The sequence below is a fragment of the Lysinibacillus sp. CTST325 genome (assembly GCF_054665055.1).
On record NZ_BAAFHO010000002.1, the window covers coordinates 461373 to 517453 of the forward strand.

The 56081-nt window shown below is 37.0% G+C and carries 70 protein-coding genes, 1 pseudogene and 1 riboswitch (2 of these 72 cut by a window edge); of the genes and pseudogenes, 27 read left to right on the plus strand and 44 right to left on the minus strand.

Annotated features, from left to right (window positions below):
• The 5 genes from ACYQ73_RS07645 to ACYQ73_RS07665 all read right to left on the minus strand — a co-directional run.
• Window positions 1–13 carry the start of a hypothetical protein gene (locus tag ACYQ73_RS07645; protein WP_460011926.1) on the minus strand. 539 nt of this gene lie to the left of the window's left edge, so the window shows 13 of its 552 coding nt (coding positions 1–13); it begins with the start codon at window positions 11–13; the stop codon falls past the left edge of the window.
• A gap of 122 nt (window positions 14–135) precedes the next feature.
• Window positions 136–747, minus strand: coding sequence for a class I SAM-dependent methyltransferase (locus ACYQ73_RS07650; RefSeq protein WP_460011927.1), 612 nt, complete (start codon window positions 745–747; stop codon window positions 136–138).
• A gap of 181 nt (window positions 748–928) precedes the next feature.
• Window positions 929–1912, minus strand: coding sequence for a beta-ketoacyl-ACP synthase 3 (locus ACYQ73_RS07655; protein WP_460012315.1), 984 nt, complete (start codon window positions 1910–1912; stop codon window positions 929–931).
• Window positions 1913–2165: 253 nt separating this feature from the next.
• Window positions 2166–2951 carry a glucose 1-dehydrogenase gene (gene gdh, locus ACYQ73_RS07660; RefSeq protein ID WP_460011928.1) on the minus strand — a complete coding sequence of 262 codons (786 nt, stop codon included), beginning with the start codon at window positions 2949–2951 and terminating at the stop codon, window positions 2166–2168.
• Between the two features lie 15 nt (window positions 2952–2966).
• Entirely contained in the window at window positions 2967–3824 is an 858-nt protein-coding gene (locus ACYQ73_RS07665) for a RhaT/GlcU family sugar-proton symporter (RefSeq protein WP_460011929.1), read from the minus strand.
• Between the two features lie 490 nt (window positions 3825–4314).
• Between ACYQ73_RS07665 and ACYQ73_RS07670 the strand changes: the two genes are divergently transcribed.
• The 3 genes from ACYQ73_RS07670 to ACYQ73_RS07680 all read left to right on the plus strand — a co-directional run bounded on the left by ACYQ73_RS07670 (window position 4315) and on the right by ACYQ73_RS07680 (window position 5816).
• Window positions 4315–4464: a YjcZ family sporulation protein gene (locus tag ACYQ73_RS07670; protein WP_460011930.1), complete on the plus strand. Its 150-nt coding sequence runs from the start codon at window positions 4315–4317 to the stop codon at window positions 4462–4464.
• Between the two features lie 478 nt (window positions 4465–4942).
• Complete coding sequence (locus ACYQ73_RS07675) at window positions 4943–5089, plus strand: hypothetical protein (protein WP_460011931.1); 147 nt, start codon at window positions 4943–4945, stop codon at window positions 5087–5089.
• 517 nt (window positions 5090–5606) lie between these two features.
• Complete coding sequence (locus ACYQ73_RS07680; protein WP_460011932.1) at window positions 5607–5816, plus strand: hypothetical protein; 210 nt, start codon at window positions 5607–5609, stop codon at window positions 5814–5816.
• A gap of 128 nt (window positions 5817–5944) precedes the next feature.
• On the opposite strand, the gene ACYQ73_RS07685 is transcribed toward ACYQ73_RS07680, so the two are convergent.
• From ACYQ73_RS07685 to ACYQ73_RS07695, 3 genes are all read right to left on the minus strand, one after another.
• Window positions 5945–6598 carry a DUF2306 domain-containing protein gene (locus ACYQ73_RS07685; protein WP_460011933.1) on the minus strand — a complete coding sequence of 218 codons (654 nt, stop codon included), beginning with the start codon at window positions 6596–6598 and terminating at the stop codon, window positions 5945–5947.
• Window positions 6599–7117: 519 nt separating this feature from the next.
• The gene (locus tag ACYQ73_RS07690; RefSeq protein WP_460011934.1) at window positions 7118–7423 is read right to left on the minus strand and encodes a hypothetical protein; all 306 of its coding nucleotides are present in this window, start codon (window positions 7421–7423) and stop codon (window positions 7118–7120) included.
• A 278-nt stretch (window positions 7424–7701) separates the two neighbouring features.
• Entirely contained in the window at window positions 7702–8589 is an 888-nt protein-coding gene (locus tag ACYQ73_RS07695) for a DMT family transporter (protein ID WP_460011935.1), read from the minus strand.
• Window positions 8590–8988: 399 nt separating this feature from the next.
• Between ACYQ73_RS07695 and ACYQ73_RS07700 the strand changes: the two genes are divergently transcribed.
• Complete coding sequence (locus tag ACYQ73_RS07700; protein WP_460011936.1) at window positions 8989–10167, plus strand: hypothetical protein; 1179 nt, start codon at window positions 8989–8991, stop codon at window positions 10165–10167.
• 64 nt (window positions 10168–10231) lie between these two features.
• Here the strand turns inward: ACYQ73_RS07700 and ACYQ73_RS07705 are convergent, their stop codons facing one another.
• Window positions 10232–10372, minus strand: coding sequence for a hypothetical protein (locus tag ACYQ73_RS07705; RefSeq protein WP_460011937.1), 141 nt, complete (start codon window positions 10370–10372; stop codon window positions 10232–10234).
• 117 nt (window positions 10373–10489) lie between these two features.
• On the minus strand, window positions 10490–10693 hold the full coding sequence (locus ACYQ73_RS07710) for a hypothetical protein (protein WP_460011938.1): 204 nt from the start codon (window positions 10691–10693) through the stop codon (window positions 10490–10492).
• A gap of 88 nt (window positions 10694–10781) precedes the next feature.
• Between ACYQ73_RS07710 and ACYQ73_RS07715 the strand changes: the two genes are divergently transcribed.
• Window positions 10782–11231 carry an NUDIX hydrolase gene (locus tag ACYQ73_RS07715; RefSeq protein WP_460011939.1) on the plus strand — a complete coding sequence of 150 codons (450 nt, stop codon included), beginning with the start codon at window positions 10782–10784 and terminating at the stop codon, window positions 11229–11231.
• 771 nt (window positions 11232–12002) lie between these two features.
• Window positions 12003–12419, plus strand: a complete 417-nt coding sequence (locus ACYQ73_RS07720; RefSeq protein WP_460011940.1) for a DUF3139 domain-containing protein — start codon at window positions 12003–12005, stop codon at window positions 12417–12419.
• A gap of 429 nt (window positions 12420–12848) precedes the next feature.
• On the opposite strand, the gene deoD is transcribed toward ACYQ73_RS07720, so the two are convergent.
• Together deoD and ACYQ73_RS07730 are read right to left on the minus strand one after the other, a co-directional pair.
• Complete coding sequence (gene deoD, locus ACYQ73_RS07725; protein WP_142507991.1) at window positions 12849–13556, minus strand: purine-nucleoside phosphorylase; 708 nt, start codon at window positions 13554–13556, stop codon at window positions 12849–12851.
• A 113-nt stretch (window positions 13557–13669) separates the two neighbouring features.
• Entirely contained in the window at window positions 13670–13888 is a 219-nt protein-coding gene (locus ACYQ73_RS07730) for a YozE family protein (protein WP_460011941.1), read from the minus strand.
• 259 nt (window positions 13889–14147) lie between these two features.
• Here ACYQ73_RS07730 and ACYQ73_RS07735 point away from each other — a divergent pair, with 259 nt between their 5' ends.
• From ACYQ73_RS07735 to ACYQ73_RS07755, 5 genes and pseudogenes are all read left to right on the plus strand, one after another.
• Window positions 14148–15986, plus strand: a complete 1839-nt coding sequence (locus ACYQ73_RS07735) for a methyl-accepting chemotaxis protein (RefSeq protein WP_460011942.1) — start codon at window positions 14148–14150, stop codon at window positions 15984–15986.
• A 128-nt stretch (window positions 15987–16114) separates the two neighbouring features.
• Window positions 16115–16860: pseudogene (locus tag ACYQ73_RS07740) on the plus strand (formylglycine-generating enzyme family protein).
• 139 nt (window positions 16861–16999) lie between these two features.
• The gene (locus ACYQ73_RS07745; RefSeq protein ID WP_460011943.1) at window positions 17000–17374 is read left to right on the plus strand and encodes a hypothetical protein; all 375 of its coding nucleotides are present in this window, start codon (window positions 17000–17002) and stop codon (window positions 17372–17374) included.
• A complete protein-coding gene (locus ACYQ73_RS07750) occupies window positions 17371–17574 on the plus strand; it encodes a hypothetical protein (protein ID WP_460011944.1) in 204 nt (67 codons plus the stop codon). Before ACYQ73_RS07745 ends, ACYQ73_RS07750 begins: the two co-directional genes overlap by 4 nt.
• Window positions 17510–17749, plus strand: coding sequence for a hypothetical protein (locus tag ACYQ73_RS07755; protein WP_460011945.1), 240 nt, complete (start codon window positions 17510–17512; stop codon window positions 17747–17749). Before ACYQ73_RS07750 ends, ACYQ73_RS07755 begins: the two co-directional genes overlap by 65 nt.
• A gap of 27 nt (window positions 17750–17776) precedes the next feature.
• Here ACYQ73_RS07755 and msrB read toward each other — a convergent pair whose 3' ends face one another.
• The 5 genes from msrB to ACYQ73_RS07780 all read right to left on the minus strand — a co-directional run bounded on the left by msrB (window position 17777) and on the right by ACYQ73_RS07780 (window position 21279).
• Entirely contained in the window at window positions 17777–18205 is a 429-nt protein-coding gene (msrB, locus tag ACYQ73_RS07760) for a peptide-methionine (R)-S-oxide reductase MsrB (RefSeq protein ID WP_460011946.1), read from the minus strand.
• The gene (msrA, locus tag ACYQ73_RS07765) at window positions 18198–18731 is read right to left on the minus strand and encodes a peptide-methionine (S)-S-oxide reductase MsrA (protein WP_460011947.1); all 534 of its coding nucleotides are present in this window, start codon (window positions 18729–18731) and stop codon (window positions 18198–18200) included. The genes msrB and msrA overlap by 8 nt, the downstream gene beginning before the upstream one ends.
• Window positions 18732–18743: 12 nt before the next feature.
• A complete protein-coding gene (locus ACYQ73_RS07770) occupies window positions 18744–19319 on the minus strand; it encodes a YpmS family protein (RefSeq protein ID WP_460011948.1) in 576 nt (191 codons plus the stop codon).
• 4 nt (window positions 19320–19323) lie between these two features.
• Entirely contained in the window at window positions 19324–20256 is a 933-nt protein-coding gene (locus tag ACYQ73_RS07775; RefSeq protein ID WP_460011949.1) for a GDSL-type esterase/lipase family protein, read from the minus strand.
• Between the two features lie 180 nt (window positions 20257–20436).
• Complete coding sequence (locus ACYQ73_RS07780) at window positions 20437–21279, minus strand: DegV family protein (RefSeq protein WP_460011950.1); 843 nt, start codon at window positions 21277–21279, stop codon at window positions 20437–20439.
• A gap of 273 nt (window positions 21280–21552) precedes the next feature.
• On the opposite strand from ACYQ73_RS07780, the gene trhA reads away from it, so the two are divergent.
• The 6 genes from trhA (at window position 21553) to ACYQ73_RS07810 (ending at window position 23779) form a co-directional block, all read left to right on the plus strand.
• Window positions 21553–22188: a PAQR family membrane homeostasis protein TrhA gene (gene trhA / locus ACYQ73_RS07785; protein ID WP_460011951.1), complete on the plus strand. Its 636-nt coding sequence runs from the start codon at window positions 21553–21555 to the stop codon at window positions 22186–22188.
• A 150-nt stretch (window positions 22189–22338) separates the two neighbouring features.
• Entirely contained in the window at window positions 22339–22647 is a 309-nt protein-coding gene (locus tag ACYQ73_RS07790; RefSeq protein WP_460011952.1) for a hypothetical protein, read from the plus strand.
• On the plus strand, window positions 22644–22829 hold the full coding sequence (locus tag ACYQ73_RS07795) for a hypothetical protein (protein ID WP_460011953.1): 186 nt from the start codon (window positions 22644–22646) through the stop codon (window positions 22827–22829). The genes ACYQ73_RS07790 and ACYQ73_RS07795 overlap by 4 nt, the downstream gene beginning before the upstream one ends.
• On the plus strand, window positions 22787–23158 hold the full coding sequence (locus ACYQ73_RS07800) for a hypothetical protein (protein ID WP_460011954.1): 372 nt from the start codon (window positions 22787–22789) through the stop codon (window positions 23156–23158). The genes ACYQ73_RS07795 and ACYQ73_RS07800 overlap by 43 nt, the downstream gene beginning before the upstream one ends.
• Before the next feature lie 97 nt (window positions 23159–23255).
• Complete coding sequence (locus ACYQ73_RS07805) at window positions 23256–23381, plus strand: hypothetical protein (protein WP_460011955.1); 126 nt, start codon at window positions 23256–23258, stop codon at window positions 23379–23381.
• 17 nt (window positions 23382–23398) lie between these two features.
• A complete protein-coding gene (locus ACYQ73_RS07810) occupies window positions 23399–23779 on the plus strand; it encodes a hypothetical protein (RefSeq protein WP_460011956.1) in 381 nt (126 codons plus the stop codon).
• Here ACYQ73_RS07810 and ACYQ73_RS07815 read toward each other — a convergent pair.
• Window positions 23776–24255 carry a dihydrofolate reductase gene (locus ACYQ73_RS07815; RefSeq protein WP_460011957.1) on the minus strand — a complete coding sequence of 160 codons (480 nt, stop codon included), beginning with the start codon at window positions 24253–24255 and terminating at the stop codon, window positions 23776–23778. The genes ACYQ73_RS07810 and ACYQ73_RS07815 overlap by 4 nt on opposite strands.
• 172 nt (window positions 24256–24427) lie before the next feature.
• On the opposite strand from ACYQ73_RS07815, the gene ACYQ73_RS07820 reads away from it, so the two are divergent.
• The 3 genes from ACYQ73_RS07820 (at window position 24428) to ACYQ73_RS07830 (ending at window position 27495) form a co-directional block, all read left to right on the plus strand.
• Window positions 24428–25345, plus strand: a complete 918-nt coding sequence (locus tag ACYQ73_RS07820) for an alpha/beta hydrolase (protein ID WP_460011958.1) — start codon at window positions 24428–24430, stop codon at window positions 25343–25345.
• Between the two features lie 62 nt (window positions 25346–25407).
• The gene (locus tag ACYQ73_RS07825; protein ID WP_460011959.1) at window positions 25408–26604 is read left to right on the plus strand and encodes a class I SAM-dependent rRNA methyltransferase; all 1197 of its coding nucleotides are present in this window, start codon (window positions 25408–25410) and stop codon (window positions 26602–26604) included.
• Window positions 26605–26952: 348 nt separating this feature from the next.
• Window positions 26953–27495 (plus strand): GNAT family N-acetyltransferase, encoded by a 543-nt coding sequence (locus tag ACYQ73_RS07830; RefSeq protein ID WP_460011960.1) that lies wholly within the window; start codon window positions 26953–26955, stop codon window positions 27493–27495.
• Window positions 27496–27916: 421 nt separating this feature from the next.
• Here ACYQ73_RS07830 and ACYQ73_RS07835 read toward each other — a convergent pair whose 3' ends face one another.
• From ACYQ73_RS07835 to ACYQ73_RS07895, 13 genes are all read right to left on the minus strand, one after another.
• The gene (locus ACYQ73_RS07835; RefSeq protein ID WP_460011961.1) at window positions 27917–28087 is read right to left on the minus strand and encodes an NUDIX domain-containing protein; all 171 of its coding nucleotides are present in this window, start codon (window positions 28085–28087) and stop codon (window positions 27917–27919) included.
• A gap of 94 nt (window positions 28088–28181) precedes the next feature.
• Complete coding sequence (locus ACYQ73_RS07840) at window positions 28182–28394, minus strand: HNH endonuclease signature motif containing protein (protein ID WP_460011962.1); 213 nt, start codon at window positions 28392–28394, stop codon at window positions 28182–28184.
• Window positions 28395–28544: 150 nt separating this feature from the next.
• On the minus strand, window positions 28545–28982 hold the full coding sequence (locus ACYQ73_RS07845) for a hypothetical protein (RefSeq protein ID WP_460011963.1): 438 nt from the start codon (window positions 28980–28982) through the stop codon (window positions 28545–28547).
• 475 nt (window positions 28983–29457) lie between these two features.
• Complete coding sequence (locus ACYQ73_RS07850) at window positions 29458–30717, minus strand: DUF4179 domain-containing protein (protein ID WP_460011964.1); 1260 nt, start codon at window positions 30715–30717, stop codon at window positions 29458–29460.
• Window positions 30714–31214 carry a sigma-70 family RNA polymerase sigma factor gene (locus ACYQ73_RS07855; protein WP_427558046.1) on the minus strand — a complete coding sequence of 167 codons (501 nt, stop codon included), beginning with the start codon at window positions 31212–31214 and terminating at the stop codon, window positions 30714–30716. The genes ACYQ73_RS07850 and ACYQ73_RS07855 overlap by 4 nt, the downstream gene beginning before the upstream one ends.
• Before the next feature lie 264 nt (window positions 31215–31478).
• On the minus strand, window positions 31479–33467 hold the full coding sequence (locus ACYQ73_RS07860) for a S9 family peptidase (protein ID WP_460011965.1): 1989 nt from the start codon (window positions 33465–33467) through the stop codon (window positions 31479–31481).
• Window positions 33468–33648: 181 nt separating this feature from the next.
• Window positions 33649–34536 (minus strand): ribokinase, encoded by an 888-nt coding sequence (gene rbsK / locus ACYQ73_RS07865; RefSeq protein ID WP_460011966.1) that lies wholly within the window; start codon window positions 34534–34536, stop codon window positions 33649–33651.
• An 8-nt stretch (window positions 34537–34544) separates the two neighbouring features.
• On the minus strand, window positions 34545–35363 hold the full coding sequence (locus ACYQ73_RS07870) for an energy-coupling factor ABC transporter ATP-binding protein (RefSeq protein ID WP_460011967.1): 819 nt from the start codon (window positions 35361–35363) through the stop codon (window positions 34545–34547).
• Window positions 35356–36222: an energy-coupling factor ABC transporter ATP-binding protein gene (locus ACYQ73_RS07875; protein ID WP_460011968.1), complete on the minus strand. Its 867-nt coding sequence runs from the start codon at window positions 36220–36222 to the stop codon at window positions 35356–35358. The genes ACYQ73_RS07870 and ACYQ73_RS07875 overlap by 8 nt, the downstream gene beginning before the upstream one ends.
• Window positions 36219–36962 carry an energy-coupling factor transporter transmembrane component T family protein gene (locus ACYQ73_RS07880; RefSeq protein WP_460011969.1) on the minus strand — a complete coding sequence of 248 codons (744 nt, stop codon included), beginning with the start codon at window positions 36960–36962 and terminating at the stop codon, window positions 36219–36221. The genes ACYQ73_RS07875 and ACYQ73_RS07880 overlap by 4 nt, the downstream gene beginning before the upstream one ends.
• A 59-nt stretch (window positions 36963–37021) precedes the next feature.
• A complete protein-coding gene (locus ACYQ73_RS07885) occupies window positions 37022–37621 on the minus strand; it encodes an ECF transporter S component (protein ID WP_460011970.1) in 600 nt (199 codons plus the stop codon).
• A 22-nt stretch (window positions 37622–37643) separates the two neighbouring features.
• Complete coding sequence (locus ACYQ73_RS07890; protein ID WP_460011971.1) at window positions 37644–38606, minus strand: nucleoside hydrolase; 963 nt, start codon at window positions 38604–38606, stop codon at window positions 37644–37646.
• 22 nt (window positions 38607–38628) lie between these two features.
• A complete protein-coding gene (locus ACYQ73_RS07895) occupies window positions 38629–39657 on the minus strand; it encodes a LacI family DNA-binding transcriptional regulator (protein WP_460011972.1) in 1029 nt (342 codons plus the stop codon).
• 165 nt (window positions 39658–39822) lie between these two features.
• Between ACYQ73_RS07895 and ACYQ73_RS07900 the strand changes: the two genes are divergently transcribed.
• The 3 genes from ACYQ73_RS07900 to ACYQ73_RS07910 all read left to right on the plus strand — a co-directional run bounded on the left by ACYQ73_RS07900 (window position 39823) and on the right by ACYQ73_RS07910 (window position 43118).
• Window positions 39823–39966, plus strand: coding sequence for a hypothetical protein (locus ACYQ73_RS07900; protein ID WP_460011973.1), 144 nt, complete (start codon window positions 39823–39825; stop codon window positions 39964–39966).
• Between the two features lie 128 nt (window positions 39967–40094).
• Complete coding sequence (locus tag ACYQ73_RS07905; RefSeq protein WP_460011974.1) at window positions 40095–40517, plus strand: hypothetical protein; 423 nt, start codon at window positions 40095–40097, stop codon at window positions 40515–40517.
• Between the two features lie 660 nt (window positions 40518–41177).
• Window positions 41178–43118: a GTP-binding protein gene (locus ACYQ73_RS07910; protein ID WP_460011975.1), complete on the plus strand. Its 1941-nt coding sequence runs from the start codon at window positions 41178–41180 to the stop codon at window positions 43116–43118.
• A 241-nt stretch (window positions 43119–43359) separates the two neighbouring features.
• On the opposite strand, the gene ACYQ73_RS07915 is transcribed toward ACYQ73_RS07910, so the two are convergent.
• From ACYQ73_RS07915 to ACYQ73_RS07935, 5 genes are all read right to left on the minus strand, one after another.
• Complete coding sequence (locus tag ACYQ73_RS07915) at window positions 43360–43701, minus strand: hypothetical protein (RefSeq protein WP_460011976.1); 342 nt, start codon at window positions 43699–43701, stop codon at window positions 43360–43362.
• Window positions 43635–43964 (minus strand): hypothetical protein, encoded by a 330-nt coding sequence (locus ACYQ73_RS07920; RefSeq protein ID WP_460011977.1) that lies wholly within the window; start codon window positions 43962–43964, stop codon window positions 43635–43637. Before ACYQ73_RS07920 ends, ACYQ73_RS07915 begins: the two co-directional genes overlap by 67 nt.
• A 41-nt stretch (window positions 43965–44005) precedes the next feature.
• Window positions 44006–44770, minus strand: coding sequence for a hypothetical protein (locus tag ACYQ73_RS07925; RefSeq protein ID WP_460011978.1), 765 nt, complete (start codon window positions 44768–44770; stop codon window positions 44006–44008).
• An 85-nt stretch (window positions 44771–44855) separates the two neighbouring features.
• Complete coding sequence (locus tag ACYQ73_RS07930; RefSeq protein ID WP_460011979.1) at window positions 44856–44984, minus strand: hypothetical protein; 129 nt, start codon at window positions 44982–44984, stop codon at window positions 44856–44858.
• Between the two features lie 30 nt (window positions 44985–45014).
• Window positions 45015–45198: riboswitch (cobalamin riboswitch) on the minus strand.
• A 94-nt stretch (window positions 45199–45292) separates the two neighbouring features.
• The gene (locus ACYQ73_RS07935; RefSeq protein WP_460011980.1) at window positions 45293–46765 is read right to left on the minus strand and encodes an amidase family protein; all 1473 of its coding nucleotides are present in this window, start codon (window positions 46763–46765) and stop codon (window positions 45293–45295) included.
• A 466-nt stretch (window positions 46766–47231) separates the two neighbouring features.
• Here ACYQ73_RS07935 and ACYQ73_RS07940 point away from each other — a divergent pair, with 466 nt between their 5' ends.
• Window positions 47232–47669 (plus strand): DUF4181 domain-containing protein, encoded by a 438-nt coding sequence (locus tag ACYQ73_RS07940; RefSeq protein WP_460011981.1) that lies wholly within the window; start codon window positions 47232–47234, stop codon window positions 47667–47669.
• Between the two features lie 107 nt (window positions 47670–47776).
• On the opposite strand, the gene ACYQ73_RS07945 is transcribed toward ACYQ73_RS07940, so the two are convergent.
• From ACYQ73_RS07945 to ACYQ73_RS07970, 6 genes are all read right to left on the minus strand, one after another.
• Entirely contained in the window at window positions 47777–49027 is a 1251-nt protein-coding gene (locus ACYQ73_RS07945; protein WP_460011982.1) for a methyl-accepting chemotaxis protein, read from the minus strand.
• Between the two features lie 222 nt (window positions 49028–49249).
• Window positions 49250–50668, minus strand: a complete 1419-nt coding sequence (aspA, locus tag ACYQ73_RS07950) for an aspartate ammonia-lyase (RefSeq protein ID WP_460011983.1) — start codon at window positions 50666–50668, stop codon at window positions 49250–49252.
• A 336-nt stretch (window positions 50669–51004) separates the two neighbouring features.
• Entirely contained in the window at window positions 51005–51634 is a 630-nt protein-coding gene (locus ACYQ73_RS07955) for an NAD(P)-dependent oxidoreductase (protein ID WP_460011984.1), read from the minus strand.
• Window positions 51635–51710: 76 nt separating this feature from the next.
• Window positions 51711–52121: an Rrf2 family transcriptional regulator gene (locus ACYQ73_RS07960; protein WP_460011985.1), complete on the minus strand. Its 411-nt coding sequence runs from the start codon at window positions 52119–52121 to the stop codon at window positions 51711–51713.
• A 113-nt stretch (window positions 52122–52234) separates the two neighbouring features.
• Window positions 52235–52441: a thymidylate synthase gene (locus tag ACYQ73_RS07965; protein ID WP_460011986.1), complete on the minus strand. Its 207-nt coding sequence runs from the start codon at window positions 52439–52441 to the stop codon at window positions 52235–52237.
• Between the two features lie 45 nt (window positions 52442–52486).
• The gene (locus ACYQ73_RS07970; protein WP_460011987.1) at window positions 52487–52687 is read right to left on the minus strand and encodes a hypothetical protein; all 201 of its coding nucleotides are present in this window, start codon (window positions 52685–52687) and stop codon (window positions 52487–52489) included.
• 142 nt (window positions 52688–52829) lie between these two features.
• Here ACYQ73_RS07970 and ACYQ73_RS07975 point away from each other — a divergent pair, with 142 nt between their 5' ends.
• Together ACYQ73_RS07975 and ACYQ73_RS07980 are read left to right on the plus strand one after the other, a co-directional pair.
• Window positions 52830–53165: a hypothetical protein gene (locus tag ACYQ73_RS07975; RefSeq protein ID WP_460011988.1), complete on the plus strand. Its 336-nt coding sequence runs from the start codon at window positions 52830–52832 to the stop codon at window positions 53163–53165.
• Between the two features lie 15 nt (window positions 53166–53180).
• Window positions 53181–53411: a hypothetical protein gene (locus ACYQ73_RS07980; RefSeq protein WP_460011989.1), complete on the plus strand. Its 231-nt coding sequence runs from the start codon at window positions 53181–53183 to the stop codon at window positions 53409–53411.
• A 208-nt stretch (window positions 53412–53619) separates the two neighbouring features.
• Here the strand turns inward: ACYQ73_RS07980 and ACYQ73_RS07985 are convergent, their stop codons facing one another.
• Window positions 53620–54597 carry a thymidylate synthase gene (locus ACYQ73_RS07985; protein ID WP_460011990.1) on the minus strand — a complete coding sequence of 326 codons (978 nt, stop codon included), beginning with the start codon at window positions 54595–54597 and terminating at the stop codon, window positions 53620–53622.
• 73 nt (window positions 54598–54670) lie between these two features.
• The gene (locus ACYQ73_RS07990) at window positions 54671–55591 is read right to left on the minus strand and encodes a hypothetical protein (protein WP_460011991.1); all 921 of its coding nucleotides are present in this window, start codon (window positions 55589–55591) and stop codon (window positions 54671–54673) included.
• A gap of 208 nt (window positions 55592–55799) precedes the next feature.
• Here ACYQ73_RS07990 and ACYQ73_RS07995 point away from each other — a divergent pair, with 208 nt between their 5' ends.
• On the plus strand, window positions 55800–56081 hold the 5' portion of the coding sequence (locus ACYQ73_RS07995; RefSeq protein ID WP_460011992.1) for an ATP-binding protein. The gene runs 1911 nt beyond the window's last position; only the first 282 of its 2193 coding nucleotides appear in the window; its start codon is at window positions 55800–55802; its stop codon lies beyond the right edge, outside the window.

Below are 56081 nucleotides of genomic sequence, written 5' to 3' on the forward strand. Positions count from 1 at the left end.
AGGAAGAATTCATATCGCATTACCTCATTTCAATCAATTGATAATAATACTAGGATATGATGAATGATTCATAAGGCTTAGGTTTTTAATAAAGTAAAAAAGGAACAATTCAATCATAGTTTCTATGAAAAATAATCAATTTATCTTTCTAATTATTATTTCCCTATACATCCCATTTAGCATTATAGATGTATCTTCTTCAACTTCGATATTCTCAGGTAATATTTCTTCAAAGCTCCGGCCAATATCTGTTCCTAATAAGCTAATAATGGGTCTAAGCAACATTTTAGGGAAGGACAGTTTTTTGTTTTTAGGGACAAATTTATCAAAAACTATTATTTTCCCTTCTTGCTTTAAAACCCTTGTCATCTCTTGAAAACATTTAGTTGCGTCAGGTACTACCGAAAGGATTAAACTAGCTACGACATAGTCAAATGATTCATTTTCAAATTCCATATTTTGAGCATCCATTTCTAAAAATGTTATTGTGGAATTTTCAAACTTTTCCCTTGCCTTTCCGAGCATATCTGGTGAATAATCAATAGCCGTTATATGTAAGTTAGCGTGATGTATTAATTCTAAATCAGCTCCTGTTCCTACACCGACAAACAGGATTTTTTGTTGATTATTGAATGGTATGGATTGAAATATTTGTTTTCGAGTATTCAAAAACATTCCCGAATTAAAGAACTTATCGTAAATTGGAGAACCAATCTTATATATAAATTTATTCCAAGAATTATTCAAACTGCTTCACTCCCATTTCAATATTAATCCCCACTTAAATTAATAATACATCACACCATTTTTCTTTTGTATAAAATTACCTATTAATATAAAAAAACCGAATACTCATTATCAATTAAATATCGAGTACTGGCCATTTGTTTATATTGTTCTTAAAAATATTAATAGGAGCGATTAAAATTTATTCTACATACCACCTAATGACAAGTCCTGCATGTGTAAGACCTCCACCAAACCCATAGATTAATAAAGTATCCCCATAATTTAATTTCCCTTCATTTAAGCCTAACTGTAAGGCCAACGGAATAGAAACGGATGATGTATTTCCCATATACTCAACACTAGTTAATGTTTTCTCTAGGCTAATATCTGATTTTTCACAAATGGATTCTATCATTCTTAAATTAGCACTATGAGGAACAAACCAATCTATTTCATGTAGTTGCATTTGGGCTTGCTGTAGTAATTCCTCTATACCTATAGGAAGTGTACGCGAAGCCCATTTATATACTTCCCTTCCATTCTGAACTATTTTCCCTGACGTATTCAAGGGTGAAGCGTGCATAGTAGTTGATAAATTTGTTAAGTATAAATGCTTACCTCCAGCTCCATTTGTACCTATATGACTAGCTATAAAGCTTGGCATTTCTTCATCTCTTTCTATTAAAACTGCTGCAGCTCCATCCCCAAATAAGATACATGTCGTTCGATCTGTATAATCCGTCACTTTAGATAAGGCTTCTGTCGTTATAAATAAAATTTTACGATGGAGTCCAGATGTAATTAACCCATTCGCTACATGTAATCCATATGTAAATCCAGCACAAGCTGCGTGAAGATCTAATGCACCTACATCTTTCATTTTAAAGTGTTCTTGGATTTGGCAAGCTACACTTGGAAAAGCATAATCAGGTGTAGTTGTTGCAACGAGAATTAAATCTATATCTGAAAGATCCTTTTGATATTGTTCAACCAAATTTTCTATAGCTTTAAAGGCTAATGTTGATGCAAATTCATTCTCATTTGTTATTCTTCGCTCCTTCATGCCAGTCCTTTGTACAATCCATGCATCGTTCGTCTCTACTATCTTTTCTAAATCATCATTTGTTAGTCTATTTTCGGGAACATAGGTACCTATTGCTGTTATTCTTGCTTTTGATTGAATGTTAATCATTCAACATCTCACTCCTTTTCATATTCAAGTACTATTGCTTAACAATACAAATTATTGTTTCTCAAAACTTTGTACTCCCTTTAATATGTATTATTTTCTTTATAAGAAATAACTTAGACAAAAATATTTTATCACCTCGTTTTAGTAACTGGTACTAATTATAAGAAAAATAAAAAATATATTCAACTTTAACACCAAAATAAAAGGCATCAAGAAATTCTTGATACCTTTTTAGCAGCTTTTCTTACCCACGGCCAGCTTGGAATTCAGGATATAAAGTCATTCCACCATCTGCAAATAGAGTAATCCCTGTTACATAACTAGCCTGTGATGAAGCAAGCCATACTGCGACTGCAGCAATTTCTTCTGGTTTTCCGATATACCCCATCGGAACCATACTTTCCACATCTGCACGCTTTGCTGGATCTGCAAATTTTTCAGCATTTATAGGCGTATTAATCGCTCCAGGACCGATGTTATTAACACGAATTCCCCTTGGAGCATATTCTAACGCTAAAGTTTCAGTCATTAATTTAATGCCCCCCTTACTAGCGGCATAATGCACGAACAAAGGCCAAGGAATTTTCTCGTGAACACTGGACATATTGATGACAGTACCTTTAATGTCGTTCTCCACGAAATATTTAATCGCTTCTCGACTTCCTAAAAACGCACCCGTTAAATTTGTATTGATTACTCTATTCCAATCACTTAACGGCATTTCATGAGAAGCTACTGGGTTTTCTATACCTGCATTATTTATCATTACATCGAGAGTCCCAAACTCTTTTATGGCGGTTTTAATAAGATTTATGACATCCGCTTCAACTGTAACATCACCTTGTACAGCAATGGCCTCCCCACCGGCTTTTTTAACCTCTTCAACGACAGCATTTACATCCGCTTCATTTGAACGATAATTAATAACTACTTTCGCTTTTTCTGCTGAGAAGCGAATGCCCATTGCTTTCCCTAGTCCCGTTGCAGCACCTGTAATCACAACAACTTTTCCTTCTAAATCTGGATACATACGAGGCCCTCCTTTTTATCTTTTCGCAATCCCTAACATAATTCCAGCAGCAACTATAAAAACAATCCCAATGATAATCGCAATGAGTTGTCGTTTTGTTTTTTTCTCACCTAATATAAAAATTCCGCCTAAAGTAGCGATCACGATCCCCATTTGGGAAAGAGAAAAACTTGTTGCAACTCCAACACGTGGCTGAGATATAAATAAAAACATATTCCCGGCTGCCCAGATTAAACCTGGGATAATATTACGAAACGCATATTTGTTAAATGGTTTATGCTTGAATGTTAATAAAATCCCACCTATTACCATCCCAATTGCTTGTGGTAATAAAGCAGACCATCCACTTACATTAAATAAGCGTATTACCACTACATATACTAAGTATCCAAAAGTTGAAACAAGTAAAATTAAAATTCCTTTTTTCAAATTGCTTCCGTGTTCTTCTTTTTTCTCTTCTGGATTTGGCAGAGATGTAAGAACGATCCCAACAATAATACTAATAAGTGCAAGAACACCTAAAATAACCGACATTTTCGTCGACCATTCATGAAACACAATGACTCCAAATAATGTTGTCGATACTAATTGTAGCCCTGTCGAAATGGGCATTGTTTTGGAAACACCTATTAATTCAATACTTTTCAATTGGTTTACTTGTCCTAATGCCCAAAAGAGACCTGATACAATTCCGACTCCAATCACAATAGGCGATAACTCAGGCTTTACGAAGATGTAAACACCTATAGAGAAAATAAGTGCACCGAATGTTGTCCCTAGTACTTGACTATAGGGTCCACCACCGAGTTTGACGTTAAATAATACAATACTTCCCCAAAAGAGAGCTGGTAATAATGCTAGGATGATGTCCATTTTTTAAATTTTTCACCTCTCTAAATACTTTATTTGATTTTGATAACTGTCACTCGATATAAAACATCCATCATACTTTTTTATAGTGCACTAAGAGAAACTTTTTATACATTTAATTAGAATCACTATTTGTTATGTAAAATTTTCGTTTTCGTAACTCGAAATAACCAAGACGGCAATTATGCTATCTTGGTTCTCAATATTTTAAATTATTGATTAAACGTAACTTTTATATTTTTAAATTCTTTCCTAAGACATTCCACTCTATATAAGTAGTTACCACATCATAATATATATTAAGCTAATTTTTAGCTTACACCGCCTTGAATTGTTACTAAGGGTCACTTCCATACGGTGGCCCTTTTTTATTTTTCAAAGTTTATTAATTATTTTCCAAAATATCTAATTTTAAGGTCTTTTTTGTTGGATAAATACCATTCCTACTTTCTAGAACGATACATATTATAGGTGTAGAAAGGAGGAATGCATCATGGGATGCTTCGGAAACTACGGCAATTACAACAATTGTTGCTACGGAGGTTATAGCTATGGAGGTGGCAATAACAGTTCAACATTTGTTCTAATTGTTGTTCTGTTCATTCTTTTAATTATTGTCGGCGCTACTTTCATCAACTACTAATACACAGGGTGAAATTTTTAGCCTTACATCAATTCATTCAAGGTCACTTCCACAGAGTGACCTTTTTTAAGTATTGAGATAATACGCCGCCCTTTAGAAAATGATTTTGGCGCATAGTCCAGCTCTTTAAAGTCTTCCAACAAAACCTCCAATGGAATCTTAACATTAACTAGTACCAACAATTATTCAGTTTTTACATCTTATAGTTTTTATCCATAAGTATTGTCGGCACTAGCTTCATGTTATTCATAAATAATACTCAATACCACGCTTTGATGCTCATTTATAGGGAAAACTAAGTTATCCATGAAAAGTTAAGGATCACGTTCCTCCGATGACCCTTTCTAGATTGCAAATTTATTTAGTCACCTTTTACACTTTTATAAGGTAGAGCACGCCATTTATTCCTAGCTAAAATAAGACTGACTCTTTATCAAGATAGTACCATTTCTTTTTTAATAGGTCTATTAGTAATAGCGTGGGTTCGGATACTGGTGATGATGATGGTGGTGGTGCGGATGGCGATGATGCGTTGGATATGTTGTATGTGTTGGGTAGTAATGCATTGGGTAGTAATGGTGGGTTGGATAATGGTGAGTCGGATAATAATGGGTTGGAGAAGTAACCGGATAATATGGATGTCTCCCTCCTTGTTGCCCTCCATGACCATCATGCCCGTAATCGTATCGCATAATTTTTCCTCCTTTCGATTTCGATATAGGTTATGCTATAAAAGCATTAACAGTCTACGCAAATGCCTATAGGGAAGTCAAATAGCCTCTTCTTCACACCTACAAACAAAAGAACAATTACCATTCCAACTAATTATTAAGCATTACGTATAAATTGAGCTGGTTTTTTCCTTTATTGATCTAGTTAAAACCCAATGAAATTTTTAGGGCCAATCAAAAAATAAGTTGTTTATTTAACAATCCGATAACCGCAATTCATACCTCTTTCACAGTGAATCCTTTAGCATGAGTTAATGTTTAGATTAGTCCCCTTAGACCGTTTTGGTAACAATAGAACCCGTTTATAGATATATTTTCCATACTCTTCTAAATCACCCCCAAATCTATGTTATAATTTCAATGTACATAGAAATAAAAATTAATATAAACCACTAATAAGGAGCGATATACATGGTAGATAAAAAATGTGAAAAATGCGGGAGTACTCAATTTACAGAAGCTACAGACTATATGCCTATTAAACCAAGTAAAGGTTCATTTAGAGGTGCAAACAAGATCTATACATTTTGCTTAGATTGTGGTGAAGTTGATTCAATTCGTATAGAAAATACAACTATTTTTAAAAAAATTAATGGTACTGACCAACTTTTGAAAAAGTAGGCTATCCTATATTTTAACTAAATACGCTATTTAATATTAAAACGACTGTTGTAATTCAGTGTATGATAGTGAGAGCATATAACAAAAAAATGACTACTCATCACAAAGTAGTCATTTTTATTTGTTATTTAAAATTGTAAATCCTCATTTTCCCGATGCTTCATCGTATTGAGTTTTCGTTGTATAAACCATTCGGCAACGATTAAATTGGGTACCCAACATAACCAAGCGATAATAGTATAACTCACATTAAAATGTTCAAATCCAAATAGTACAGTAAACAAAGCTAGCCATATTCTTAATGTAACAGCTGCAAAGGTTAAAGAATAATTTCTGATCATCCATTTTTGATGAGCAAGAACTTTTTTATGTTTAATTTTAGACAGGGCTTGAAATGCTGTTATCAGCCAAAATATAGACAAGAAACCAAAGCCCAGCTGAGCCACCAATCCTCCTGTAGCATAAAAGGCTAAATACAACCCCGAAACACTACCTAATAAAATACCTATCAAATAAATTTTCCCCATCATACGATGACGATTAATATTATTTTCTCTAAATCTCGAAAATAATGTAAAAGGACCAATTACTAAAGCCACTACACTAAATGCGATATGCAAATAAAGCATTATGTACCAAAACGAACTCAATGTTGAGTTTAACATAAGCTTCAATTTAACAAACCCTGCTTGATGGGCATCCATGAAAAAATATTGAACAACGGAATAACTAGATATTAAAATTGCTAAACAAATAAATATAAGCCAAGTTTTTTTATGCATCTTTCTACCTCTTAAAATTTTATTTGATCTTATTTCAATTCCCCTGCTTCTTCCATAAAAGAATTCCTCACTACTGTATGCTGTTTGATTTGAGCATATTTTGTTTTTATAGTTTTTTCTTTCCTGTTAATACTGTAACATTTATTTTCACCATATCCTCTTCCCATCTAATAAGTGGTAAAAAAATGTATGTAAGAGGTTTTAAATTTTAAATAAAAAATCGTTCAACCATAGCCACTAAGATAGTAGAAATATCTAAAGTCGGCTTCGATACTTGAATAACGATATTTCACATAAATAAAAAACCTATTAGGCTCTGATTTGTTCAGTCACCAAATAGGTCAATTAATTATACAACATAAAAGCTAGTCAATTTCTAGCCCCTGCTCCCAGATAACTCCTCCATAACTTTATGGATCAGCATCATTTGTTTGCGAAATTTCTTTATATCTCTTTCTTTGATCCTTTTTTCTTAACGGAGATGACAATAAAACAGCAACGCTACATTGCACTATTATATTACTCAACTAATTCAACAGTAAGTGTAGTAACCCACATTGGTGCTGTATCTTGTACTGTTCCATCATAGCCGACTTTTACTTTATCACCCACCTTAAATTGTATGTCGGGATTCTTTGCAAGATTTACATAAATAATTCCTCTAACCGCATCATTTTCAGATTCAGTTACATAAACTACAGCTTTCCGATCATTTACTATCTCTTCAATAACCCCTATAAAAGTTGCTTTAACTTCACTTTTACACATAAACAATAAACTACAGCATAGAAGAACTATAAATAGCAAACTAAATGCCTTTTTCAACATATATCCCCCTAAATCTTACGCTCGTCCTTTAGATTAATAATACCTCATTTCATGAAAATCTTTCCATTTACTATTAACATCCCATGTTTTTTTCTACTGTCGCATTTAAACTACTTGCGCATTTCATATAGAGCTAATGAAAAGGAACTGGACGTACCTGTTAAGCTTTATTCTCCACAGAAGATGAAATAACAAATACAAAAAACCACCCATTTCTGAGTGGTCTACTGTACCCTATTTCATTTAATCATTTATATTGTCCCTAATATCTTGATTCACACTTGTTTAATTTTACGGGGAATTCTAAATCCTAAAGCTATAGCTGCACCTATACAGCTAGATAGACATCCGATTATCAAATACATTGAGAGCGGTGATTCACCAATTAGAACAGAGGCTATCCCTCCAATTACCGGAAATAAAGCTACCATGTACCCGCTTTTTGCAGCACCTATTCTTTCAACAAGTTTTAAATAAAATAACCATGCTAGGAAAGATGCGATCAATGTTAAGTACAGTAAAGCAGATATGTATGTTATTGATGTAGGAATAATAATCTTTTGTCCCTGTGACAATACAATTATTGACATTAAAATACTTCCTACAGCGAAACCAATAGCATTCGAATAAATAGGGTCAATCTTTTCTCTCGCATTCCTTGCAGAACTTACATCACCAATTGCTGTAAGTACTGTACCTAAAAGAGCAATCAAAATGCCTTTTAATACAGATAAGCTAGAAAAACTACTTAAAGAAGGATAAATGAGAACACAAACACCAAACACTCCTAGAAGTCCTCCAAACAAAACACGAGGATGTAGTTGCTCTTTTAAGAAAATACGAAGAGCTAGCGGCGTCAATATCACTTTTAATGAAAAGATTAATGTTACAATTGCTGCTGAGCTTAATATTGTTGCATAATATAGGCATAAATAACTTAAAGCAAAGTTACAAACGCCAAACACAATGATAAAGGGTATATCTTTCCTTGTAGGTATCCCTTTTGGCTTAAGAAACAATACTAAGGCAATAAATAAAACTGCAGTAATAACTAGCCGATAAGTCAAAGATAATTCTAAGCTTACTGGCGTTCCTTGAATTTTCACTGCAATAAAATTAAGCCCCCACACTATTAAACAAAATACATACATTAGATTAGTCACTATATTTACTACCTTCTGTCGTTCTTTAATTAACGAAATATCTAAGGAGAATATCCAGTAGTTAGGAAAGTATTCTCTCCTCTTGAAATCATCGCCTAATATATACTATCATCGCCTATCAAGTTTGTAAAAAGGATTTTTTCCATATCCTGCATCTATTTTATTGGATTTCTTGAAGAAAAGAAATCTATTCCAATATAATTAGGAATGTTATGTCATACTAGAAACAAAGATTCATCAATAACTGTGTAAGTAGGATATCCCTTCACAGGACGTTCACTGTGCACTTTGTCCTCCACAGTTAATGCAATCTAATATTCTTTTTAAAAGCGAACTATTTAATTGGTAAATCGTCCAATTATTAGTAATAATAACTTTAAAACAAAAGGAGAAATACATATGAAAAAACCGATTAAAAAAACTTGGATGATTGCTTCTGCACTTACAATAGGAATGGCTGTTCTGACACCACTTCAAGCAGGGGCTACATCAGTAGAAACAACAGATAATAGTAGTATTACTGTTCAACTTGAACAAAAAATTACAGGAACTATTAAAGACATCTACGATGATGGAATGAACCTCAAAGGAAAGGATGGTAAAAATTACTTTATCAGTTTCCACAGATTTTCTGATGAACTAATAGAAAAAATGAAATTAGTTGAAGGACAGGAAATCTCTGTCGAAGGTAACACTGTAGAGAGTTATTCCGACTTCTTCACGTTTGAAGTATTTAAAAAAGACTTCCCTAAGGAGATGACAAAAGAAGATTTAACAAAATTAGAAAAATTGTTTAATGAAATGAAACACGTACAAAAAGAATTTACAAAAGGAGTGGAAAAACTAACAGATGAAGAGATAGAAAAGAAACGTGAGGAACTACAAAAAATTTACGAAGAAATGCATAAAATCACAAAGCCGTATATATTAGCTAATTGGCAACCTCAATCATTTGAAGAATATATGGAAGATTACGGATTTAATAGGAGAAATATTATTATTAAAGAAAACGATACCGCACAACTTAAAGCTATTTATGAAGAATGGATAAAGCTTAAAAAAAGTGGTGATGAGGAAAAAGCTAACAAAAAATATGAAGAGTTTGATAAAATCCTTGAACCATATTTAAATGCGCTAAATGCACCAGAAACATTTGAAGAATTTATGGATAGCTATAAGAAAGTCACGGAATTTTTAGATATCCCAGCTGAAACTTTAGCCAAACTAAAAACTCTTCATGGGGATTTACAAAAAGCATTAAAAGATGAAAATGATGAGTTATATGATAAGTTACACGAAGAATTCTATGGACTCCTTAATCAGTTCGAAAAGCCTCAAACATTTGAAGAATACATGGCTGACTTTGAATTCAAAGTTAGTGAAGCAGATAGCAAGCAATTAAAACAACTTTATGAAGAATACCAAGCACTTGATAAAAAAGGAGAACAAGAAAAAAGCGAAGAGATATGGGAAGCATTTTACAATATTTTAGACTCATATTTTAAAGCAAATAAAGAAATTCTTATTTCAGCTTCTAAAGTAACGATAAACGGCCAAGACTATCTTCCACAACATTAACCAATAAAAATTCGGGGGTTATCCTAAAAGTCATTAAACAATGATTTAGGGATTAACCCCTTTCTTATCTCCGGACAATATACCCTACTACACGAGGCACAACTACGGCGTTCTTCTTATCAACCGTTTTATGAACATCTTTGGAAGGTTTTTTAATTGGTTGTTCTATAAAATCATACATAGTCATTTGTTTTTGTTCTTCCATATCTTATATTCCCCTCTCCACCATCCCAGCAATTTTCTAAGTTTGGTCTGCTATTTATTTGTGTACGATCATCACGTTCATTAAGCCAGTTATAAAACGGGACTGGTAGTTCTCTATTCACTGTTTCTTCTCTTCTATATATGATGAATTATTCAATTTATTACTCAAACGCTCCACAGCTTTACTATATGCTCCTACAAATACGTCTCTTAATGTACTTGTAGCTGTTAGTACACCATCTTTAATATCTTGAATAGTTAGTTTAGAGAAAATAACTTTGGAACAATTTACTGAACGATGGATGATCATGTACGTTACCATTTCTCTTCCAACTATAACCTTGCTATGTTATGATTCTTTACAGATAAAATTTTAATAGAACAGAAATATGTTTAATGTAGGAGGAAACATGAATTATATAAAATCTTTACGCCAATATGTTGGAACAAGTCCTATTATTGCACCAGGTTCAGCAATCATTGTTTTAAACGGGAAGAATGAAATACTATTGCAATTACGTTCTGATACAGATGATTGGGGGCTTCCTGGCGGTGGGATGGAAATAGGAGATAGTTTTGAAGAAACTGCTCAAAAGGAGTTGTATGAGGAAACAGGATTAATCGCCGAAGAATTGAAATTGGTTGGATTAGCTTCAGGGAAAGAGTTATATTACAAATTTCCACATGGGGATGAAATTTATAACGCGACGGCAATTTTTAAAGCAACTGCTGTTAAAGGCATTCTTAAGCAAAATGAGGAGAGTAAAGATTTAAAATATTTCCCATTAGAAAAACTTCCAGATTTAAATTATACAACATTGAAATTACTAGAAAAGGTTGGTTATATTTCAACTGATTAGATAAGGCGGGCAACATTTCGTTATCCAAAATAAAAAGCTTCACCATCAATCTGTGTTTTTGCATAAAAATACACACGAGCCCTTTTGTAATGCTTCCTCAACCACTTTTAAGCCCTCCTTCTTCACTCTGATGACCAATAGATTCAAGTAAGTGTACTTATAGATGATTCTGAATTAAATTAAAAAGCCCATTAGGCTCTGAGTTATTCAGTCACCTAATAGGCAATTACTATAAGACTTTAAGGGGTAGTCCCTTTGAAGTTTATTCCAAACTCCAAAACCGATACGACTACTCTTGAATTCCTGCCTCAAAATTTTTTAACAAATGCATCCATATTTATTACTCGATTAGTCCCCCCTCGACGACCTTCATATGCTTTTTTGGTCAAATTCAGCGTACGTATACAGTAGGTGTATAATATTGCTCACTTCATTTTTAGCCCCTGAGCTAATTCAGCCTGTACAGAATACTAATGGACGATATCATTTAAATTCAATTACATTTCCGAACCTTTAGATAATGTAATACTCAATTATAATTAACAATTGACCAAATACTAAAATGATGTAAAATTACACCATAAGAATGTTTTAGTGGATAAATAAATCGAGCAAATGGTTGTAGCTTCAATTTCACTCGGAATAATAGGAGGTATTTTCATTTATAAGCGAAACAAACCCTACCACACACACATCAAAAAGGACTTGTGCGTAAAAATGATTATTCTGTTATTAAAGAGAAGGAAGAAAAATAAAGAAGGGTGACGTAAGATGAATAAAAAAAAGGTATATATTACAATTATTATCCTAATTGCTGTTATTGTCATTGCTATTCCCACGGGTTTTATTTATGTACTAAGCAATGGCAATCCATATAGTAAATACATTGCTAATAAGTATGTTCCAGAATATTCGAAGGAGAAGGGATATACAGACAAAAAAATTGAAGAATCACATTATGTTGAGCCAAAGCACTTAATAAATAAAGACTTTTATCACGGACATTATATGGTCATCTTTAAAGATGAACCTAATACAACTTATTATTATGGAGTAACTAAAAAAGGAAAACAAGTTCAGCAATTTTGTGAAAAAAATAGACTTTCAAATGGCATTACTGAAATATTTGAGGGTGAGACAAAACATAGTGAACAAGACTGTAAAAATTCACTTGATAATAGAGATTAGAGTTTTCTTTGGATTATCAATATATATCTAGGATAAACCCTCCAAACAGTAACAGACAATTGTATTCAACTACATTTAAGAACATATATCCCTTTCAGTCTCTGTGGTAAAGTCCGGCTTCAGATTGACTAACGAGCGCAATTATGAAAGATTCGATTGCCGAAACAATAACGATTTTTGACATAGCGATCATGAAGTGACAACTCATTACACACAGTCTTTTTGTTATGCTTCCGCAATAGCTCCTACACCTATATACATGGCTTACAACCTTTGTAAATAATTCCTCTGCTACACTTCAACTCTTGATAATCAAAAAAACCTCAACAGGCTCTCATTTATCGAATCACCCATTGAGGATTAAAAATTGTATTAATTTTTAGTGTAGTCCCTTTGAAATTTATTACAAACTTCAAACCCTTGATAAGACTACTCTTGAATAGCTGCTTCTAAAGCTACAACGATCATATCGTTGAATGTAGTTTGACGTTCTTCTGCTGTTGTTACTTCACCAGTTAGAATGTGGTCACTTACTGTTAAGATAGAAAGTGCTTTACGGCCGTGTTTTGCAGCTAATGTGTAAAGTGCTGCTGATTCCATTTCTACAGCAAGTACGCCGTATTGAGCTAATTTTTCGTTTTGATGCTCATCAGAATAGAACATATCTGCTGTGAAGATATTACCTACCTGTAAGTTTAAACCAGCTTCTTTACCTGCATTGTATGCTTTTAATAATAAATCAAAGTCAGAGATTGGTGCGAAGTCGATAGCGCTGCCCCATATGATTTGGTTCATACGTGTATCAGATGTTGCTGCTTGCGCTAAAATTACGTCACGAACTTTTACATCTTTTTGAATTGCACCACAAGTACCTACGCGGATTAATTTTTGTACATCATATTCTTGCATTAATTCTGTAGCGTAAATCGAGATTGAAGGCACACCCATACCAGTACCTTGTACAGAAATACGTTTACCTTTATACGTACCTGTATAACCAAACATATTACGAACTTCGTTATAACAAGTAACATCTTCTAAAAACGTTTCAGCAATATACTTTGCGCGTAATGGATCTCCTGGAAGTAAAATTGTGTCAGCGATTTCGCCTTTTTTTGCATTAATATGAATACTCATACTGCAATCCCTCTTTTCTGTCAGTCTTCATTATAAATAATACTGTGTTTCTCATATTTTCGCAACGCTAGACGTCTAGCAACTTTAAATAAATTATATTGTTTTAACTTATATCATGCATGATCTACGTATAATGCCCACAATTCATCAAATACTTCAGTTTTTAAGTTGTCAGTGGCGTAAGATTCAATATATGAAGAAAGCTCATCAAATTCTGAGCTCTGCTTTGGAAAATTATGCTCATTGAACATTTCCTCTGCAAATCGTACTTTCGGATCTGACCAATCCCCACCTCTAAATGTCAGGACATACAAATAAAAGCTCTTTTTCATTCTAGAAATCCCCTCTTTACTCTTCTGCTTTCCGCTAGTTTATCAAAAAATACCTTCTTCGTCACAAAAATATCTATTAAGCATTTTCTCCTATTCTCATTAACAGTACTATGCTCTCAAAATCTTTGGACTTTCGTCACAGAAAAATAATATGTATTTTTTGTCTGAAAAATGAAAATTTTTAGACAAAAGGATAGAAATACCTAGTAAAATAAGGTAAAATTTAAACCAAATATTTAAAAATAGGAAGGTGATGGCGATGAAAAACTCTCATAAATCCAGAAACTCTGTACAAAAACGTCCGTCTCTCTTTAAAACTAGCTTTTTTAAAAAGAAAGCAAATGATTTAGAAGACGATAGGCACAATCTCCCTCATACTAAAGAAAAACGACAACGTTTTTACCATTTAATTCGAGGCAAAGTGCTTATTATATTTTCTCTCCTTATTATTATAAATGGCACAATGGGTTTATTATCGTATATCAATATTCAGAATCTGCAAAGACAAATGAAGGACTTTACTGAGAAGAATGTCCAAGAACAATTAACTGTCAACCAACTTGCATATGAAATTGCGAGGCTCACCAATTTAGAACAAGCCTATTTAATTACCGGGGACGGGAACTTTGCTACTTCTTATAAGATGAAAATTGATACTATCGATAAAAAAATGAAATCCTTAGAAGTGCAGTTTACAGCAAGAGAGTTAGAGTTAGGTCATATACAGGCAATCGATCAATATTATAAAAATTACCTTGAATATTCTAAAAAAGTCATGACAATGCGTGATGAACTTGGTCTCGAACAAGCTCGAAAGCTCATGATGGGCGGTACTGGAGAAACGATGAAGAATTATATTGATAAAAATATTGAGTCCATTAATTCGGTTATGGATGATGCTAATAAAGCAAAATTAGATAAGCTTAACAAGCAAGTAACACTATCTATTACTTCTTTCTTCTTCATTTCAATACTTGGATTTATTGCCATTATTATTTTTGGTTATATGTTATTTAAATCATTAAGAAAAAATACACAGGCCATTAACCATTCCATTCTCGATATTGCACAGGCTGGTGGCGACTTAACACGAAGAGTTAAAGTTCATAATCATGACGAGTTCTCAATTATTGCCGCTTCAACCAATACGCTTATAGAATCGATATCTCATTTGATTAAACGTGTCAGTAATCTGGCGGACCATGTTTCAAGCAGTAGCCAAGAGCTAATGTCTTTAGCCGATGAAAATGCCCGTACCATACAGAATATTGCTGATGCAACAGCTGATATCGCAAGTGATAGCGAGAATACGATTTTTAGTATGACTAGCGCACAACAAAAAATGAGTGATCTTGAGCATTCTGTGCACCATTTAAATGAGCAAGCAAATGCTGTTCAACGTGCATCCTTAGCTATGCAGCAAGCAGCTGATGAAGGCAGTCACTCCGTTCAACAATCTTCATTAGTCATGCAAGCTATAGAAGAAACGATGGCCTCCACGACTACCACAGTCGAAGCACTCGGTCGAAAATCCGCCGACATAACATCTATTATCGGCACGATTACTGCTATTTCAGAGCAAACAAATTTACTCGCCTTAAATGCTGCGATTGAGGCAGCACGCGCTGGTGAGCACGGACGAGGCTTTGCGGTTGTCGCTGATGAAGTTCGAAAGCTAGCCGTGCAATCTCAAAATGCCGCAAAAGAAGTAACAACCATTGTAACGTCTATTCAAGACGAAGTAACATCCATCATCTCTCAAAACTACGAGGGTGTATCATCCGTTATTCGTGGCGTTGAAGTAACGAATGAAACAAACCAATCATTAGCCAATATTTTAAAGCATACTCAAGAAACGACGACAATTATCGCGACTATGGTAGAGAAAATTGCATTAACACTTGATTATAGCAATGCAGTAGCAAATGATTTTGTCCATGTGAACGCCTATGCTGAACAATCAGCTGCCAACACAGTCACTTCTGCCGCTGCTGCCACTCAAGGATCTGCATCCATGCAGGAAATTAATGCCGCTGCCACGGAGCTTGCTCAACAAGCAGATAGTCTACGTAATCTTGTTAGTGAATTTAAAGTTTAACGTGTCTCAGAATCGCTATTATTGAAGTTTTAAAAAATCGTTAAAAAGATGTTCACTATTAATCTAGCGCCGATTATTAATGGAGATCGTAGTGTCTAAAAACAATAGGTTAAGATTTGGAGAGAACAATGTTATCTAATTTAAAGCATTACTTAAAAGAATTAATGGTGTATATCCCTGAAGGAGAAATTCGCCTACGAGATTTTCAAAACGAGCAAAAATGGATTAGTTCAAACTATAAATTTGCAATGCCGGGTAGAAGAAAAAATTTAAAGGAAGTTAATTGGAATGTTGAGATACAGCCATTTTATCTTGCCAAATATACTGTGACAGTAGAACTTTATACGATGATTATGGGGAAGTTATTTTTAACAACAGTAAATGCTCGAAAACCAATTGTTAATGTTACATGGATTGACGCAGTGAACTTTTGTAATTCATTGTCTGACGCTCTTGGTTATGACAAGTTTTATGATTGTGATCAGAAAAGTAAATCAGTTGTCTGCAATCATAGTTCTAACGGTTTTCGATTACCAACAGATGCTGAATGGCAATATGCATGTAAAGCAAAATCAAAAGGATATCGGTATGGAGAAATTGATGAAATCGCTTGGTATAAAGATAATTCTAACGAACGTGTACACGAAGTTGGAGAAAAAATGCCTAATGAATGGGGCTTGTACGACATGATAGGAAACGTTTGGGAGTGGTGCTGGGACTTATACGATAAAGAGACATTTGGCAATTACCGCATAATCCGAGGAGGAAGTTGGGCTGAGGAAGAACGTGGATGTGGAGCTACCTGTACCGTAAGAGTATGCCTGATTTCTTTATTGATGATATCGGATTTAGAATTGCTCGTTCCATCATCTAATAACTCTAGACAATTATGACGCTCTTTCCGGCGATTCGACGGGGCTATCCGCTTCTTGATAGGTCTTCCGTCGTTTCGGTGGCTCTTTCCGTCGCTTGATTGGTCTTCCGTCGTTTGGATAGCTCTTTCCGTCGCTTGATTGGTCTTCCGTCGTTTCGGTGGCTCTTTCCGTCACTTCGACGTTTCTTTCCGTCGTTTCGTTGGCTCTTTCCGTCGTTTCGATGACTCTTTCCGTCGCTTGATTGGTCTTCCGTCGTTTCGGTGGCTCTTTCCGTCGCTTCGACGTTTCTTTCCGTCGTTTCGTTGGCTCTTTCCGTCGTTTCGGTGGCTCTTTCCGTCGCTTGATTGGTCTTCCGTCGTTTTGACAGCTCTTTCCGTCACTTCGACGTTTCTTTCCGTCGTTTCGATGACTCTTTCCGTCGCTAGATTATTCTTCCGTCGTTTTGACAGCTCTTTCCGTCACTTCGACGTTTCTTTCCGTCGTTTCGGTGGCTCTTTCCGTCGCTTCGATTGACTTTTCCGTCGCTTGATTGGTCTTCCGTCGCTTTGATGGTTCTTTCCGTCACTTCGACGTTTCTTTCCGTCGCTTTGATGGTTCTTTCCGTCGTTTCGATGACTCTTTCCGTCGCTAGATTATTCTTCCGTCGTTTTGACAGCTCTTTCTGTCACTTCGACGTTTCTTTCCGTCGCTTTGATGGGTCTTTCCGTCGCTAGATTATTCTTCCGTCGTTTTGACAGCTCTTTCCGTCACTTCGACGTTTCTTTCCGTCGTTTCGTTGGCTCTTTCCGTCGTTTCGATGACTCTTTCCGTCGCTTGATTGGTCTTCCGTCGTTTCGGTGGCTCTTTCCGTCGCTTTTGATACAATTTAAAACCATAAAAAACTCCTAGCACGATCTATCCTGCTAGGAGTTGTTGTTATTTAAATAATGAAAGATATTCTACATAGCCTTCTTTTTCTAAATCTTCCTTTGGTACAAAGCGGAGGGCTGCAGAGTTAATGCAATAGCGTAAGCCCCCAAGCTCACTTGGTCCATCCGGAAAGACATGTCCTAAATGAGAATCTGCGTCTGTGCTTCGAACTTCTACACGACGCATTCCATGAGAAGCATCGAAATGCTCTGTTACTTCTTCCTTTTCAATCGGCTTTGCAAACGCTGGCCAGCCACAGCCTGAATCGAATTTATCGAGCGAACTAAATAATGGCTTCCCTGAAACGATATCAACATAAATACCCTCTTCAAAGTGCTTATCAAATTCATTACGGAACGGTGGCTCTGTTCCATTCTCCTGTGTCACGTAATATTGCATGTCCGTTAACTCTTTTAAACGTTGTTCTTTATTCATTTTTCAGCCCCCAGTGTGTCTCCTGAAACGCTTTGCGACCAGACCCGACAGCATAGCGCTCGTAGTGCATTGGATTTTTCTTATAATAATATTGATGATAGTCTTCAGCTGGATAAAACGAACTTGCCGGTAAAATTTTCACTGCAATCGACTTATTGAATTTACCAGATGCCTGTAAATCTGCCTTAGCACGTTCAGCCAATTCACGCTGCTCATCATTGTGGTAAAAAATCGCGGTCGTGTAGGACTCTCCACGATCATAAAATTGTCCTCCAGCGTCAGTTGGATCAATCAATGTCCAAAATGTCGCGAGTAATTGCTCGTAAGAATATAACTCATCGTCGAATGTAATTTGAACCGCTTCAACATGCCCTGTCGTTTCAGAGCAAACTTGTTGATATGTTGGATTGACAACATGTCCACCCGTATAGCCGGAAATTACTGATTCAATGCCAGGTGTTTCGTCAAAGGGCTTGACCATACACCAAAAACAACCACCTGCAAATGTTGCAAATTGCTTTGCCAATTATCTCACTCCTTATTCACCAGGAACAATAATTTCCAGTAAAATCTTATCTTTTGGTAAGTCTAATTCCTTTGCTTTAATACGAGATCCTGAAGCAATGTTAATGCGCGATAAGTCAATATAGATTTCTGCCTTACTAGGATCGATTGAAATCCAAGAAGGGAATTCCACCGTGTCTCGCATAATTTTCATCGTTGTCTCAGGTGGAATATTTAACAGCCCAACATTCATTCCAGTCTGTTTTAAAATGATATTCCCTTTCTCATCCACTATCGGATCGAAGTTCATGGAAATGGGGATTTCTGTGTAGAACACCTTAAGTGTACTTTTTAATTGAATATCATCTCCAATCGTAAAGTCCAACGGTAATGGTGACCCAGCATCTTTTAAATATTTCTTCGAGATAGATTCTAATTCCTTCGTTGTTGTTTGGACAACGAGTACATTTCCTTTTACTTCACTTTCACCTTTTGAACTCTCTGCTACATTTACTCCGTCTACTGGTCTAGTTACTAAAAAAACGACGAGGAGGATTGCAAAAAGCACTGTGCCTGCTAAGGCAAAAAATGCGAATTTCCATTTATTCATTTCGTCACTCCTCGAAGCCTATTTCCTTGTTAATCTTTTGTTCCATGTTACATTTCTCCATTGCTTTTAAAATTCGCTCATTCATTTTGTCATAGCCTTTTGCATTTGGGTGGAAGAAATCCGTATGATAAACGAGCTCTTTATTTGAATCAAACAAGTCCTCCACTGAGATATAGCACGCATTATTATCTTTCTTGGCTATGTCATCAATGACTTTATTCCACTCCGTAATAATCGTATCAAATTCATTCGCTTCATTTGTCACGATTGAGAATGGATTATAAAAACCGATAAGTAATAAAGGCACGGTTGGATTTTTTGCTCGGATGCCTTCAATAATTTTACTATAGCGTTTCTTATATGCCTTCAATTCCTTATCAAAAGCATCTCGTTTCAAATTAAACAGATCCTGTTTGACAACCTTCATGACATCATTTCCACCCATAGTAATTGAAATGAGCTGTGCTTTTTGCAACTCTTCATCATAATGCCCTTTTTCCACTAATTTTAATAGCTGATCACTACGTCTTCCCCTTTTTCCTCGATTATCGACTTCAACATCTGAAATCGAGGGCCAAGCAACCAATGAATCTGCTAATCTTCCAACAAAACCGTCTTTACTATACTCATCACCAACACCGGCCGTCAAAGAATCACCGAGTGCTAGGTACTGTAGTTGCTTTGCGCTTTTATCATCAATTTCCCGTAAATCCTCTGGTGATGGCTCAAAAAAATGTTCAAAAATTTGCGTCAATACATTCTTTGAGGTTTTTTCCTCATTTTCTGTTTGTTGCTCATCCTGTTTCATATCTTGCTCCGTCCCTGCGTGCTCCCCTTCTGGTTCTGCTTGCGGATTCGGTTCATCTATTGATATTGCACAACCACTTAGTACTAAGACGGTCAAACATGACAAAACTATCATTCGCCAAATGCTCATTTGACCACCTTCCATCATTTGCTTACTTCTATTATAGAATAGTTCATACTGCAATGAAAAGTGACTATACCTAGGTATTAAGTAAAAATGTGTGTTTACAACGGTTTATCGTATAAATAGGCATGGCACTTCTCAACAATAAAAAGCCACTACATTTATTTATGTAGTAGCTCTCTTAAATTATTCTGCAAAATAAATAAAACCGATTGCACCTGGGCCAGTATGTGTCGAGATGATTGGTGAAGTAAAGTTAATTTCTACTCCATTAAAACCTGTTCCCTCGATTAATTCTTTTAAAGGTCCACCCATTGTTGTCATACCCTCAGCGTGAGAAATTCCAACTGTTTTTACTGTTTTTCCAGCAGTGTCAGCTTGGAATTGTTTAAATAAGTAGTTCACAACCTGTTTATGGCTGCGTACTTTGGATACGGGATTGTATGCGCCACCTTCTAAGTTTGCAATAACTTTTATGTTCAGCAAAGAACCGATAAAGCCAGTACCTTTCCCAATTCGTCCGCCTTTAATTAAATTTTCAAGTGTGTCGACAATAACATATAAATACGTATTATCGCGCACTTTCTCAAGACGTTTAATAATTTCCTCTACAGTAGCACCTGCATCGCACATTTTAATAGCCTCTCGAATTTGAATTGCTAGACCTGTAGTAATAAAACGTGAATCGATCACAGTTACATCGGAATCTGACATTTGAGCTGCCTGACGAGCTGATTCTACTGTTCCGCTCATGCTACCTGTCATATGAATTGAAATAATTTGATCTCCGTCTTTACCTAGCTCATCGTATAATTCTTTAAATTTTCCCGGTGCAGGCTGTGAACTTTTCGGTAAGTTTTTAGCATTCTTCATTAAACTTAAAAAAGGTTGTGGCTCTAAATCAATACCATCTATATAAGTTTTATCATCAATTTGAATTGTTAGAGGCACAATATGTATACCATGCTGCGCTACTTCTTCCTTTGTTAAATCACAAGTTGAGTCCGTTACTATATGAATTCGTCCCACTTCGACACATCCTTTTACTTCATTAAAATTTATTATATAGACTAATGAATCATTATGTAAACATGACATTTGTCATTAGGTTTCATTCATTTCAGTCCATTTTGAAACCGCTACCTTGGATACTATAGCGCTTTGTTGAGCCCTTGTCTAACAATGTCCCCATGCATTCCAACATTTATATGACACTTTTGATGTCGAAAACATGACAAATGTAAATACCAGGATGAAAATTATTGGGGTATAGTAAATGTATACACGAAAGGAGTGTTCGATATGATTGATTCTTTTGACTATAAAACCTGGAAGGAAGAATTGTGGAATGCCATTACACATGGCATTGGATTTATCGCAAGTATTCCAGCACTAGTTGTTCTTATTTTAGCAGCTGTACAAACCGGTAGTGCACTCCAAATTACAACGTTTACTATTTTTGGTGCCTCTGTGATTGTTTTATTTTTAATGTCAACTCTGCTACATAGCATGCCAGAAAAATACAAACATTTTTTTGCCATTCTTGATCATTCTTCAATTTATATTTTAATTGCCGGAACGTATACACCTTTCCTTTTAATTGCAGTTGGTGGCACGCTAGGCATTACTTTATTATGTATAATTTGGTCACTGGCCATACTAGGCGTTATTTTTAAATGTTTTTTTATTAATCGATTTGAGAAACTTTCTTTAATTTTTTATATCGGTATGGGCTGGCTGATTATTTTTGCTGTTAAACCCGTATATCTGTTCTTAGGTTTTCATGGCTTTGCTTTACTGTTAGCAGGTGGGCTTTTCTATACGATTGGAGCTATCTTTTACGCATGGCGTTCGCTTCCATACAACCATACGATTTGGCATCTATTTGTGTTAGCTGGTTGTGGCTCGATGTATGCTTGTGTTTATTTTTACTTATAAATATAAAAAATCGCTCTCTTATACAAAGGAGCGATTTTTTCGTTATAGGGTCCCAATAGTCTTAGATAAATTCCCAGAGAGCAAGCGAAGCGGCCCATCCGAAGCTCTCGAGATCAATCCGGCACTTCGACGATTCTATCCGTCGCTCGATTGTTCTTCCGTCGTTTCGATGAATCTTTCCGTCGCTTCGGCGTTTCTTTCCGTCGCTCAGACGACTCTTTCCGTCGCTTGATTGTTCTTCCGTCGTTTCGGTGGGTCTTTCCGTCGCTTCGGCGTTTCTTTCCGTCGCTCAGACGACTCTTTCCGTCGCTTGATTGTTCTTCCGTCGTTTCGATGAGTCTTTCCGTCGCTCCAATGACTCTTTCCGTCGCTCGATTGTTCTTCCGTCGTTTCGATGAGTCTTTCCGTCGCTCCAATGACTCTTTCCGTCGCTCGATTGTTCTTCCGTCGTTTCGATGAGTCTTTCCGTCGCTTCGGCGTTTCTTTCCGTCGCTCGATTGATCTTCCGTCGTTTCGATGAGTCTTTCCGTCGCTTCGACATTTCTTTCCGTCGCTCCAATGACTCTTTCCGTCGCTCGATTGTTCTTCCGTCGTTTCGATGGGTCTTTCCGTCGCTTCGGCGTTTCTTTCCGTCGCTCTGATGACTCTTTCCGTCGCTCCAATGACTCTTTCCGTCGCTCGATTGTTCTTCCGTCGCTTCGGCGTTTCTTTCCGTCGCTCTGATGACTCTTTCCGTCGCTTCGGCGTTTCTTTCCGTCGCTTGATTGTTCTTCTGTCGCTTCGATGGGTCTTTCCGTCGCTTCGGCGTTTCTTTCCGTCGCCCGATTGTTCTTCCGTCGTTCCGATGAGTCTTTCCGTCGCCCGATTGTTCTTCCGTCGTTCCGATGAGTCTTTCCGTCGCTTCGGCGTTTCTTTCCGTCGCTCTGATGACTCTTTCCGTCACTCGATTGTTCTTCCGTCGTTTCGATGAGTCTTTCCGTCGCTCGATTGTTCTTCCGTCGTTTCGATGAGTCTTTCCGTCGCTCCAATGACTCTTTCCGTCGCTCGATTGTTCTTCCGTCGTTTCGATGAGTCTTTCCGTCGCTCCAATGACTTTTTCCGTCGCTCGATTGTTCTTCCGTCGTTTCGATGAGTCTTTCCGTCGCTTCGGCGTTTCTTTCCGTCGCTCGATTGATCTTCCGTCGTTTCGATGAGTCTTTCCGTCGCTTCAATGACTCTTTCCGTCGCTTCGACATTTCTTTCCGTCGCTCTGATGACTCTTTCCGTCACTCGATTGTTCTTCCGTCGTTTCGATGAGTCTTTCCGTCGCTTCGGCGTTTCTTTCCGTCGCTCCAATGACTCTTTCCGTCGCTCGATTGTTTTCCGTCGCTCTGATAGCTCTATCCTTTGGCCGGGTAAAACAAACTTGTCGGAAAATTTACACGACGATAGACTTATGGAATTTATCCCGCTCTGTCGGAATAGATACCAACCCCACTTTATGGCGACACTTATTCTACAAATATTCCTAAATACCTTTACCTATGTTTTTAATAATGCCAAAAAAGCACGGTCATTCAACACCGTGCTTTTTTGTTGCTATTTTATTTAGTTCTTGCGTTCAAAAATCTCATATTGGAATGTGTAACCCTCTGGTGCTGTTTCTGGCTCCACTGAGGATACTTGTACAAAATCCTGCTCATAATTCGGGAAGTATGTATCCCCATTAAACGAATGATTGATTTTTGTAATGTACAAGCGATCCGCGATATCCATGGATAAGCGGAAAATTTGCTCGCCGCCAATAATCATAATTTCTGGGACATCCCCAGCAAGGGCGAGGGCACCCTCTAAACTTGTCACCACTTCAATCCCATCCGCTTGATAGTTTTCATCACGCGTAATTACAATATTACGTCGACCAGGAAGCGGTCTACCGATGGATTCGAATGTTTTTCGACCCATAATCATTGGCTTCCCCATCGTTTTCTCCTTAAAATATTTTAAATCTCCAGGCAAATGCCATGGCATGCCATTTTCATAGCCAATCACATAATTAGTATCATGTGCCACAATTAAAGAAATCATATTGTCCCTCCAAATACTTTCGTCCATTATATTATAAACATAATTTTACTTTAAAATCAGATTATTTCTGCTTAGATAGTAATTTATTTTCTTATTCAATATTAAATCCTAGTAATTTTATAAGAATAGTTTATAATGAGATTAACAAAAGAAATTTAAAGGATTGATGAAGATGACAAAATTAAGAGATGAAGCAGTCCGTTATATAAAAGCAAGTGATTCTAAGAAACAGTACTATGATTTAACACCACAAGAAGCGAGAGCCGTTCGATTAGTGCCAAAATGGACGTCACCAAATAGCCCTCAGCTTGCGGCAATTGACAATAAAAAAATAACAGTTCGAGATGGAGCACAAATTAATGTGCGCATTTACAGACCTGTTTTAAACAAAAAACTTCCTGTCATTATGTATTATCATGGAGGCGGTTGGGTATTTGGAAATTGTGACTCTACGGATGCGGGCTGTCAGCTATTAGCAGAAAAAGCGCAAGCAATCGTTGTATCGGTTGATTATCGCCTAGCACCAGAATATCCATTCCCTACACCGCTCTACGATGCCTATGACAGTTTCATGTGGGTTTTCGAAAACATCGAAAATTTCGGTGGAGATAAAGCAAATCTTACAGTCGCTGGTGATAGCGCAGGCGGAAATTTAGCAACAGTGGTCGCCTACTTAGCTGCAACATTAAACGGACCAGCGATTAAGGCGCAGGCACTTATTTATCCTGTAGTCAATGTAGATTTTACAACGGCTTCTTACAATGCTTACGGCGACCACTTTGGCTTAGACAAACAAGGCATGCAGTGGTTTGCAGGTCATTATACAGATAAAGAAAACTATATGGAGCCACTTGTATCCCCACTTCAGATTGATGACTTAAGTGTTTTACCGAAAACAATCATTATAGCTGCAGAGGCGGATGTCCTTTACGATGAAGGTCTTTCATACGCACAAAAGCTTACAGATGCAGGAGTGACTGTTGAACATGTAAACATGCCTGGCTTAATCCATAGCTACTTTAGTAAAATGGATTTTTTTGAACAAGCGACCATTGAAACTGCTGAAAAAATTGCTAATTTCGTGAAATAAGTTTGTCTATCCACATAAAATAGTGCGATAATAGAGCAAAACGTTTTTTAAAGGATGACAACATGACACAAACTATTGCTTTACAAATTAACAATCCCTTTTCTGATCAATTAAAAAAAGGCTATCCTCTCATTTCGAAAGATGCAGTTGATGCTCGTCATCTTCCAAAAGAGGAAGGTGCACTACTGAGACTTATGGATAGTCATAACCGTTTTATTGGTACAGGATACTATGGCTTACAAAACAAAGGTATTGGTTGGGTACTAACGACTGATGCTAACGAAAAAATAGACCAAGCCTTTTTTATAAAAAAATTAAAAAAAGCTATTCAAAATCGAGAAGCATTTTTCAACAATCCTCACACAACAGCCTTCCGAATCTTTAATGGCGAAGGTGATGGCATTGGCGGTTTAACTATCGACTTTTTCAATTCTTACTATATGGTGAGCTGGTATAGCGCCGGCATTTATTCATTTAAAGAAGAAGTATATGAAGCCCTTGCAGAGACTGTAAACTACAAGGCCATTTATGAGAAAAAACGTTTCGATACGAAAGGCCAATATATGGAACAGGACGATTTTGTCATGGGAACGCCTGGCGAATTCCCAATTATCGTATCGGAAAATAATATGAATTACGCTGTCAATTTAAACGATGGAGCTATGACAGGTATTTTCCTTGATCAACGAGAAGTGCGACTTGCAATCCGTGAACGTTATTCAGACAGTAAAAATATGTTAAATACATTCTCATATACTGGGGCATTTTCTGTCGCGGCTGCACTTGGAGGAGCAATAAAAACAACAAGTGTAGATGTTGCAAAGCGTAGTTTAGCCAAAACAATTGAGCAATTTAGCGTCAATAACATCGACTACGAATCACAGGATATTAAAGTAATGGATGTCTTTAACTATTTTAAATATGCACAGCGCCATAATTTAAAATTTGACCTTGTCGTTTTAGATCCCCCTAGCTTTGCACGTACGAAAGAAAGAACGTTCTCCACTGCGAAAGACTATCCTAAATTACTCGTAGATACAATCGCCATTACGGAGAAGAACGGTATCATTGTTGCTTCAACGAACAATGCAAGCTTTGGTATGAAAAAGTTCAAGAGCTTTATTGACCAAGCCTTTAAAGAAACTAAAACAGCCTATAAAATTGTTGAAGAATACAGCTTACCAAAGGATTTCCGTGCCCCACGTGAATATCCAGAATTCAATTACTTAAAGGTTGTTTTTATTAAAAAACTCAACTAAATAACCCTAGACAGAATCACTTCCTGGTGATTCTGTCTTTTTGTTTGAGAGAAATATGTTGATCCCCTTTTTATTGTTAGAATTTTCCTTTTGTTATACAATAGGAATCATCTCATCCCAAAAATTAGTGTTGATGTTTTTAAATGTACGCCATGTATAAGAGTTGATTGGAGCCCAGTGGCCCAGTGGTCGCCCCAGGAAGCTTAGCTCTGTGTGAAAGCGTAGCGGCAGCAAAAAATGTTTTCTGTGCGAAAGCTAGCGGCAGCAACAAAGGCGTCAAGTCGCAACGGAAATCAACCCTACGCTATGTCGAGTGTCATTTTACAAAGTGATAAAGGAGATGATTGAATGGGATATGTTCGTGAAAAGTTAATGATTACTACAGAAAGACTCGTTCTTAGATTATTTCAAACATCCGATGCAGAAACGGTAACAAAGCTATGCAACAACTATAATATTTATAAAAGCACCATGTACCTACCTTATCCATATAGTTTAAATGATGCATTATCATGGATGGAACGTCATTACGATAATTTTACGCAGGATATTTCGTACGAATTTGCAGTTACAAATAAGGAAACTGGCGAATTATACGGAGCCATTGCCTTATCGAACAATAAACGATTTAATCAAGGTGAAATAGCCTATTGGATTGGCGAGGAGTATTGGGGAAAAGGCTATGCCACGGAGGCGGCGCAATCGATTGTACAATTTGCTTTTGAGGAAAAGAAACTGCACAAAGTGTTTGCCCGATATTTTTCTACGAACCCTGCTTCAGGAAAAGTAATGGAGAAGATTGGCATGAAACAAGAAGGAATATTAAAGGAACATATTATTAAAGACGGTAAATATGAGGATTTAGTGTATTATGGAATAATTAATGAATAGCCTAGTTCTCTAAAAGATGTTTCAGATGATTTAGTTCCTTCACCTTAATACTTCTTTTGATAAGGATATTATCTAAAAGATTGTTGGTGTTAAAACATAAAAACAGAGTTACTCTACAAAAAGTGTAGAATCAACTCTGTTTTTTGGTTTGATATTTCGAATATCGAATATGTAACTAAAGCACCCCGTTCCCTTAATGATCTTCTACTAAAGACCTTGTTAATAACAAGTTAATTTATATCTCCAAGATAAATTGGTGAATTTTCACCATTTAAATATCCAATTATATATTTCTTAACTCCTTTGGGTATAGCCTGTAATTTAATAAATCCTCAATACGAATCCACTCAACACCTACCTGATGATTATCAGGATTTGTTGGTTTTATTGGAGTTTCAGTTCTACTTAGCTGACATAAAAATTAATATTCTATTTGATGAACATCAAAATCAAATTCAGCGTATTCATGATTTTTTCCTATATACTCCCTGATATGTAATAATTCTTTGATATCTATATTAAGTCCAATTTCTTCAATACACTCTCTTTTTAAAGTGGTATGGAATGTTTCACCATGTTCTTGCCCTTCCACCAGGACAAAGAAAAAAATACCCCTCGTCATCTTGGTTTTTAGTTAATAATATTTTTTCCCCATCCAAAATAATTGCCTTTACTGAGTTTCTAACTTAGTGGATTAGTCTATGGATTGATTCATGGATAATCATTAAATTGCCATAGGAATCATCCTGTGTTAAATAGTACGGTGTTATATGGTGACAGTGCCAACCATCAAAGCCAAGTGAGACACCAGTTACAGCACACTTTCCGTATTGAGCAATAAACCGACTAATGCGATTATCATTATATTCAATGGAGCGTTGTGGAATAAATTGTTTCATCACATAAGTGAGGATTTTTTTAGGAATCGCTCGTTGATTGCGATGGATTTTGTGTCTACCTTTGGTAGTATAATTACAAATGTCCTGTGAGAAATTGAGATTAACTCGGCAACGTTAGGCGTGAATAGGAACAGTAGTTTTGAATACCCATTACAACCGTGTTAAAAGCAAGGAACTTTCAATAGTCTCTTTATATTGATCCCAATCAAAATAAAAAGGTCCAATTCCGTAATAATTCTTAAATTTCCCTTTACTATACTCAAGATTATCTTCAAAACCAAATTTATACCAAATGATAATTTTGTCATCTTTTGAACTTCTTTTAATTTTTAATGAAACAGCACCGCAACCTAAATCCGAACAAGGACAAATATATAATGAATTTCTATTATTTTCAAAATCCGATTTTCCTTTTAATAGTAACCTATCAATTTGATCTTGTTGAAATTCTTTTGGACCCCATCCTATGCAAGAAACATAATCCTTATCAATTTCTTTAGGATTATTTAATGGTATTCCATCAATTAAAAAATTTGCAAAGACGATTTTCCCTGGATAACCCTCACGTACTTGTTTTTCAATACTCAACTTTGATATTTTCGGCACATAATCATCCCTTCAACAATCTAAAAATCCATTTTAACAAGGGTAGAAAAAGCTTCTTTAAATTTACAGACCTTATTATACTAACCTGCTTTGTAGTCTAAGAAGAAAATGGCTCTAGCCCTTATTAAAGTAAAGCTCCCGTTACTTTAAGTACAATACTTCACAATCTTATTTTATAAATCATTATAAACTCAATCCATCAATTGTATTGTTTATACAAAAAGACCCCATCTTACTCAAAAAATGAGCCCTTTAGCTGAAAAATTTTTCCTTTTTTGGGTTGAACCAGTTGCAAAGAAATCTTCTTTACTAGCTAACTTTGAATAGTCTATATCTGTCAATTCTTTCATATGTTCTTTTGAAGAAGAAACAGTTGTAACAGCACTGGAATATTACCACAAGTATAAAAAAATTAAAAAGATGTTCAAAAAAGAGAGCCTTTTTGAACATCTTTACTTTATTTCAATGGAATATTCACTTCAATATTTTTTCCGATAGGATTAAAGTAATAGTTTAAATATATTTTTGCTTTGCCATTATAATTTTCAAAGTTCTCCGTCGCATATAGGCACTGCTTATCATCTGAGTACGAGCCACCTGTAAATTCTAACGGTGCGCCATCTTCTTTTTCAGCACTATTTAAAAACGAATGTCGCACTCTATCATCCCATTTCTTTGCAGCAACTGATACACCTTGCTCCGTTACAGAAATATCCCAATCCAAATATTTGGGCTTCGTGAGTACTTCTTTTGTGCCAAAATCAACTTCGATAAAATCCTCGCCCTTTGGAACGGCATGAACAGCCCCAATTAATATTTTGAGTGAATCTGAATCATGGAAATAGTTACTTTGTAAATTTAGTGTGAATTTGCCGTCGCGAATATTTCTGCCTATATACATGCCCTTTTTATCGCCTTCTTCTCTTCGCTCCCCATTTTCCGTCTCGACCGCAATATTTTCAAGCGATAAAATTTGCATCGCATTCGCTTCATCTAATTCAATATCGAGTGCCATTTTTAATGGAGTACGGTGAATTTGTGTAATCGTAAATTTCTGACCACCGACATTTACAATACGATTCGCGGTAATAATTTTTTCCTTTGCAATTTCGTTTTGTAGTGAAAACGGTATCGTAATTTCAATGTTCCCCTTATCTTTTTCATAAAAACGAAAAACCGCTTTAAAATCCTTTGAAGTATAAGCGAAAGGCTCTGAAAAACTATAGTCTACTGAAGAAGAGATGCGTGTTTGATGTGATTGATGATTTGTAAATGAACCCCCTTCAATTTCTTTGTCCCCTTGGAACAAATGAACTTCCTCCAAGTGTAATTCCGACATATCAAAAGAGGCATCGGCGTCATAGTAAAGTACTAATCCCGAATTATCTGCAATCACGCCTTGCAATGTAAGCGATAGACCATTTTTAGACTGCGTCGCATTGATTTCTTCATAGTAGTCATTGTCCACAATATCTTTTATCCCTTTATCTCTTACAACCGCAGATACAATTGCTTGAAAGCCTGGTATTTTTGCAGCTTGACTAGCAATCGTAGGAGAAATACGAATTGAAAATAAAACACCTAAGCAAAACAAACAAGCTATTGCAACCGGAACAATGCGTTTCTTTACTCTTTTTTCTCGTTGAACTTTACGAGACATATCCATCCTAACTTGTCGAAGTTTTTCCTTTGGAACGTCAATCGGTAGTTTACTCATAGCCAGTCCTCCTTTTCTCCAGCGAAGTTTCTAAGCTTCTTTAGTATGTGATGAAGCTTAGACTTTACAGTACCCTCCGGAATTTGATTTAGCTCGGCAATTTCTTTGTTTTTTAGTTGCTGAAAATATTTCATATAGACAAGCTGCTGCTCCGACAAGGATAAATGTTCCAATAACCGTTCCATATCAGAGTAGATGACCCATTCAACTTGGTGATGTTCTTGTATTGAAATAGTTGGTTGACGTTTTCGTAAATGGTCTTTACAACAATTGATTAAGACACGCACGAGCCATGTTCTGGCATATTCGTGCTGTTTAACGGTATGCATTTTTTTCAGTGCCTTGTAAACTAGGTCCTGCATCACGTCTAAAGCGTCTTGCTCATTTTTCAGATATGTAAAAGCCATGCGATATAAAATATCTTCATCCATTTCAATAAGTGAAAGTATCGCTTGATGATCCCCACGAATAGCACGCTGCACGATTTCAAATTCCATCCTTTTCGCCTCCTTCCTCCATTAGACGGAGCGTTGCTTCATTTCGTTCAAAAATTTTAAAATTATTTAGGAAATCGTCTATGGATTTGCCTTTACTCTTTGCGCCAAAGATGTTCCTTTGAAGATTTAAGTTTTTAATTCCTTCTTCAACGAACATGCGCCGTTAGTTGAAGAGCAACAATCTTTACGAAAACAGCTTTTGTTATGTAAAAATAATAGGTGACAAAAGAAGTATTTTCACTTCTTTTGCCACCTATATTTATTTTATAGATATTTCACAAACCAATCTCTAATATATTCTAGTCTATTGATTCTTAACGTTGGTTTTCCGCTCCTAGAAAGTTCGTGATTGGATTCAGGGAAGCGAACAAATTTAGTTTCTTTTTTACGATGTTTTAAGGCAATAAATAATTGCTCTGCTTGTTCAATCGGACAGCGATAGTCTTTTTCGCTGTGTAAAATTAACAGTGGCGTCTCCACATTGTCTACATATTTAAGTGGTGAATGATTCCATAGCTTTTCAATATCGTCTAGTCCCGCTTGGATTTGCCAGTCATTGAAGTAATAGCCAATATCACTTACGCCGTAAAAGCTAATCCAGTTAGAAATACAACGTTGCGTAACAGCTGCTTTAAAGCGATTTGTATGTCCGACAATCCAGTTTGTCATGAAGCCGCCATAGCTCCCACCTGTAACTCCCAGACGGTCTTTGTCAATAAAATCATAATGCTCCAATGCAAAATCCACAGCAGCCATGAGATCATTATAATCATTGCCACCATAATCACCACGAACTGCATCAACAAATTTTTGACCGTATCCATGGCTTCCGCGAGGATTCGTAAAGAGAACCGCATAACCTTGTGCAGCAAGGATTTGGAATTCGTTAAAATATGAGTTGGCATACATAGCATGCGGACCGCCATGGATTTCAAGAATAAGTGGATATTTCTTCCTTTCTTCATAGCCAATAGGCTTCATCATCCAGCCGCTTACTTTCCAGCCATCTGCCCCTTCATATTCAACTGCTTCTGGAACAGACAATTTTCTTGTCTTTAAAAATTCTTCATTCACTTTCGTAAGCTGTTCCTTATCACCAGTATTTAAATTCACGTAAAATAGATCGCCAGGATTTGTAGTAGTGCTGATTGCGACTACCGCTTTATCATTTTTTTGATCAAGCGAAAAACCATATACGTATTGATCATCATTAATGGCTGGATATAATTCTCCGGAAAGATTACCAAAATAAATCGCAGTATTTCCGTGATCTGTCACTTGGAAGTAAAAGCTTTTATTATCCTCTAACCATTGGACACACGGCGGGACAACACCTTGAAGGAAATCTCCGACAACAAAATCACCGACCGGCGCGTCAAATTCACTCGTTACACATGTCGTAATGTTATTTTCCAAATCATAAATCCATAGCTTTGCTTGTGTTGCATTTTCAAATTCTCTTTCACTTCCAACATAAGCTACGTAGCGGCTATTCGGGGACCATGAAAGTTGGTAAAACACCCCTGTTCCTTCCGTGAGTTTGCGACCATGTTTCGTTTCTAAGTCCAATAAGTAAATATCAACCACGAATGAAAAATCTAGATCCTCTGATAAGTCAGCAATGTAAGAAAGATATTTTCCGTCTGGAGACCATTTACCAAGCTGTAAATTATGTTTCCCCTCCGTAACTAGCTCTAATTCTCCTGATTCAAGATGAACAATAGCAATTTGAGAAAATTGCTCCATATCCATAAACCCAGCTGCATCTGATTTATGTTTCATCTTTTCAATTTCAAGTGGTTTTAGTTCTTTTTCTTCTTTTTGATTCTTCTCAGCTTTATCCTCAATATTTTCATCTTTACCAAGCTTGACAGAGAAGGCAATTTTCTCTCCACAAGGAGACCAAACAGGCGACGTCGCACCGTTTTTACAATTAGTAACTTGTTTCGCTTCCCCACCTGCTTTAGAAAGCACAAAAATTTGTGGCTTGCCATTTCTCGTTGATACAAATGCGATTTTACTGCCATCTGGAGACCAAACAGGTGAATTCGTTTTATCTTCCCCAAATGTCCATTGTTGAGGTTTTTTTTCATTCAAGTTTATGTAAAATAAATTAGACACGTAGTCCTTTTTCTTCTCATCAATATGAGTCTCTACATACACAACTTCTGTTCCATCAGGTGATACTTGTGGATCTGCCACTGATTTTAATTGATATAGATCTTCTGGTTGAATCCCTTGTTTCAAAGTCATATTTTAAATCCCCTTTGTGTTGAAATTTCATTACATAGTACAATATTTCGACACCCTAAGTATTATTCCTGCTTTTTAGGAGAAATTGTTTTTTTATCCGAGAGAGGATAGAATTCCAACGGTAAAGGTAAAAAAAAATCGTAGCTGCTCCGCAATAATGGCGAAGAGCTACGGATATAATTTATTTTAAGATTGAAGCTGGGATAAGTGGTTGTGCGCCCATTTGAGTAACGACATAAGCGGCAACTTTCGTGGCAAAACTAATCGAACTTCGAAGCGAATCACCCCTGCATAATCCTACTGCCAAAGCTCCATTAAATGCATCTCCCGCACCAGTTGTATCGAACGTGTCAACGCTCAACGCTTGAACCCAACCGTATTCTTCCTGAGTCATATAAAAGGAGCCACTAGATCCAAGTGTAACGATTACCGTGCCGACTCCTTTATCTAGCAATAACTTACATGCGGAGCGAATATCTTCTTCCGTTGTCGTTTCAATACCCGTTATCTGCGCAAGCTCTGTTTCATTCGGCGTTAAAAATGTAATGTTCTTTAATAAAGAATCTGGTAATTTTTGAGATGGTGCTGGATTAAGGATGATGATTTTTCCATGTTGAGATGCGATTTCCACTGCCTTTTCAACTGCATCAAGCGGTATTTCAAGCTGTAGTAGGAGTACCTTACTTGAAGAAATGATAGCAGCTTCCTGTTCAATTTGTTTAGAAGTAACTAAAAAGTTTGCACCAGGAAACAACACGATCGCATTATCACCTGCATCTGTCACTTGGATAATTGCTTGCCCAGTAGCTCCTTCCTTTTGAACGGCATCAATATAAACGCCTCTATCTTTTAAATTGTTAATCGCTTGTTCCCCGAAATCATCTTTGCCTACTTTTCCAATAAAATGAACATTTGCTCCTAGCCGACTTGCTGTTACAGCTTGGTTAGAACCCTTTCCACCGAAATGAACACTATGAGACGCACTATGAAGCGTTTCACCATTCTTTACAATATAAGGAACACGATACACAAGATCTATATTAATGCTCCCGACTAATGAAATATCCATGCCAGCTATCATCCTTTCATAAAATCTCTTTTCTTAACTACGGATAATAATTGGCCTTTTGTCAAAACACCTTTCTCCAAGCCCAATATGTTGGCCATTTTAGCAACTGCAGGAGGCTTCAGCATACTTTCTTCTAATATCGCATGATTATAAAAAATATGTTCCGAAACATCATCTGCAATAATCCTACGATTTGCCATTACAACAATTCGGGAGAAATAATCCGTGACAAATTCCATATCGTGGGTAATCGCAATAACAGTCTTTCCCTTTGTCTCCAATTCGTCTAAAAGCTTACTTAATAAATCTAATCCAATCCGGTCCTGTCCAGCTGTTGGCTCATCTAAAATAATCACATCGGAATCCATCGCCAAAACGGACGCAATGGTAACAAATTTACGTACGGAATACGGGAGATTATAAGGTTTTTCTTGTGAAACATTACTAATTCCGCATAATTCCATAGCCCAATCCGTTAGCATTGCTACACGTTCTGGATCAAAGCCCATATTTTTTGGTCCAAACTGTACTTCTAATTCCACATTATTGTGGAAAATTTGATCGTCCGGGTTTTGAAATACATAGCCAACCTTTCGAGATACTTGAGCAGTCGTATACTCTTTTGTATTCCAATCCCCAACATATACCTCACCGTCAGTTGGCTTTAAAAGTCCGTTCATCAATTTTACTGCGGTTGTTTTTCCGGCCCCATTTTGTCCAATAATCGCTAGACGTTGACCAGCAGGAACAGTAAGTGTCAAATTTTCTAATGCTTTTGTTCCATCGGGATAAGCGAAACTTACGTTTTTCAGTTGAAGTTCAGTCATAAGCACTCTCCCCTACACTAGCCCAACTTATGCTTTCAGGTAATTCCTCATCGCGAATTGGAACAAATTTTAAATGAACACCATCTTTTTGTAAATTTAGAGCGACCTCGGTTACATGAGGATATTGAATGTTATATTCTCCATATCGTGGGTCCGCAAAAACTTCTCGCGTCGGACCTTGTAAAACAATTTCTCCATCGTTGAGGACAATTAAATTGTCCGCATATTCAGCAATTAAGTCCATTTTATGTTCTACTAGGATAATAGTTTTTCCCTGTTCTTTCATGAGACGTATGATATCAAATACATGCTCCGTACCAATTGGGTCTAACTGAGATGTTGGCTCGTCAATGACAAGAATATCGGGATTCATGACGATGATGGAAGCAAGTGCAACACGTTGACGTTGCCCACCCGAAAGCCCCATTGGATGTTTTTCTCGTAAATGCTCAATTTTAATAAGCTTTAATATTTCATTTACTTTGCCTATAATTTCATTTTCTTCTACACCCAAATTTTCGAGCCCAAACGCTACTTCGTCAAAGACAGTATCTTTTACTCCTGATACTTGGATGAAAGGATTTTGAAAGACATATCCAATTTTTTCTCCTAATTGACCTAATTGGTATTCTACTATTCTTTTATTATCGACAATAACGTCCCCTTCAAGGTCTCCTTTATAAAAGTGTGGAATGAATCCTCGTATGATATTACAAAGAGTCGTTTTACCGGAACCGTTATTACCAATAATGGCTGTAAATTTACCCTTTTCGATTGTAAAAGATGCATTTTTTATATTCCAATCATCACTAACTGGATAACGATATGAAACATTTTTTATGTCAATGATAGAATTCATATGAATATCCTCCATAACACCAATCCTATTAAAATAATCATGTAGACGAATGGTAGAATTCGATCAGCTGTACTTTTTGTCAGTTTATGCAAGCTAGTCTTCTTTGTTGGAGCAGAAAATGCTCTCGATTCTAAAGTAATTGCTCGTTCTTCTGTACTTGATATAGATGATAAAATGAGAGGAGTTAAGGTTGGGATAAATGCTTTCGCTCTCGTTAATATGGATCCTTCCGTTTCTACCCCGCGTGTTTTTTGGGCATCCATAATTGTGTTCGCCTGGCGTCGCATTTCAGGAATAATTTGCAATGTTGCTAAAACAACATAAGCTCCTATTGGAGGGAGGCCTGCGTCTTCTAGCGATTTTACAAAGTCACGAACATCTGTCAAACGGAAGAATAATATAAAGGCCGAACCCATCGCTAGAATACGAGACGTAAGCGTTAATCCATAATTCAAGCCTTCCTCCGTCCACTTAAATATCCCCCATTGTTCCATCACATGATCACCTGGATAGAAAAATAGTTGCATGAAGAAAATGATGATTAGTAAAAATAACAAAGCCTTCATGACAGTTCCTAAAAATTCTTTCACAATGCCTGCAGCGGCTGCTATAAGAAGTAAAATTGGGAAAACTAGAAATGACAATATAAACCCGGGAATAATAAGAACGGCAGCTACTACAAGTAATGCAAAGAAGAACTTAGTCATTGGATGCAGCTGCTGAAAGAAATTTTTCTGCACGACGAACCCTCCTTAGAAAAAGTACATCATTCCGCTCAACTGAAACGAAAAGAGTTCAATTATCGGCCTTCACGTTTCATATAAAGAGTCCCGTAATTCATTTTTGATAAATAACGATCAGACATTTTTCTTACAATAAAGTAAACGATTAGAGCCGATACTACTTTGTCAGCAATTTCAAAGATAAAGGATGATGCAAATACGGCACTCCAAATTTCTTGTCCTGAAGCAAGAAGGGTAGCGGTAAGAAGGGACGATGTATTTCCAGTAGCTCCACCAAAAACTAACACAGTAATTGGAGCGGATACAATAACAGCAATAAATGTAATCATAATACCGGAAATAATCGTTTTAGGAATATTTTTAAACATTCCTCTTTTAGATAAGTATCCTACACCTAGCCCAATTGCCACCGATGTAATGGCATATGGAAAATACGTAGGATTGAAAATACCATTTATAAGGTTTGTAATTAAACCAGCAAGTAAAGCAACCCAAGGACCAGCAACGACCCCGATTAATATGGTTCCAATCGTATCAAGAAAAATAGGGAGCCTTAAAACGTTAGCAATTTGAAAACCGACAATGTTCACTGCTACACCAATTGGAATAAGAAGCATAGACATCATATTAAAGTCATCTTTAAAACTACGTTTCATCTTGGTTTCCCACCTTTTTTAATTATTGACTGATTTGACCGCCCATTTTTGCAACCGCTTCCATAAATTGATTAACAAAGGCTTCACGATTGACCGAGTGCAATACTTTTACATTATGAGGTTCTCCAGAACGGTGCATGTAATCTACGACGGTCGCACCAGCAGTATGACGCCCTTCTGTCTCAACCGCTACAAAGCAATCTTCTCCTTCAAAAAGTTCTGGCGTGACAACATATGACACAGCACAAAGATCATGCAAACGAAACCCATTTTCAAAATCAGTTTCTTGGAAATCATTATTTTTTGCATTTTGAATATAGAAGCGAAGCATTGCACCAATTTTTTGTGATAAATCTGTCCCCATACTTTCAATTTGATGTAATTCTTCCATATTGACATACGCTTTATGAGTAACATCAAGTCCGCTCATGGTAATAGGAATTCCTGAACGAAAAACGATATCGGCTGCATGTGGATCAACATATACATTAAATTCTGCAAAAGGACTCATATTGCCAGCTATTGCTGCACCACCCATATAGGAAATATAGCTGATTTTTTCTTTTACTTCTGGATGAGCAAGCAGCAATGCTCCGATATTTGTAAGTGGGCCAGTTGCGATTAAAACAATCGGTTCCTCACTATCAGTTAAAACATTTATTAAAGCATTTATGGCTGTTCTATCACTTTCAAGTAAGTCCGGCTCCGGGAAAATGACTTCTCCTAATCCACTTTCTCCATGAACATCATCAGCAACCTCAAGTTTACGGAAAATAGGTTCTTCTAATCCTCTTGCGATTTCAATATTTTGTTTCATGTAGCTTGTGAATGCTCTAGCATTGTAAATCGTTTTATCTTGTGTTTGATTTCCTGGTTCTGTTGTAATTAATTTTATATCCAGTTCTTCTCGAGAAAATGCTAATAATAGCGCCATTACATCGTCGATACCCGGGTCACAATCAATAATTACTGGTATTTTTTTCATCAAATTCACTCCTTTAGTTCAACTACATTTCTTGATGTTTAAATAATAGATTTGGTGATGTAGTGCTTTCACGTACTACCAGAGTCGGATTAAACATAACAGATGTCGTTTCGTTATTTTCAAGCTTTTGTATTAATAGTTTTACAGCCTCCCTCCCCATAAGATAAGTATCCTGACGAATTGTAGTAAGATTAGGTATTAATGCGGACACTAGCGGAATGTCGTCAAAGCCTATGATGGATAAATCCTTTGGTATATGAATGCCAAGCTCGTGAGCCATTCGGTAAATACCGAATGCCATAACATCATTAAAGGCAAATATAGCCGTCACTTCTTTTTTCATAAGGAGGTCTTTGGACTTTTGGTACGCCATTTCCATCTGAAAATCCCCTTCAATAATATGTGCTGGTAAAAGTTCAACACCTGATTCTGACAACGCTCTTTTGAAACCTGCTAAACGTTCATTAGACAAAGAAATAGACCTTGGTCCAATCATGCATGCTATCTTTCTATGCCCCAGTTCTATTAAATGTTTCCCTGCTAAATATCCACCTTTATCATTATCTATATAAACACTGGAATGTTTTTTTTCATTCTTTCCCCTATCAACGAGAACAAAAGGAATTTTTGCACGTGATAATTGCTCTTCATCCGATGGCTCCAAATAGTCTTTTGCCGAAAAAATGATACCATCTACCTGCTGTTCCTCTAATAATCGTAAATATCGCTTTTCTTTATCAGATTGATCATCAGAATTACAGATAATTAAGCTATATTCTCTTTCATTCGCTTCATCTTCCACCCCCCGACATAATTCAGGAAAATATGGATTAGAAATATTCGGAATAATTAATCCAAATATCTTCGATCGCTTCGTAACTAGACCACGTGCAAATTGGTTAGGCTGGAAATCTACCTCCTCCATAACCTTAAGTACCTTTTCTCGTGTCTTTAGGGACATTCCCTCCTCTTTTTGATTCAACACTCGCGAAACAGTAGTAATGGAAACACCCGCTTGTTTCGCAATGTCTTTAATCGTCCATCGTTTCATAATCTTCACCTACTATTACTAATAAGATCCCTCTTAAGAAAACGTTTTACGAAAACGTTTTCTTAACTACCATATCATGGCATAGTCAAATTGTCATTAATTTTTAGAAAAATCAGAAAATAGAACAAGAGGAAATCTAATCGCGTATTGCTAAAAGAATATGCGATGACCCAGAATAAAAATGAAACACAATCATTGGAATGGTATGCGAATTTTCCCTCTAATGGTCATCTATTGCATAGACGCGCGAAAATCTTGGAGGAAATTGAGCGTGAACCTGATTTACAAGATAAAGAATCTTTTCCATAACTCTCGTTAGTCTTTCTTCAAAAAAAGAGAGCACTTTTATTAACCTCAACTTTTTGGGGTGATTGTATATTATATAAGCTATAATAGAAAAATCTTATTAAAATGGATTTGATTAGGAGAGTGGTTTTTTGGCTATAAAAGCGATAGAATTATTTTTTGTGATTGGATCTATTTATTTCTTTTTTGTAATTTCATTCTTTTTTAGAAAAAGAGGTAAAAAAATTTTGTATAGCTTTATCGTGATTATCCTTATAAGCTATGCAATATTCCTAACTGTTCGTCCACATATACAGAACGCAACATATGATAAATATACTCAAATGGTTGAAGAACATTTAGAAAAGAAATACCCTAATGCATCTTGGGGAATTAGTTTTGACAAAGAAGAATTGTTAACTACATCATTTGGATACCGAATAAAAGTGAAATTTGATGACGAACCAACAGTACTTTATGTATATAAAGTTGAAAACGGTAAAGTCATTCAAGCATATTATTCATATTTAGAAAATCAGCATCAAAATGAAGGAAAGTATGCGGAACGAGATTAAAGACTTTTCATCTATTGTGAAAACCAATTTCAACAGTACTTTTATGATAAATGTCAAAGCTCCTACCTTTAATGATCATGCAAAAAAACTTAATTCCGCGGGCTAAGCGTACATCCCACCAGTCGGAATGGAAATCACTCCCTTGATGTCTCAGTTTAGGTCTTATAATCAGCCATTTTTTTCTGCGGTAATATTTATAATAAGGTTCATTCGGGCGAGAATGTTCTTTATTGAGACTAATAATTTGCTTAAAGATGCCTTCAATATGTCCCACTCCTACCCTTTTTGCGAACAAATGTATTTTGCAAAGAAAAAATACATAGTTTTGCAATTGCATTTACACAATGTTGCAACTTGACATGAAGACTCTGAGGGCATGAGTAATGAGCCAAGAAACCAGCTATATGAAGAGCTGGCTTTTGCTACATGAGGCTATCATGCCCTCCACTCCATGTAAAGTTACAACGCCAAATCAGGTTGCAATACACAACAAAGTCCCAGCTTGTGCTTTCGCACCTATGGTACTACCCCTAAATAGACATCGAAGTAATCTTTTCCCAATATAACAGGCATAGCACAGTCATTTATATTTACTCGTAATCTTGTAGGGTAATTCTGTTACAATATTGATAAATGAATGAATAGAAACGAGGATTTTTTATGCATGTAACAATTGGGGTACTTGCTCACGTGGATGCAGGAAAAACAACATTTTCCGAGCAGTTACTTTTTCATACAAACAGTATTCAAGCCCGTGGACGAGTGGATCACCAGGACACATTTCTAGATAATCATGAGCTGGAGCGTCAGCGAGGCATTACCATTTTTGCAGAGCAAGGTCGCATGACGATTGGGAATGATACATATACGTTAATCGATACACCCGGTCACGTAGATTTCTCTCCAGAGATGGAACGTGCCATTCGGGTTATGGATTATGCCATAATTATTGTTAGTGCGGTTGAAGGGCTGCAAGGTCATACGGAAACAGTATGGCAACTTTTACGCCAATATCACGTCCCTACCTTCTTCTTTATCAACAAAATTGACCGTGAAGGGGCAGATGTTGAAGCCGTTATGGCACAGCTTCAAAAGGATTGCTCTGAGAATGTCCTATTCGTAGATGAACCGCTCCGTTCAGACTATGTTTCAACTCACATGATGGAGTGGCTTGCTGAACGTGACGAAAAGCTTCTCGATGATTTTCTTAATGAGACTTTGGATAGCTCTAGCTGCCTTACTCATTTACATACGATGATTAAACAGGAAAAAGCCTTTTTATGTTTTACTGGCTCTGCCTTAAAAGATATTGGGATAAAGGAATTCTTAGCACAGCTCCCCCTACTTACAGAGACACATTTTAATAACAATGCACCGTTCCAAGGTGAAGTGTTTAAAATTCGTCATGATGGGCATCAACGCGTAACTTTTATCAAGGCATTGCAAGGAACGTTACATGTGCGTGATGAGTTTTCATTTGGTGATGTGACAGAAAAAGTGACTGAGATTCGGCTATACAATGGCAGCCGTTATGTAACAGTTCAAGAGGTCGAGGCTGGGGAGATTTTCGCAGTAAAAGGGATTAGCGAAGCAAACATCGGCGATATCATTGGGTATTCAGGTAACCTGCAGCCCTATGAGTTAATACCAACTTTGCAGGCAAAAGTACAATATACGGGCGATCAGCACATAAAGGAAGTTTTAAAAATTTTCCGCACACTTGAAGCAGAAGAACCATCATTACGTGTGCTATGGCATGAAAAATTTCAAGAAATTCATGTACATATTATGGGTGTCATCCAACTCGAAGTTCTTATCGACGTGCTGAACAAACGCTTCTCGCTAGACATTTCATTTAGCGAACCACAGATTTTATATATGGAAACGATCGCAACAACGGTGACAGGCTATGGTCATTTCGAGCCATTAAAGCATTATGCAGAAGTACATTTATTGATGGAGCCAAATACACGCGGTATTGGCAATACATTTGTCAATGCATGTCATGCGGATGATTTATCGGTTGGACATCAACGACTCATTGAAAAACATTTATTCGAGCGCGATCACCATGGGCTGTTAACCGGATTCCCCGTGACAGATGTTCGCTTCACTCTCTTAACAGGACGCGCACATATTAAACATACAGATGGTGGCGACTTCCGAGAAGCAACATTCCGAGCATTACGGCAAGGGCTGGAGCAAGCAGAAAATGTATTACTTGAGCCATATTACCACTTTAAGCTAAAAGCACCTAGTGATTTTATCGGCCGCATGATGACCGATATTCAACAAGCTGCTGGTACATTTGACGCACCAATCTTAACTGAACATGATGCGATTATAACTGGTCGTGCCCCTGTCGCAACATTTATGAGCTACAGTACAACCTTTGCCGCCTACACCAATGGTAAGGGCGTACTTTCTCTACAATTTGATGGCTATGATGTGTGTCACAATACAGAAGACATTATTGCACAAATTGGCTACGACAAGAATGCCGATCCCGAATATACATCTTCTAGTATTTTTTGTGCAAAAGGCAAGGGCTACTCCGTTCCATGGCATGAAGCGCAAGCGGCGATGCATTGTATTGACTGAATTCATAAAAGCAGGACATGATTTTGATTTGTTTTATCAAAATCATGTCCTGTTTTTTATGTTTCGTAATGATTTACTATGCCATCGCGGTTGATCTTTCGCTTCCATGGGGCTTCGACTTCGCGCTGGTTTTGCATTCCCTTCGCGGGTATTCGCTCTGCTTCCGCGGGTATTCTGGCTCCGCGCGGGTATTTACTCTCCTTCCGCGGGTATTCTGTCCGCGCGGGTATTTGGTCTGCTTCTACGGGGCTTCGACTTCGCGCGGGTTTTGCATTCCCTTCGCGGGTATTTGTCCTCCTTCCGCGGGTATTCGCTCTCCTTTCGCGGGTATTCTGGCTCCGCGCGGGTATTTACTCTCCTTCCGCGGGTATTTGCCTTCCTTCCGCAGGTATTCGCTCTCCTTTCGCGGGTATTCGCTCTCCTTCCGCGGGTATTCGCCTTCCTTCCGCGGGTATTCCACTCTCTTCCGCGGATATTTACCTTCCTTCCGCGGGTATTCTGGCTCCGCGCGGGTATTTACTCTCCTTCCGCGGGTATTCTGGCTTCGCGCGGGTATTTTCCTTCCTTCCGCGGGTATTCGCACTCCTTTCGCGGGTATTCGCCTTCCTTCCGCGGGTATTCCACTCCCTTTCGCGGGTATTCGCTCTCCTTCCGCGGGTATTCTGGCTCCGCGCGGGTATTTACTCTCCTTCCGCGGGTATTCTGTCCGCGCGGGTATTTGGTCTGCTTCCACGGGGCTTCGACTTCGCGCGGGTTTTGCATTCCCTTCGCTGGTAGTCCACTCTCTTCCGCGGATATTTGCCTTCCTTCCGCGGGTATTCCACTCTCTTCCGCGGGTATTCGCACTCCTTCCGCAGGTATCCATCTTCACCCAGCACGATTTTAATTCACAAAGCTTGTACTGTTTTCTGTGACTGCTTGAAAATGCGATGTGAAGGGTCCACAACAACGTAGCTATGGGAATTAGAAAAATCAATTAAAACCTTGCCAGGTCGACTTTTCAAAAGTTGTAAATTATCAATTAATTCCAGCAATAGTTCATGACCTTTACCACGTGGGTGCCAGTTTAAATGATATTCATTTAATTCTTTCACAGCTTCTAAAAATTGATGATACTCGCGCTCTACAAAATTAATCAGTTGTTTGTTTTTATGAGCTACCTGTGATAGATCCTCTAAATATGTTTCATAAAAGCGCATTACTATCGAGCACAATAAATCATTGACCCGGGCAGCACTTAATATTGGCTTAGGAGCTTGGGATAGTCGCTCTAAATTTGGTTTTGCACGAGTTGAATCAATGCGTGTAATTAAATGATAATGCTCGCCATTCACCTCATAGACAATTGGATTTGTCGGCATATACATCATAAAGCTATTTGTTTTTGTTTTAAGCTGATCTGTTATATTCTCCTTTGCAAAAAGGTGCCCATTAATATTTTCATTTTGAATCCAAATAATATCTTTGTTATATAAAATTTGCTCAAATAATCGTTCGTTACTAATAAGATTGCTAGCTATTAATTGATCGACAAGTGATTCTATAACCATTCTTGTTGTAGCTTTTTTAGTAATTTCAGTGCGTGGCTGCTTACAAATTTTCATATCTAAATAATGCGATTGCTGTGCTGTACATACATGAATATTCGTCATACGTGCATCCTCTTTTCGTACATATTTTCAAAACGGAAGTCATCATAAAAAAAGGATTTCCTATTAAGCGAGGAAATCCTTCATTCTATCTTTTTCGTTCATCATATAATGTCAAACAATGCCCAAATATGAAAGAATTAGCTTGATAGCAAATACCTTCTTTTATCTTGGGCGTTTGACGTACAGTGACGAACAGAGCATTCTGTTTTGTCAACATGCCACCTCCTATTCCTCGTAGGGTTTTGGTGTGTACTCATAATAGGCAGGTATCCTGACTTATGGTCATCGCTACTTTTCTCCTTCCCGTCGTTAAACAGTGGTCTATGAAAAGTCGCTCACATTTACAGTTGCGGGACAGTGTCGGATTTGCACCGACTTCCCTTTTAAGTAAATTGCACGCAATTTACACCTATTACTCCACGCTATTCAGTTGTCAAGAAACTGGGAAATACCAGATTTCTTACTATTAATAGTAAAGTACTGTATTTTTAAAGTCAATTGAGGCAGTTAGATATTTTAAAACTACTCACTCAACTTCGGGGCTTTTCGGAATTTAGTTGCTTGCTCAAATGAAAATGCAAGTTTAATTAGTACATCCTCACTAAATGCAGTTCCTGCGAAAGTTATGCCAAACGGTCTCCCATTTTTCATATACCCTGCTGGGACGGCAATAGACGGATATCCAGCTTTTGCACTAATTGTCGAACCTATATAGGATGGAAAGATAATCGCATCTAATTCATATTTTTTTAATGTATAGTCGATTCCTTGTTCTTGAGAAAAATACACATCTTCTAGCTTTGCATTAATATATTCAGAATCTCTTAATGTGTTCGATAATTTCTCTCTCGATTCCAATTTATCCTGACCATATTTTAACGACTTTCCTTTTGAACGTTTATTAAATTCGATTAACTCAGAGATAGAATGGACAGCCATGTGGGAAGGTAGATTTACAAGGAAATTATTTAAACTATGCTTTAATTCGTATTGCGGTACTCCCCATTTCCAGTCTCTATGAAAAGAAGGGATTTCGATGTCTTCAATAATATCGGCTCCTTGCTCTCCTAAAACCTGAATGGCATTATTAAAAAGTGTTTCGTCATATTCCTCTGAGTCATAATAAGCTTTTGAAGCATTATTATAAACACCAATTCTAGCACCAATTAATCCTGTGGCATCTAAAAAACTGGTGTAATCCTTATATAACTTTCTTTCGCTTCTATATGTAGCGACGTCGTCTTGATCTACTCCTGTTAATACGCCCAATAAAATAGCTGCATCTGTTACTGATCTAGCCATTGGCCCTGCTGTGTCTTGAGAGTATGTAAACGGAATAATGCCCTGTCGACTAATGAGCCCAACTGTCGGTTTTATGCCAACTACTGAATTTGTAATAGCTGGACTTAATATCGAGGCGTCTGTCTCAGTTCCAATTGATAAAACAGAAAAGTTCGATGCAACTGCTACTGCTGAACCCGAACTGGATCCTCCCACATAAAGTTCTGGATCGCCATAAGGATTTAGTGTTTGTCCACCTCGAGAACTATAACCCGCCCACATCGTACTCGACATAGCGTTTGCTAATTCAGTCATATTTGCTTTCCCTAAAATAACAGCCCCTGCTTCACGAAGCTTTTTTACTAGAAAAGCATCCTGCTTGGCTATATAATTTTCCAATGCTATTACGCCTGCACTAGTGTGCATAAAATCTTTCGTTTCGATATTATCTTTTAAAACTACTGGAATTCCGTGTAGAGGTCCTCTAACCCCTTTTGTAAGTCTTTCCTCATCTAATGCTTCAGCAATAAATATCGCTTCAGGATTAATTTCAAGCATCGAATTTATCTTCTGTCCGCCTTGATCATACTTAGCAATTCTGTGTAAATAATACATAGTAAATTCTTTTGATGTTATATCACCATTTACCATAGCTGCCTGAATATCGATTACTGACAATTCTTCTTTTAGAAAACTATTAAAATTTATCTCCATTCACATTCCCTACCCTTCTTTCAAAATTATACCATTAAAATAAATTTATACCTAAAACATATATGAATTTCAAAGTCTCCTCAGGCTTACGTGTTTGCATATAAATCTTGAAGCACGCTCCTTTGTAACCGGTAATTCCGTTTGTCGCACACTCTCCAATTAATTACCAAATAATGTTCTGCTGTGCTACACTCTCTATACAGATAAAATTTTCAGTTAATTTAGAAATGGGTGGGATCGGAATCATATGAAGAAGCTTAGAGGCATTTGGGGTGTCACAATGTGCATGTACGGCGTGTCTTTATATATCAAATATTTTCAAAAAGTCAGTGAAGGATGGAATATAACTCTTCATGTTTTATCAGGAAGTTTATGTATTATAGGAATTTCATTAGTTGTTCAAGCAATAAAAATGCATAAATAATCTAGAACTACTATCTCAAGAAAAGATGAGGTTGAGAGGTGAATGAAATTGATTAATAGTAATATCGAATTTGAAACATTAATACTTTTTCTAATTGCGCTTGTTTTAGTAATTAGTATTTTTGGATTTGTCATTAGAAAGCTGTTAGGTGTCGAGAGAAAGAAATGGTTTTCTTATAATCACCTTAACGATAGACATAAAAAAATAGATTGGTCTGTACGAATAATTTTTACGATTCTATTTTTAATTAGTTCGTATTATATGATTGACAATGATACTGTTGGAATTCCTTGGTATTTCGAAACATGGTTTATCTTAATTGTCTTTTTAATAATGTCTGAAATGTTACGAGCATTAATGGAATGGAAATACGCGGAAAATAAAAGAGATTTTGTTGCTACTATCGCAGAAATGATGTTTATGATTAGCATAGTATTTTTGACGATAACAACAGATTTTTTCGGCTTATTTAATAGTTAATGTCGAAACTTTTAGCTAATCAATGCATCTGATAAAAAAATGGCTATTTCGCAGAAAAATTATTCATGCAAAATAGCCTTTTTTTATGAGTAAATTATTTCTTGCAATTATTGTCCACTAAATCTTTGTGTAAGCTTTTGTAAATTTTCAGCTTGTACACATAAGTCTTGCGACACTACCATGTTGACCGCTTGCATGGAGGCACTTTGCTCATCAACAGACTGCAGAATGACCTCTGTATAATTAGATAAGCTATCCATTCCAGTTGCGATTGTCGATACTAAATTTGTAACCTCATTCGCGCTACTTGAAAGCTCTTCAGCTGTTGCGGAAATATCCTCAAGTTGGTTTGTCATTTTGTTAACATGCTGAGAAATCGTACCGAATGACTTTGTAGCCTCATCAATGACATAGACGCCCTGTTGAACGTTTTTCAAGTCCTCTTCGACAGCGGAAGCTACTTGTTTTGTATCGATTTCAATACCAACAACTAGCTCGACAATTTGAATAGCCGAATGCTTAGATTGCTCCGCCAATTTTCGAACTTCCTCTGCTACTACTGCAAAGCCTTTACCATGCTCTCCAGCACGCGCTGCTTCAATTGCTGCATTTAATGCTAACAAGTTCGTTTGATCTGTAATAGCTGTAATCATGTCTGTCATAGACTTGATATCTGTCATTTTACCTGATAATTGCTGCATCAATTCGCTTGTTTTTTCAGTAGAAGTTGAAATAAACTCCATTTGATTTTTAGCTACGTGTAAAATTTCCGCCCCGTTGCCTGCAATGTCATTTGCTTCTTTTGCATGATCAAATACATCTTGCGTTGCCACGGTAATACGTTCAATGCCATCAGCAGTTTCCTGCATAGCAATAGCACTTTCATTTGCAGATTGTGCTGCTTTCTTAAGACCTTCAGTCGTATTCTCCATTTGTGAATCAACTTCGTTAACTGCATCAGTAATTTCATTTGTACTTGCTGATAGCTCCTCTATGCTCGCTGATAAATCTGTAGAACTACTCGCAATTTTTTGTGTCATCGTATGTAATTGTTCCTTCATCTTTAAAAACGCTTGAGCTAAGTCTGATATCTCATCATTGGAATTAATTTCAATCGGAGCAGTACTTAAATTTCCATCAGCAATTGCTTGAGCGGATTCAGCTAATTGATTAATAGGCTTAATAATTCTAAATTTCACATAGAAAATACACGATAATGTCATAGTAATTCCTATTACTGTTAATAAAGTGGATAGCCATTTTAATGAAGTTAAATTTGCTAGGTCTATAATTAAAATAACACCCATAAGAACATTTAAAGTAGAAAAGCAAATTATACTTCTTTTCCGTAAACTCATACTAAATTCCTCCAACTATAATATTATTCCAACGTAGTTATTATAGTTTAATTCTCCTGAAATTCATAGAAAAAAGACCAACTTTTGTAAGTATAATGATATATATAAGAGAAAGTACTTTCGTAGCATCCAAAAAACATGTGTCAATCAAGATGACATCAATAATAGTTTTTACAAAAACATAAAAGCACTTTGCATTAGACAAAGTGCTTTCATCATAAATTATTTTAATTTCATAATACTTGATCCGGCAATACCTGGATGTGTCATCTCATATGGATCTAGAATTAAATCTAATTGTTCTTTCGTTAGGACGCCGTCTTCAATGCAAAGCTCACGAATTGAACGACCAGATAAAATTGCTTCACGCGCAATTCGAGCAGCTACCTCATAGCCAATATGCGGGTTCACTGCTGTTAATACACCAACGCTTTTTTCCACATATTCTTTCATGCGGTCTTCATTTGCTTCAATATCCTTCAAGCAATTTTGTGTAAATGCTCGGAACACGTTATTCATAATGCTAATTGATTGAATTAAGTTAAAGACAAGCACAGGCTCCATAACGTTTAATTCTAATTGTCCTGCTTCAGATGCTAAAGAAATCGTATGATCATTACCAATTACTTGGAATGCCACTTGGTTAAGAACCTCTGGCATAACCGGATTTACTTTCCCTGGCATAATAGAAGATCCAGGTTGACGAGCTGGTAAAATGATTTCCCCTAATCCAGCACGTGGACCAGATGCCATTAAACGAAGGTCATTAGCGATTTTCGAAATATTAATCATACAGATTTTTAATGCGCCTGATACTTCTGTATATGCATCCGTATTTTGTGTTGCATCCACAAGATGTGTAGCGCCTTTAAGCGGTAATCCTGATATTTCAGCAAGATGGACATCAACTGATTGAATATAGTCAGGAAATGCATTTAATCCTGTACCAACAGCTGTTGCTCCCATATTTACATCATATAAATTTGGGCGAGTTTGGCGAATACGTGCAATATCACGAGTGATAACACGGCAATATGCTTCAAATTCTTGCCCTAATCGAATCGGTACAGCGTCTTGTAAATGCGTACGACCCATTTTAATAACATGCGCGAATTGCTCCGCTTTTTGGTGGAACACCGCTTGCATGTTTTCCATTGTAAGAAGTAGTTCATCTATCAAATTCAACACAGCAATATGAATAGCTGTTGGGAAAGCATCGTTTGTTGATTGTGACATATTAACATGGCTGTTTGGGCTAATTGTTTTGTAGTCGCCTTTTTCTTTGCCCAAAATCTCTAAGGCACGGTTAGCAATAACCTCGTTGGCATTCATATTAATAGATGTGCCCGCTCCACCTTGGATTGGGTCAACGATAAATTCAGCATCCCACTCGCCATCAATAACTTCTTGTGCAGCCTCGACAATTGCATCTCCGATTTCTGTTGAAAGTAGGTGTACCTCCATATTACTCAAAGCAGCTGCTTTTTTTACAATACCCATTGCTTTAATAAGAGCAGGGTGGATTGTATATCCTGTAATCGGGAAGTTTTCAGTAGCACGAAGCGTTTGAATCCCGTAATAAGCATTGCTTGGTAATGCACGTTCACCTAAAAAGTCTTTTTCTATACGTTGTGTGGACATAATTGTCGTCTCCTTTTATGTAATCCTCACACTTGATAGTAGCTAATTAATGCAGTATTGTAAACAGTCATTTGTCTGGAAAATGAAAATTTCACAAACTGAGCACTACTATTAGCATTAATGACCAGAAAATACAGCTTATAAAAGAAGATTTGATGCAAAGATTAAGTAAAGATCTCAAGAGAGTTGAACCAAACTAGTCAACTCTCTTGAAAACTGCACCAAACACACTTAATTAAAAAACTTGATTCATTTATAGCTGTTAATAAAGTATTAATAAATACTCCATCTGCTATACCTTTCTCACTAAAAAAAGTTATTACATCGATTTAATCCTTATTGATTAGAAGAAACTGTAAAACGGCTGTTAACATGCTTTGGATTTTCAATTTCATCTAATACCGCAACAGCATAATCTGCATAGCTAACATAACTTTCACCAGCAGCATTTACTAATAAATGATCTTCTCCAGTAGTATAGCTACCTGTACGTGGACCTTCTGGATCAAAGAAAGCAGATGGGCTTAAAAATGTCCAAGTAATAGTTGATTGTTGTAAGTCACGTAGATTTTTACCTTGGTTTTTAGCTGTCGCATAAAACATTTCTGGAAAATCTGGTGTATCCATTACGCGTACAGTTTTTTCTGGGTCTACAAACAGACTACCCGCACCACCGACAACAACTAATTTTGTTTGAATACCTGTGAAAATATCAATTAAATGACGGCCAGTTTTCACATGTAATTCCTCTTGACCAAAAGGAGCCCCAAATGCATTTACGACTACGTCAAAGCCTTTCACATCTTCTTGAGCTAATTCAACAACATCCTTTTCAATTACTGGCATATTCGCTGTTATTTTTGAAGCTGAACGAACAATCGCAGTTACATCATGACCACGTTGCAGTGCTTCCTCTACAATTTTTTGTCCTGCTTTCCCAGTTGCACCAATTACCGCTATTTTCATACTTATAATTCCTCCTAGTTTTCATTTGTAACCATTTTAGTTACAGGTTGGATACAAAAGACCGACTTCGTTGTTGTTAACGAAGTTGATCTAGCACATCCTGTAAAGTTTGTGCTTGTAGTTGTTCTTCCATTGCATGCCAAACAGATGTATAAACACCCTCCAATGTCCGTTGGATTTTTCGACCAACCGCACATGCTGGATTTGGCTCATCATGAATCGCAAAAAGCTGCTCTGGCCCATCAATCGCATGGTAAATGGCTAATAGCGTTAAATCTTTTGGCTCCACTAATAGATCATAGCCTGCAATTCCTGGCTGTGACGTAAGCAAGCCCGCTTTTTTAAGCACCCCAATCATTCGTCGCACGACAACTGGATTTGTATTCACACTACCTGCGATGAAATCAGACGTCAGCTGGCTTTTATCAGATGTTGTTGCAATGAGCGAAAGTATATGGATCGCTACCGAATATCGACTGTTCACCATATGTATCACCACCTGTTGTAACTATTATAGTTACAGGTTTAAATAAAAACAAGCAAATTGCTTTATTTGCACCCGTATTTATTTTTTTCCGTTTTCACAGTATTATACGATAATTATAATTGCTTTACGTAAATAACTAATTCTTGTCGTAGTTCCCCATCTTCCTCATAAAAGTCTAAGTTATGAAATTCATACTTAAAATGACCAATTGGAAACGTCACACTCTCTCCTTGTGCCGCAGCCAATATGCCTGCCACATCATGTGACACCATTTGCAAAAGCTCTGTACCTAAAACCGAATCTACAAAAATCACGTTCATAATAAAACACCTCCTCAGCTATTATAGCTCAGAAGGCGCTTACATTTATAGTCTTTCTTTATAACGCTCCAGTCGAATTTCCTCAATGACTTGCATCATTTTATGTATTTGCTCCTGTGTTAATTTTGAAGAGATGTGTGGTAGCTCATGTTGATGAATAATTTCCTCTTGTTGTTGAGGAGTATTGGTCAGCAAGTTCGTCCTTAAACGCTGCTCACACTCTCTTCCGTCTATTTGAAAAATCAACGATCTCCTCACATCATTCACCTCTAAATTTTTATTAGGACTTCCAGATTAAAACTTATATCGGTAAAATTTTCATGAATTTAAATATCCTTCATATATAATTCTATAGGATTTAGCTCTAAATAAATTAAGGATCTCGCTTTTGGCGGTAGTATCCAGCGGTTTGATGGTTCTTTCCGTCGTTTTGCCTCTGCTTTCCGTCGCTCGGCCGGTTCTTTCCGTCGCTTTGACTCTTCTTTCCGTCGATTGGGCGGTTCTTTCCGTCACTCTGATCTCTTTCCGTCGTTTTGCCTCTGCTTTCCGTCGCTCGGCCGGTTCTTTCCGTCACTTCGACTCTTCTTTCCGTCGATTGGACGATTCTTTCCGTCACTCTGATCTCTTTTCGTCGCTTGGCTTCTGCTTTCCGTCGCTCGGCCGGTTCTTTCCGTCACTTCGACTCTTCTTTCCGTCGATTGGGCGGTTCTTTCCGTCACTCTGATCTCTTTCCGTCGTTTTGCCTCTGCTTTCCGTCGCTCGGCCGGTTCTTTCCGTCACTTCGACTCTTCTTTCCGTCACTCTGATCTCTTTTCGTCGCTTGGCCTCTGCTTTCCGTCGCTCGGCCGGTTCTTTCCGTCACTCTGATCTCTTTCCGTCGTTTTGCCTCTGCTTTCCGTCGCTCGGCCGGTTCTTTCCGTCACTTCGACTCTTCTTTCCGTCGATTGGGCGGTTCTTTCCGTCACTCTGATCTCTATCCATCGTTCTGATTCTTTCCGTCACTTCGACTCTGCTATCCGTCACTCTGAGATCTTCCCGTCGCATTGCCTCTAGCATCTATCGCTCTGACTACTATTCCACGCTCCGCCAGTTCTTTCCATCGCCCCAACGCTTCTACTCGATGCTTCGTAGTTAGTTCGCTTTAAAAAAACAGCAACCAAAACGGTTGCTGCTTCAGTTTAAACGGCAATTGGAGCTTTAATTGTTGGGTGTGGATCATAGCCCTCAATAGAAAGATCTTCGAGTTCTATGTCAAAAATTGACGTTTTATTTGGATTAATTTTTAAGGTTGGTAGGTCCTTAGGCTCGCGTGAAAGCTGTTCTTTTACTTGCTCCACGTGATTTAAATATATATGAGCATCCCCAATGCTATGAATAAATTCGCCAACTTCTAAACCACATTCATGTGCAATTAAATGTGTCAGTAATGCATATGAGGCAATATTAAATGGACAGCCTAATAATGTATCTAGGCTTCTTTGCATTAGCTGACAGCTTAATTTTCCATTTGCGACATAAAATTGGAACATTACGTGACAAGGAGGTAATGCCGCTTTACTGCCTTTTGCTCCTGCATTGATAACATCCTCTGGATTCCATGCATTGACAATAATGCGTCGTGAATCTGGATTGTGTTTGATTTGATCGATTACATCTTGCAATTGATCAATGCTTTCCCCTGTTGATGTTGTCCAATTACGCCATTGCTTGCCATAAACATTACCTAGCTCTCCGTATTTATGTGCAAATTCATCGTCTGTTAAAATACGCTCACAAAATGAAGATAACTCTTTTTTGTAGTCCGCATTGAAAGACTTATCCACTAAGCAACGACGTCCAAAGTCTGTCATATCTGGACCTGAATATTCATCGGACTCAACCCATTTTTTAAAAGCCCATTCATCCCAAATATGATTATTATTTTGCAGTAAATAACGAATATTTGTGTCCCCTTTAATGAACCAAAGGAGCTCACTTGCTACGAGTTTAAAAGGTACACGTTTAGTCGTTAATAGAGGAAAGCCCTTGCTTAAATCAAATCGCATTTGATAACCAAACACACTATATGTACCAGTACCTGTACGATCTTCCCTTTTAACGCCATTCTCTAATATATGTTGTAGTAAATTTAAGTACGCGATTTCTGGATGCGCCATGTTAATCAACAGCTCCTTCAAGTATGATGTTGACCATTATACCATCAAGGACGTCCAAAAATAAAAACAATATTTACATATCTGAGCCAAAAGAATTGTTTTCTAGCTCTTTTGAGATTTCACTCTCAATTGTGAAAAAAAACGTTGGTAACAAAATAATATTAAATAAAATCGGAACAATAATTAGTAAAAGATCCATCCCTGGGGAAAAATAGAGACTAAAAGCAGTCAGTAACCCTGATATGACTAGAAATACAATTTGCACACCGATAATCATTAACGGAATGATTTGGTACATATAGTTAAGCTTTCGGAACTGATGCATGTTTTCTGGATCTTCTATAATTCTCTTTTTTAAACGTCTTGATAAAATTATACAGGCGATAAGCTGTGCAATAATAAAGCTAAAATAAATAACACTATGTAGAACCATTTTCCATTTCATAACCGTGCCATTAAAATGTCCTACCCGCTGCTGTAGTAGCTTGTTGACCACTCCCTCATAAACATATTCCTGCTTACTAAAATTAGTGGGCGGTTCCACAAAGCCGAGCGCTGCCCAATTCTTTGAGTTGGCTTCCCAGTCGATTAATTTGCTTGCCAAAATGCGTAATTGAATAGCATCATTTTCACCAAACATTCCTACTAAAAAAGTATATGGTATCGCTACCTTCATTTGCCCATTTTGTTTTTCATTAATTAAATCTTTAATGGAAAAAGTATACGTAACATCTGTCTGGTGAGCTTCATAACGAGAATCCCCGATCTTCCAATGACTTTCTAAGGAAGATTCAATATTATTCTTCATCTCAGCATACGACGTATCATTATGTAAATGCTTAGGAATCTTATAGACAAAACGATTGTCAGCCCCAATAATGCAAACATCAACTTTAACCGCATCATTTTCAAAGTTCTTAGCGATTATTGTCTTCGGGTACGACATTATGACGACTAAAAAAAAGAGGATTAGTGGCAATCCTTTCTTTTTCATGCAACGCTCCCCCTTTTCGTCACATATGCTAGATTTACATTATCATGGGCTACACCGAAAAAACTACTTCGTTATTCCGAAAAAGCAATAGTGGTTTTCCGAAACACCTTATTTCGGTATTCCAAAATTACCAAAAATTATGGATAATAAATAGGTAATTAAGATTGAAATGGGGCAATATTATCATGCAAATAGTTGAGAGAAAACGATGAGTAAATGGACATATAGTATTTTCATAGCTTACCTACTCCTCGGTATTTATGTGCTCGTAGTGGCAATGCGAATCCCTTTAATTGGTATTTCAGTGGACACAACTAGCCAAAAACCGGTCATGACTGAGTTCTATTACTCAACATGGGCACAGCAAAATAACATTGAAAAAGGCGATCTTTTACTGACAATCGATGGCAAGCCTGCAGAGAATGTTCGTTCAATCCAACTCAATTCTATAGCTAGAGGTGCCAAGGAACTAACATTTATGAAGCCTAAT

What these genes read in the sequence shown, in the direction of transcription:
- ACYQ73_RS07955 (WP_460011984.1), bottom strand. Translation starts at nt 51,634, where the DNA reads ATGAAAATAGCGGTAATTGGTGCAACTGGGAAAGCAGGACAAAAAATT.
- ACYQ73_RS07685 (WP_460011933.1), bottom strand. Translation starts at nt 6,598, where the DNA reads ATGCATAAAAAAACTTGGCTTATATTTATTTGTTTAGCAATTTTAATA.
- ACYQ73_RS07960 (WP_460011985.1), bottom strand. Translation starts at nt 52,121, where the DNA reads ATGGTGAACAGTCGATATTCGGTAGCGATCCATATACTTTCGCTCATT.
- ACYQ73_RS07715 (WP_460011939.1), top strand. Translation starts at nt 10,782, where the DNA reads ATGAATTATATAAAATCTTTACGCCAATATGTTGGAACAAGTCCTATT.
- ACYQ73_RS07820 (WP_460011958.1), top strand. Translation starts at nt 24,428, where the DNA reads ATGACAAAATTAAGAGATGAAGCAGTCCGTTATATAAAAGCAAGTGAT.
- ACYQ73_RS07730 (WP_460011941.1), bottom strand. Translation starts at nt 13,888, where the DNA reads ATGAAAAAGAGCTTTTATTTGTATGTCCTGACATTTAGAGGTGGGGAT.
- ACYQ73_RS07990 (WP_460011991.1), bottom strand. Translation starts at nt 55,591, where the DNA reads ATGAAAAAGAAAGGATTGCCACTAATCCTCTTTTTTTTAGTCGTCATA.
- ACYQ73_RS07815 (WP_460011957.1), bottom strand. Translation starts at nt 24,255, where the DNA reads ATGATTTCTTTAATTGTGGCACATGATACTAATTATGTGATTGGCTAT.
- ACYQ73_RS07830 (WP_460011960.1), top strand. Translation starts at nt 26,953, where the DNA reads ATGGGATATGTTCGTGAAAAGTTAATGATTACTACAGAAAGACTCGTT.
- ACYQ73_RS07795 (WP_460011953.1), top strand. Translation starts at nt 22,644, where the DNA reads ATGAGTCTTTCCGTCGCTTCGGCGTTTCTTTCCGTCGCTCGATTGATC.
- ACYQ73_RS07700 (WP_460011936.1), top strand. Translation starts at nt 8,989, where the DNA reads ATGAAAAAACCGATTAAAAAAACTTGGATGATTGCTTCTGCACTTACA.
- ACYQ73_RS07850 (WP_460011964.1), bottom strand. Translation starts at nt 30,717, where the DNA reads ATGAGTAAACTACCGATTGACGTTCCAAAGGAAAAACTTCGACAAGTT.
- ACYQ73_RS07875 (WP_460011968.1), bottom strand. Translation starts at nt 36,222, where the DNA reads ATGAATTCTATCATTGACATAAAAAATGTTTCATATCGTTATCCAGTT.
- ACYQ73_RS07925 (WP_460011978.1), bottom strand. Translation starts at nt 44,770, where the DNA reads ATGACGAATATTCATGTATGTACAGCACAGCAATCGCATTATTTAGAT.
- ACYQ73_RS07825 (WP_460011959.1), top strand. Translation starts at nt 25,408, where the DNA reads ATGACACAAACTATTGCTTTACAAATTAACAATCCCTTTTCTGATCAA.
- deoD (WP_142507991.1), bottom strand. Translation starts at nt 13,556, where the DNA reads ATGAGTATTCATATTAATGCAAAAAAAGGCGAAATCGCTGACACAATT.
- ACYQ73_RS07805 (WP_460011955.1), top strand. Translation starts at nt 23,256, where the DNA reads ATGAGTCTTTCCGTCGCTCCAATGACTTTTTCCGTCGCTCGATTGTTC.
- msrB (WP_460011946.1), bottom strand. Translation starts at nt 18,205, where the DNA reads ATGAATAAAGAACAACGTTTAAAAGAGTTAACGGACATGCAATATTAC.
- gdh (WP_460011928.1), bottom strand. Translation starts at nt 2,951, where the DNA reads ATGTATCCAGATTTAGAAGGAAAAGTTGTTGTGATTACAGGTGCTGCA.
- ACYQ73_RS07840 (WP_460011962.1), bottom strand. Translation starts at nt 28,394, where the DNA reads ATGAAACAATTTATTCCACAACGCTCCATTGAATATAATGATAATCGC.
- ACYQ73_RS07770 (WP_460011948.1), bottom strand. Translation starts at nt 19,319, where the DNA reads ATGAATAAATGGAAATTCGCATTTTTTGCCTTAGCAGGCACAGTGCTT.
- ACYQ73_RS07855 (WP_427558046.1), bottom strand. Translation starts at nt 31,214, where the DNA reads ATGGAATTTGAAATCGTGCAGCGTGCTATTCGTGGGGATCATCAAGCG.
- aspA (WP_460011983.1), bottom strand. Translation starts at nt 50,668, where the DNA reads ATGTCCACACAACGTATAGAAAAAGACTTTTTAGGTGAACGTGCATTA.
- ACYQ73_RS07705 (WP_460011937.1), bottom strand. Translation starts at nt 10,372, where the DNA reads ATGGAAGAACAAAAACAAATGACTATGTATGATTTTATAGAACAACCA.
- rbsK (WP_460011966.1), bottom strand. Translation starts at nt 34,536, where the DNA reads ATGGATATTTCATTAGTCGGGAGCATTAATATAGATCTTGTGTATCGT.
- ACYQ73_RS07735 (WP_460011942.1), top strand. Translation starts at nt 14,148, where the DNA reads ATGAAAAACTCTCATAAATCCAGAAACTCTGTACAAAAACGTCCGTCT.
- ACYQ73_RS07945 (WP_460011982.1), bottom strand. Translation starts at nt 49,027, where the DNA reads ATGAGTTTACGGAAAAGAAGTATAATTTGCTTTTCTACTTTAAATGTT.
- ACYQ73_RS07800 (WP_460011954.1), top strand. Translation starts at nt 22,787, where the DNA reads ATGGGTCTTTCCGTCGCTTCGGCGTTTCTTTCCGTCGCTCTGATGACT.
- ACYQ73_RS07895 (WP_460011972.1), bottom strand. Translation starts at nt 39,657, where the DNA reads ATGAAACGATGGACGATTAAAGACATTGCGAAACAAGCGGGTGTTTCC.
- ACYQ73_RS07710 (WP_460011938.1), bottom strand. Translation starts at nt 10,693, where the DNA reads ATGGTAACGTACATGATCATCCATCGTTCAGTAAATTGTTCCAAAGTT.
- ACYQ73_RS07885 (WP_460011970.1), bottom strand. Translation starts at nt 37,621, where the DNA reads ATGAAACGTAGTTTTAAAGATGACTTTAATATGATGTCTATGCTTCTT.
- ACYQ73_RS07965 (WP_460011986.1), bottom strand. Translation starts at nt 52,441, where the DNA reads ATGAACGTGATTTTTGTAGATTCGGTTTTAGGTACAGAGCTTTTGCAA.
- ACYQ73_RS07900 (WP_460011973.1), top strand. Translation starts at nt 39,823, where the DNA reads ATGACCCAGAATAAAAATGAAACACAATCATTGGAATGGTATGCGAAT.
- ACYQ73_RS07720 (WP_460011940.1), top strand. Translation starts at nt 12,003, where the DNA reads ATGAATAAAAAAAAGGTATATATTACAATTATTATCCTAATTGCTGTT.
- ACYQ73_RS07935 (WP_460011980.1), bottom strand. Translation starts at nt 46,765, where the DNA reads ATGGAGATAAATTTTAATAGTTTTCTAAAAGAAGAATTGTCAGTAATC.
- ACYQ73_RS07680 (WP_460011932.1), top strand. Translation starts at nt 5,607, where the DNA reads ATGGTAGATAAAAAATGTGAAAAATGCGGGAGTACTCAATTTACAGAA.
- ACYQ73_RS07940 (WP_460011981.1), top strand. Translation starts at nt 47,232, where the DNA reads ATGAAATTGATTAATAGTAATATCGAATTTGAAACATTAATACTTTTT.
- ACYQ73_RS07670 (WP_460011930.1), top strand. Translation starts at nt 4,315, where the DNA reads ATGGGATGCTTCGGAAACTACGGCAATTACAACAATTGTTGCTACGGA.
- ACYQ73_RS07910 (WP_460011975.1), top strand. Translation starts at nt 41,178, where the DNA reads ATGCATGTAACAATTGGGGTACTTGCTCACGTGGATGCAGGAAAAACA.
- ACYQ73_RS07890 (WP_460011971.1), bottom strand. Translation starts at nt 38,606, where the DNA reads ATGAAAAAAATACCAGTAATTATTGATTGTGACCCGGGTATCGACGAT.
- ACYQ73_RS07870 (WP_460011967.1), bottom strand. Translation starts at nt 35,363, where the DNA reads ATGACTGAACTTCAACTGAAAAACGTAAGTTTCGCTTATCCCGATGGA.
- ACYQ73_RS07775 (WP_460011949.1), bottom strand. Translation starts at nt 20,256, where the DNA reads ATGAGCATTTGGCGAATGATAGTTTTGTCATGTTTGACCGTCTTAGTA.
- ACYQ73_RS07665 (WP_460011929.1), bottom strand. Translation starts at nt 3,824, where the DNA reads ATGGACATCATCCTAGCATTATTACCAGCTCTCTTTTGGGGAAGTATT.
- ACYQ73_RS07810 (WP_460011956.1), top strand. Translation starts at nt 23,399, where the DNA reads ATGACTCTTTCCGTCGCTTCGACATTTCTTTCCGTCGCTCTGATGACT.
- ACYQ73_RS07985 (WP_460011990.1), bottom strand. Translation starts at nt 54,597, where the DNA reads ATGGCGCATCCAGAAATCGCGTACTTAAATTTACTACAACATATATTA.
- trhA (WP_460011951.1), top strand. Translation starts at nt 21,553, where the DNA reads ATGATTGATTCTTTTGACTATAAAACCTGGAAGGAAGAATTGTGGAAT.
- ACYQ73_RS07860 (WP_460011965.1), bottom strand. Translation starts at nt 33,467, where the DNA reads ATGACTTTGAAACAAGGGATTCAACCAGAAGATCTATATCAATTAAAA.